The following is a 57,441-nucleotide window of genomic DNA, read 5'->3' as shown; positions in this document are numbered from 1 at the left end:
TACGGCAGCGCTCAAGGTCTCACTGCGCAATCATCAGATGAAAGTAGAATTTTTGCCAGTCACGATTCAAGACTCTCATCTGCAAATGGCCACAGGTGAGCACGGTGCCGCGATACTCCAGACCATCCGCGATGCGTCCAAAAGCTTCGACCAACCGATGCACTTTCCCGCCGTGCTAGAGGCTAAGCCTACCCCCGTACCGACCGCACCACAGAAGCTCAACGAGTCTGCCTCTAGCGATGAGGCTGGGTTTAATGGGGATGGAGTCACCGACGAGACCTTGCCGCCTGAGACCTACTTGCCTGAGACCTACTCGCCCGAGTCTGAGGTTAACACTGTCGAACCCGATGACGGCTGGCCGCCTGTAGAGGTAGGCAAGCCGCCCAAATCTCCACAGGCTGAGTCAGTGCCCGCAGAAAACTTAGAAGCGTACGAAAACTACGAAGACCCTGCTCCCAACCCTGTCTTGCCAGAGCCCAAGGCATTGTTCGATGAAACTTCATCAGACGAGCCGGTCAGACGCAACCCGCGTTCCTCGGAGCCAGCACCAACAGTAACTGAGGAAACCGATGCGTTCATTGATCAGCCGGTCAGCGCACCCTGGCAAGATGAAAAATTGTTAGAAGATTGGGGCGAAAAGCAAACCGAGCCGTGGCGCGAGCTTCCCCCCACTATAGAAGCACCCGCTCAGCCAGAGGGGCCGATAGAAGCTGAAGAGCCCGTCAACAATCGTCGGTCTGACGCAGGCAGCGAATTGGAAAGTAGCGGTCTATACTTGGAAGCCTCAGAAGAAACTTCAGAGACAGCAGCGGCGGCTGATTATGCCGCTGAAGAGCCAACCAACCAACCAGCCCTTGTGCCCGCTGATGACGCTGCGTCTGAATCTGAGGTGATCGCCCCTTATGCAGAGCCTCTAGTCGGCCCTCTATCTGTTTTACCTGCCGTCGATGCTCTACCTGCCGTCGATGAACCCGTACCCGCTGATTCTGAGCCAGTCAGCGCCGAATAAAGCCTGAACAGACCCAAATATATCCGCGCTTTGCTATGGCTGTGTTTTCACGGATGAAAGACGGCTATTTTAATACATAATCATTTCAGTAAGCATCTTACCTGAGCAGTCGTGATCGCCTAGCGGTGATAGCCCCAGAGCGTCGCTCTGGGCAATTGGTTTCGTCACAAAAAAAGACTGACTTCACAGAGGTCTCGGGCTTAAAGCATAGATAACCTGGAAAAAAAATGCCACAGTGTCAGTCCTATTACTGTCTAATATTCATTTCTTAGTTCAGAGCTATCTCTGATCATAGTCTTGAAACTTCAGTATAAAATCTTCAGGATTGTTGTCACTGAGGTCAGTAGTTATGAACAGTCTGGTAGAGCCAGTTCAGAAGAGCAGGCTCGCAGGCGTAGTCATTCATATGAGATATGAAAAATGGGAAGGGCAGGTAAAGCTTTAAAGTGTGTTCTCCAAGAGCACGGCATCAGCCAAAACCGGTTGGCTGTGACGATGGGGGTTGCTCGCTCTACCGTTAACCAATGGGTCAATGAAGTGAGTGACCCCCTTGCGGACTCTATTCCCGACATCATTAATGCTCTAGATGTCTTAGAACCCTCCGCCGCACAGATCTTTTTGCAGATGTATATTCAGCGAAATGTTAGCCATATCAGCTAAGTGGCCAAAGCTACAGCTACTGATGCCCTATGAACGTCAGGGCAGCCATTCTGGATGGCGACCTGCTAGCTCCAGTTCTGTTGGCGGTAAAGGAATCGGCTCCCCGCTCAGCCGCTCTTCTAAGGTGCTAAACAGCGGCAGCAGCCAGAGCCGATCTGTAGCCTGGTCAGTGTCTGCTTTTAAGCGCGAATCGCTGACCAGGGTTTCATCAAACAAAATAGCGAGTCCATCGGGCGAAAGACTCAAGGTTATTTCAGGCTGAGGCGGCATTTCTAGCAGCTCTTGCTCTTTGCCTGTTTTCACATTGACGGCTGTGATGTAGGGCGATACCTGATACTCATCCTCGGCTCCGTTATCTACTACTAACAGCCGGTTGATTAGGCAATAGAGAACTGTGTTGTCTTCATTAAACTGGGCGCTGACTATGGCACCCTCGGTTTGCAATAGCTGCTTTTCTTCACCCTGGCTAGATACCCAAAATAGCGACTGGGTATACCGCTTGTCTGGATCGTCTTGGTTGAAATTTACTAGAGCTGCCGCGCTACCATCGCTAGCCACATCTAGCGTCAGCCCATAGTCCGGCAAGAAATCCAGCAGTTCGTCTGCCTGGGCGACTTCTGGCTCTAGGGCAATGACCGCTGTGCCCTCTCCCTGCTGCAACAGGAGTGAGAGGCTGTCAGGGGCAATGGTAAAGTCTCCGCCCGGCTCTGTTTTAAGCTGACGGGGCGGTTCTCCATTCATCAGCACCCAGGGGCCAAAGTCTGCTGGGTTGGTCTGGTTTACTCGCTGCACGACAATAACTTCGCCGTTGGGTGAGAGGTCAAATTTTAGGTTTTGGTAGTCTTGGTTGTCGAGTATGAGCTGAATGGCACCGGCAGCGGCGGGCTCAGTCCGGTTCCATAGCTGCCAGCGAGGAGCGGCGGTAGCTTCTCGCTGGCCGGTAGAAACGCTGTAGATCTGTGGTGATGACTGACCTTCGGCCTGCGCTTCGGCACTGACGGCTGAAAATAGGATGCGATCGCGCTCCGGATAAGACTGAAAATCCATCACGATCTGCCCTTCAGGGGTCAGCAGCGTTTTTTCTTTGCGGGTTAAATTAAACAGTATCAGCCGCCCTTGCTCTTCGCCAGCTGCACCGATATAGGCAAAGATGCGATCGCGTGTCTTAAACTCACTGCTAAACGGCTCAAATCCGTCCTGCCTGGCTAGCGCTTTTGCCGTCGGCAAAGAGATCTTGTAGCTTTCGCCATAGGGCGCAGGTACTGCCAGCGTGTAGGCCATCCGTCTGCCTGCCCAGCTGAATTTGCCTGCTAGCGCCGGTTCGATCTGCAGATTTTTCTCGACACTCTGAGCGTCCATCGGCTGAGTAAACGTCATCATAAACGCAACATCTGCGGCGGTCACCGGTTTGTCTTGCCAGCTAAAAGTTCTGACTTGAGGTAACGACTGAGCGCCCAGCAGCAGCATGGCGGCAATCAACAGTCCGAGTAAAGTGATGACCCTTGTGGCCACCCGGTCAAGCGGCTGTCTTCGACGTGACTGAGACATAGCGAAGGGGGAAGTCCTAGTACTGATAAGGGTTTCTGGGTTCTTCTATGACTTTGATGGCGGTGGGCGCGATCGCCAACTGTCGCCGCCCGTCCAGGGTCTCTGTCGTCATCTGACCAGTGACTTCTATCCAGCTATCTACTGGGTAGGTTTTGCCCGCTGGCAGTTGAACAGGTAGCCCAACCGGATAGGCATCCGCCGCGCAGCAAGTGAGGACAAACCGCGAAACCATCAGATGATCTGCTGACCATTCCTTTGGGTGAATGACAAAGCCTGAGACCGCCACCGCCTCGCCCCCATAGGCATCGGGTTCCGGGTAGACGTTGATCAGCCGAATCCAGTCGATAATCGTGCGTTCTTCGGGGGCTGCTGCCCGCACAAACCGCCGAGGTTGAGCGCGGGTCAGCGTAATACTGTCAGACACGCCTCGCTGAATTGCCGTTTGGCTAGCAAATGCCCGAGGCGTATAGATCAAGCCAAAAACAGCGACGCTCAGAATTAAGGCACTGCTGATAGTGGCGGGCAGCAGCGTCACATGCCCTTGATCTTTACTAGAGACCGCTGCTTTAGTCCGCCCGAGCAGCCCGAGCCAGATCTTGAGACCTTTAAAGGCCGCTAGCAACAGCAGCACAATAGCCGCTAGGTTAGAGAGCCAGGCGTAGTCGGGATGCAGCAGCAGCAGCAGTTTTCCGCCTATCCAATAGCGAAACAGCATGGCGCTCCATACTCCTATAGCCAGCACGTCCAGCAGGTCTCGCCAGGGCAGTCGGAGCCGAGGGCGGGCAGCAGCAGAGACAGAACGGGGCGATCGCACAGCCATTACCCAATATACAAATTGACAAACAGAGACGCGGCAAAGCTCATCATCGCCGCCAGCGCAAACAGATAAAATACTGCCCGGCCCTTAAACACCGTCAGTAGCAGGCCGATATTCTTCAAGTCGATCATCGGGCCAAAGATCAAAAAGGCCAGCAGTGAGCCAGTAGTAAAGGTAGAAGCAAACGATAGGGCAAAAAATGAGTCTACCGTTGAGCAGATAGAGACCACCGCCGCCAGCAGCATCATCGCCAGAATAGAGGAGATCATCCCCTGACCCAAGCCCAAAATCAGCTCTCGGGGGACTGCAACCTGAACCGTTGCCGCGACCGCACTGCCCAGCACCAGCACCGCTCCCAGTTCGCGCAGTTCGCGCACCATATTATCAATTGCTAGTTGCAACTTGCTACCCCATGTCTGCTCTATCGCCGGGTTAGCGACCAGTCTCTGAGCAGAAGGCGTGTCTAGCTGCAGCGTACCGCCAGCCATTTGCAAAAAGGTTCCTCCCTGCAGCAAGGTCGAGGGGGCCGACGGCTTAGCAGGCGAGTCACGAAATCGGCTGCGAGCGACAGACTCTTGCAGAAATGGTCCAATATCAGGCTGACAACTAAATACCCAGGCAATGGTTGTGGCAATCAGCAGGGTAAAGCCAACCCGCATCAGCACAATTTCTGGCTGACCGCGAAAAGCCACCCAGGTCGCCCAAAAGACGATGGGATTGATCGTCGGAGCCGCCAGCAAAAAGCCTATCGATACTGCCGTTGGCGCGCCCTGCACGAGCAGCCGCCGGGCCACTGGCACATTGCCGCATTCGCATACTGGAAACATCAGGCCGATCAGGCTACCCGCTAAGGCACCTAGCAGCGCGTTCTTAGGCAGTATGCCAATCAGCCTGCGCTCATCGACAAAAAACATCAGCAGGCTAGAAAACGCTACACCGATGAGCAAAAATGGAATTGCTTCTACCAGCAAGCTGAGAAATAGCGTAAATCCAGTATTAAGCTGAACCATCTTCAGGAATGAGAATTAGGACTGACCGCTTGAGCGAGATCCTAACAGTGAAGGAACGAGACAAGAAACAGGCAGCAACACAACTACTGGCTCAAGTTTGAAAGTTTAAGGGATGGTGTGTGTCTACCGACGTTTATTACAGAGTGTTTATACCGAAAATTTACTAAAACTTTTCGTTATTATTTTTGGGGATCGCTCTATTTATAGCGCGTTGCCATCTTACTACGGTGCGTCGCAGACTTGAACATACCTTCCCAATAAACCGTACTATTACTCATATTGCCTTGTAATTTGTTGCGACTTCATGATTTTTTTATGTGTGCAAATACGGTCATTTTCTCACTGTCCGTCAGCCGTCACCACATCTGAATACTCACCACACTGATGCTGCCGCCCAGACAAACATCGACATCGCCGCTCGGATCGCGCAGACGATCTTCATACGCGCCGACATAGCGAAAGCCAGCTTCATCCACCTCAAAATCTGTGGGTAAAGGCTGAGTGCATCGCGGGCAGAACACGATTTCGGGGCTGTCCGCAGTGCCATCTAGAGGAGGCGCAGGTAGGTTCACATTCCAAAACTGCCCTGGCTGAGGTTTGGTCGCCATTAGCTGCTGGAGTACCTGGGCGCTCAGTCGGGTGGCGCGGGGCCAGTCATACGGCTGCTGCCGGTATTTGTATTGAGAGATAGCGATCGCACTTTTACGCAGCAGAGTGGCCTCTCGTACAGCGGCTACCGTACCCGAGACGTAAGTGTCCGAACCCATGTTGCCGCCCGCATTAATCCCTGAGAGCACCCAGTCTGCTGTCGGATACAAATGGCTCAGCGCCACCCGGCTACAGTCAGCGGGCGTGCCGCCAATGGCATATTCTCCCTTTGCCCTTTGCTCAATCGGAATGGTGCCGCCCCGGTTGAGCTGATGGCTGCACCCCGAAAGCGGTGCGTCAGGTGCGACGATCACGCTTTGGCTCTTATGCTCGAATCCCCCATTTTCTGAAATTTGGTGCAGCGCCGCTTGCATCGCCCGAATACCCGGAGCGTCAATGCCATCGTCATTAGTCAACACAATTAGAGCCATAGCAGTCATCTCCTGGGCTAGCGTCCGGCGGCATCGACAAAGACATTACCGCTGAAGACCAGCGTAGCCGGACCGGTCATAAAGACTCGATTGCTTTGTGCCCACTCAATTTCTAGACAGCCGCCTGGCAGTTCGACTGTGGCCTTGTGATCGCTCTTGCCATTGAGCACAGCCGCTACCAGCAGCGCGCAGGCTCCCGTCCCGCAGGCTAGCGTTGGCCCGGCCCCTCGCTCCCAAACTCTCATTTTCAAATAGTCAGGCTGCACCACTTCCACAAATTCGGTATTAATCCGAGCGGGGAAGGCCGGATGGCTTTCAAACTGGGGGCCAATTTCGGCCAGCGGTACGGCTGCCACATCGTCTACAAAGGTAATGCAGTGGGGGTTGCCCATGCTGACACAGGTTACCTGCCACGGCTGCCCGGCTACTTCAAGGGGTTTATCGATAGCTTTTTCCTGCTCAGCTGCTAGCGTCGTTGGAATTTCCTGGGCTAGCAAATTTGGCTCACCCATATCGACCGTGACCTGACCGCCTGGCTGCAACTGGGGGCGAATGGTCCCCGCCAGCGTGTGAATTTGATAGGTCTGTGGCAGTTGAAGCGCGCGCCCGTCAGCGGCTTCCAGGCCGACAATGAATTTGGCCAGACAGCGAATGCCGTTACCGCACATTTCCGGCTCTGAGCCATCGGAGTTGTAAATCCGCATGCTGTAGTCAGTTTCGCCAGTGGCAGGCAGCACAAAAATCACGCCGTCAGCGCCGATGCCAAAATTGCGATCGCACACCGCCACTGCCTGCTCTGGCGTAATCATGGGCTCCGAGCTAGCCCGGTTATCGACCAAAATAAAGTCGTTGCCAAGGCCGTGATACTTGCTAAAGGAAAGAGTGGTCATGAAAACAGAGTCTTTTTAGACGGTACTAAGCATCTTATAACGCCTGCTCCATCGCTTGCTTCTATAGCCGCTATCGATTTCTGACCGCCGTTCTCGGGCAACCTACAGATCGAACGCTCCTTCGTACACCTCGTAAACTGATGTCCTCTAAAGAATTTGATACCGGCCTACCCAGCATTCGCCAAGTGCAAACCCTCATTCGCGACCAGCAACTAGTCGAAGTGAAGCTCACCACCGGCGATACCTTAGCGGGTGCCCTCAGCTGGCAAGACGCCAACGCCATCTGCGTTAAAGGCGCGGATGGTGAGAACATGATTTTGATGCGAGGGGCGATCGCCTATGTTAAATCAGGTATATAGATAACATCAAAGGAGTAAGGTTCTCCTAGCTGCTTCAGGAGTGATATCGTCAATGCGGTCTGAGCCATGCTGCCAATTTTCACGGGCGCTGACTGAAGACGGCTGAGGCCATATTTGCTATACCTGTCGTCATTACTGAATTACTGATCGCTATGATTTCTTCTCTTACCTCGGCTATTACCAGGCTATGGCGCCGTGTCAGGCATAGGCTTTCTTTGCCTGCTAGACTGCCCTGGCTGCTGCTACCTGTGGCCGCTAGCGCGCTGGTGCTGTGGAGTGCTGTAGCCACGCCCGCCCAAGCCTACCAGGTGCAGGTATCGCCCAGTAGCCCCAAGTTAGGAGACACACTTTCGGTAGTCGTGCGGGGTGAACGCAGCGATGAAGCACCCACTGTCAGCATGGGGGATACGAGCTATCCAACGTTTTTGCTATCAGGCGATCGCTACCGCGCTCTGATACCCACCAGCCCTAATACAACGCCGGGACGGATGACCCTGCAAGTCAGTGGCACTGAAGGCACCAATAATATAGCGGTCAATATTGGCGATCGCAGCTTCCCCACTCAGTACATCACGCTCTCTCCCGGTCGCGCCGGACTAGAAGGCACCGACTACGAGTTTGGCCGATTAGACGACCTCCGTGCGCTGCGTACCCCAGAGCGCTATTGGGATGGCCCCATGACCAAGCCCAGCAACGGCTATGTCAGCTCCCTCTATGGTCTGCGCCGTTACTACAATGGCGTGTTTGCCGGAGACTATTACCACCGGGGGGTAGACTACGCGGCAGGTAATGGCTCGCCCATCTATGCACCCGCTGCCGGTCAGATTGCGCTGGTCGGTCGGGTCGCAGACGGCTTTGTGCTCAATGGCAACACCCTTGGCATCGATCACGGCCAGGGCGTCACCAGCGTGATGATTCACCTCTCTGGCTTTGCCGTCAACGAAGGTGACTTTGTCCAGGCAGGTCAGCTCATCGGCTACATGGGCTCTACGGGCTTTGCCACCGGGCCAAATCTCCACTGGGGGCTATTCGTCAACGGGATTGCCGTCGATCCGGTGCCCTGGCGCTACGACGGCGTAGAGTAAGTCTGCCTAAATTGAGCATCAACCTGTTTTGCTGGTTGGGGCAACGGGAATACTTCACATGAGATTCATCCAAATCAGGTCACAAAAATTGCAAGTGACCTTTAAATCTTTCAGTGGAACCATTAATCGGAGTCTTGCGCCAGCATGAGTAACATAGAAAAAATCGTCGAACAGGCATTGCAAGATGGCTATCTGACCCCTGCTATGGAAGCAGAAGTTGGCCGCATTTGCGATACTGCCTCTGAGCTATCCATCGAAGAGTACATGGCCCTAGATCGTTTGATGGGTTCTTTGCTCACCGGTGAAGTCGTTGCCGTCCCCCGCAAACAATTTATTAATGTCATTGAAGAGCTGGTGTTAACTGAGGCCATCTCCCAGGTAGCCGCAGTAGAAGCCAAAAGCGATCAGACCCTCGACTTAGGTGACATTGCTGCCTATGCCCTCAACCGACTGCCGCCTCTGTATGCCACCACCGAAGAAGGCGCTAACTATCAGCGTGAAAAAGCCCGCGATGAGCTAGCCGACCTGATCACTCAGCAGGTCGCCGAGTCAGTAGGACGCAGCCTCAACCAGCCCGAGTTCTTCCCAGAGCGCAGAGAGCTTCAGCGCACTGAAGAGGGCCTGATGGGCCAGGTCAACAAGCTGCTCAAAGGCTACGCTCATAACTTTGAGCAGCAGCCTACAGCAGCGTAGTGATGAGGGGCATCTGCCTATCAATCCCTAAGGCTCTACCTTCACCGCTGTCCCCACTTCGACTCGCTGGTAAAGGTCTTGAATATCCTGGTTGCGCATTCGTACGCAGCCGTGAGAGACGGCTTCGCCGACCAGCTCTTCCTGATTGGTGCCGTGAAAGCCGATTTGGGCCTGGCCATCGCTCCAAAACCCGATCCAGCGAGACCCTAGCGGATTGTCTGGACCGGGTGGCACTTCATCCTTGGTGATAGGGTGCTGCCAGGCAGGATTTTCTATTTTGTTAACGACGTGGAACTCACCGGTTGGTGTCTGCCAGTCGGCCTGACCTACAGCCACCTCGTAGCGTACGGTTGGCTGGTCGGCATAGCGCACTTCTAGAGCGCGCTGGCTGAGAGAGAGCACTAGCTGGGCTGAGGACTCGGCTAATGGCTGAGCAGCGGCTGGTGTGGGTTCTCTGCCAAAGACTTGTCCGAGCCGCAGCCGAGCGGCCAATCCTGACTGCTGAGACGGATTCCCCAGTTCAAACGTCGCTGACTCGCTGCTGATATCCGAGACAGAATCTGGCGTGACCACTGGCCCCGGAAAAGGGTTGCGCCATTCAAAGGCCGCTAGGGTCACTGCCGAACCAAAGCACAGCACTACAAAACAGCGAATGATAGGGGGTTGCCTGCGCATCGGTCTGCTGCCTGATGTGGGCTTTAACACGGGTGGGCTGTGAAAATTGGCGAGTGCAATCGTCCTAAAGTTCCCCTTTACACCTTAGCCTTGCTAGAATCACTTTTGCACGCTTAGACTTGCACGCTTAGACGGTGATGAGCGGCAATGTATAGCAAAGTGCGGGTGCATACTCGCAGAGAAGGCTACGCCTACGTGCTTTGTGAGTGACTTTGCCCGCTGTACTTATCGAGCTTGCCGCCGATAAGGTATGTGCAAACAAAGTGCTAACGCTATATAGAGGGGCGACTTGAGCTTGGTAGTTAAGCCAGACTGGTTACGGGTAAAAGCGCCGCAGTGGGAGCGGGTCGGCAATGTAAAAGGAATTTTACAAGATCTCGGCTTGAATACTGTTTGCGAAGAGGCTTCTTGCCCTAACATCGGCGAGTGCTTTAGCGTAGGGACTGCCACGTTTTTGATTATGGGGCCAGCCTGTACTCGCGCTTGCCCCTACTGCGACATTGATTTTGACAAAGCACCAAAAGGGCTCGATCCGCTAGAGCCGGTGCATCTAGCTGAAGCGGTTCGGCGGATGCAGCTCAAGCACGTTGTGATTACCTCAGTCAACCGCGACGATTTGCCGGATGGCGGCGCTAGTCAGTTTATCCGCTGCATAGAAGAAACCCGCAAGGTTTCTCCCGAGACGACCATTGAAGTGCTGATTCCTGACTTGTGCGGCAACTGGGCGGCGCTGGAAACTTTGCTGCTGGAAGGTCAGCCTGACGTGCTCAATCACAATACTGAGACGGTGCCTCGCCTTTACCGGCGAACTCGGCCTCAGGGAAACTATGACCGCAGTCTGGAGCTGTTGGCGCGATCGCGCACCATTGCCCCTTGGGCCTACACCAAATCCGGTATCATGGTGGGCTTGGGCGAAACCGACGGCGAAGTACGGCAGGTGCTCGGTGATCTGCGGGCCATAGACTGCGACATTGTCACCATCGGGCAGTACCTGCAGCCTAGCCAAAAGCATTTGGGCGTAGAAAATTTCGTGACGCCTGCCCTGTTTGATGCCTGGCGCATGGCGGGTGAAGAAATGGGCTTTTTGCAGGTTGTGTCGTCTCCGCTAACTCGCAGCTCTTACCATGCCGAGCAGGTGCGCCAGCTCATGAAAACCTATCCGCGTCGCAAACTTGGCTAACGTTGACTGTTGCTTTGATCAGATAAGGCTGGACAGTTTTCGAGGCGCGATCGCAGCTTCACCTTGATCTAGTAGGCAAGCTGCGGGCAAACGCAGTATGGTTTTGAAAGGTTTCTCGTAGCGCGTTAAGGCTTACTTCTCATGTCAAACTCCACCATCGAATCAGTCCTGCAAGAGCAGCGGGTGTTTGAGCCCTCCCCGGCGTTTTCACAAGCGGCGCAAATACCCAGTATGGCGGTCTACCAAAAGCTGTATGACGAGGCTGCAGCCGACCCAGCGGCGTTTTGGGCAAAGCTGGCGGAGCAGGAGCTGGACTGGTTTGAAAAGTGGGACACCGTGCTCGACTGGCAGCCGCCGTTTGCAAAGTGGTTTGTCGGCGGCAAGATCAATATTTCCTATAACTGTCTGGACCGTCACCTGACAACGGCGCGGCGTAACAAGGCGGCGCTGATTTGGGAAGGGGAGCCGGGCGATTCGCGCACGCTCACCTACGCGCAGCTGCACCGCGAAGTGTGTCAGATGGCGAATGTGCTGAAAGGCATGGGGGTGAAAAAGGGCGATCGCGTCGGTCTATACATGCCGATGATTCCGGAAGCGGCGGTGGCGATGCTGGCCTGTGCGCGGATCGGCGCGGCCCACACGGTAGTCTTTGGCGGGTTTAGTGCAGAGGCATTGCGCGATCGCCTCAACGACGCCGAAGCCAAAGTGGTGATCACCGCCGACGGCGGTTTTCGCAAAGACAAGGCGATGGGACTTAAGCCTGCTGTGGATGCTGCGTTAGATGACAACGCTGTGCCCTCAGTGACTAATGTCTTAGTTGTTCAGCGCACCCAGCAAGAGATCGACTGGACGACAGGCCGTGATGTGTGGTGGCACGAGGCTCAGCCTACTGTCTCTGCCGACTGCCCCGCCGAGCCGATGGACAGCGAAGATCTGTTGTTTATCCTCTACACCAGCGGTACTACCGGCAAGCCCAAGGGTGTTGTCCACACCACAGCGGGCTATAACCTATACACCCACATGACGTTTCAGTGGACGTTCGACATTAAAGAAACCGATGTGTACTGGTGTACCGCCGATGTCGGCTGGATTACGGGCCACAGCTATATCGTCTATGGCCCGCTTTCTAATGGTGCAACGAGCTTAATGTACGAAGGCGCACCCCGACCTTCTAACCCCGGCTGCACCTGGGATATCGTAGAAAAGCATGGGGTGAATATCTTTTACACAGCCCCTACAGCCATTCGCGCCTTTATGAAGATGGGCGATGAATTGCCCAAGGCCCGAGACCTTTCCTCTCTAAGGCTTTTAGGAACTGTGGGCGAGCCGATTAATCCCAAAGCTTGGATGTGGTATCGCGAGATCATCGGCGGCAACAACTGCCCGATTGTCGATACGTGGTGGCAAACCGAAACCGGTGGCTTTATGCTCACACCGCTGCCGGGGGCCACACCGACCAAGCCTGGATCGGCGACCAAACCATTCCCTGGAATTTTGGCCGATGTAGTTGACGCCGAAGGCAATCCGGTCGGCACAAACGAAGGCGGCTATCTGGTGATTAAGCATCCCTGGCCCAGTATGATGCGGACGGTATATGGCGATGACGACCGGTTCCGCCGCACTTATTGGGAGCATATTCCGCCCAAGGACGGCAAGTATCTGTACTTTGCCGGGGATGGTGCTCGCAAGGATGCAGATGGCTACTTTTGGGTAATGGGCCGCACAGACGATGTGCTGAATGTGTCAGGGCACCGACTGGGGACGATGGAGATTGAGTCGGCTCTGGTGTCGCATCCCTCAGTGGCAGAAGCGGCTGTGGTGGGCCGTAAGGATGAGCTGAAAGGGGAGGATGTGTATGCGTTTGTGACGTTGGAAGGAACGTATACGGCGAGTGATGAACTCAAAGCTGAGCTGAAGCAGCATGTGGTGAAGGAAATTGGAGCGATCGCCCGCCCTGGCGAAATCCAATTTACCGATGCTCTACCCAAAACCCGATCCGGCAAAATCATCCGCCGCTTCTTGCGCAACCTGGCTAGCGGCGAAGAAGTCGTAGGCGATGCGACGACGATGGAAGACCAGAGCGTACTGGAAAAGCTGCGGCAGGGCAATTAGAGCCCGCTTGAAACATTCAGAGGGGAGGCGACTTCCCTCTGCGTTTGTCTTCCGTACAGTAATAGAAACTTGTACGATACTTATGTTTCGCCACGTCCTGGTCAAGCGGTGCAAGGACTTGTGAGATGTTTCGGAGCACTGTCAGAAGCCGCCCTCATAATCGAGGAATCCAACCTGTACGCTCGATAGGTTTGAGCGATCGCGACACCTAGATAGCCCTCCCTTAGTCATGCGGTGATACTGGGCGCACAGCTAAATCTTGTTTCAAGCGCGATCGCACCTGTACCTGTAACTAACGGAAGTGCGATCGCATAAGCCTCAGCACCCCTTCAAGAGCGTCAACTATCTGACACAGGGAATCTTGATAAATACGCAGGAAACCCGCTAGCGCATAATCGATTGTTTGGGATGGTCTGCTGATTGGAGCGATCTCCTATCAGCAACTACACGATCCGCTTTCTCAAAAGTCACACCTTCTGTTGAAAAATATATCTAGTCTTCAGGAAGTTCCACCCATTGCCTATATCCTGATATAACGATAGAAATTGCTTGAAGCTTGTAATGGTTTTCTTGTGTAACATATGACCAGCTAGCGAAAATAAGGATTTGAAATATGGCTTTAGATCAACTTGAGGCATTTTTGAAGAAAATGCAGTCTGAACCTGCACTTAAAAGCGAGGTAGTCGCAGCAACAACTGCGGATGATGTTGCACGAATAGCACTAAAGCTTGGTTTTGAATTTTCAGGTGATGAATTATTGAGAATGTCAGGTAAGAAAGTTGGTAGGGTTACTGTCGTAAAAAAAGCCACTCCTGGAGAGTACAATTAAATGCTTTTTGATATTTGTTGGTGTCTGGATGTTTTCGCCACCCCCTAAAATCGGGCTAAATTGAAACGGCGTGACAAGGCTTTCAGCGATCTCAGATCGGGGTGGCGAAAAACTAAAGACACCAACGTATTACAGTTTCTGGCTTTAGCGGGCTACTGAAAAGTTCAAATTAAGCCACTCATTTCTGTAAACTGGCGGTCTCGTCTGCGGAAATTCCTTATTGGCGGTTATTTCCTTCATGGGATACAGCTCAATTTCGCAGGACGGTATAAAATTAGGGTGCTAAAGTGATTTGGCGGTAGCCATGACTTTGTCCGTTCTACCCAAGCTTAAGAACTTGCCCAGCTCTCTACTAATAGACGGTGCTATCCGTATTGAGCTGGAAGAAGGTATTCCCATCTTTCGCGTATCGAGCAGGGTTCAAGACCGTATCGAAGAACTTCTCTTGGAACAGAAAGCAGCACCTCTTGACTCAGAGGAAGAGAAAGAGATGAATAGCTACGAGGAAATTGACGACTATCTCAGCTTCGTAAATAGAACAATCCGCAACCTTTCAATATCGCGAACGCAACAGGCATCTTAGCCAATGCCTCGTTTTACTACTGCTCTACCTTGTAGCCAAACTCAGCCAGGCGAGTACGTGACTGTCGCCAGCGACTTTGCACTCGCACGAAAATTTCTAGATAGACTTGGCCCGCTACAAGCTTTTGCATTTGCTCGCGGGCGGCGGTGCTGATGGCCTTCATCATGGAGCCGCCTTTGCCGATTAGGATGCCTTTTTGAGAAGTGCGTTCGACGTTAACGGTAGCGAGGATGCGGGTGATGTGTTCGTCTTCTTCTACTTTGTCGATGGCGATCGCCACCGAATGCGGCACTTCTTCGCGAGTATGCAACAGCACCTGCTCGCGAATGAGTTCGCCCATAATGAATCGCTCAGGCTGATCGGTTACCAGGTCGGGCGGGTAGTAATAGGGGCCAGGCTCTAGCTTGGAAACCAGCTGATCTTGCAAAGTGCCTAACCCTTCTCCTGTGAGGGCCGAAAACTTTACTACGTCCCAGCCGTGTTCAGCAGCGATCGCTTCATAGCTAGATTTCACTTCAGCCGCCTTGCGACCGCTTTCACTGAGCTGGTCAATTTTGTTGATGCCGAGGATAACCGGACGGCTACTTTTCGCCACCAAATCCGCGACAAACAGATCGCCTTTGCCCGCTGGTGAAGTCGCATCCACCACAAACAGCACTACATCGACCGAATTGATCGCCACCCGAGCATTCTGTACTAGCACTTTGCCTAGCTCATGGTGCGGCTTGTGAATTCCCGGCGTATCGACGAAGATAATCTGCGCCTGAGGCGTGGTTAAAATGCCCTGAAGGCGGTTTCGAGTGGTCTGAGCAACAGGCGAGGTGATTGCAATCTTCTGGCCCACCAGATAGTTCATCAGTGTGGATTTACCGACGTTGGGGCGACCGACGATGCTGATAAAGCCAGAGCGAAAATCTGGCGCGGCGGTGGGGATGAGCCCGCCGCTGATGTTGGGCTTGCCCTTGATCTCGACCGCTGCTGAATTGTCTAACGGAACGATAGGCAGATTTTCAGGCGCGGCTTTAGGCGGTTTAGGCGCAGCGGTCGCCCCCCCTTTCAGCTTGGGCTTGGGTACTGAAGACTGAATTGGCTTTTGCTTGACGCCTCTGTATTTAGGCGCGGCAAACTGGTCGGCAGGGCGACGTTTTTTGCCCGAAGCATTCTTGCCAGCGCCCTGACGCCACGGATCTTGCTGATCGCTCATGGCTTAGTTTCCGGTGATGTGAACAATGACTTCTCGGGTGTGGGGGCGATCGCGATGCTCCCACAGATAAATCCCCTGCCAGGTGCCCAGCGCCAGCCGCCCGTTCATGATGGGGATTTGCTCAGAGGTATGAGTTAGCGCCGTGCGCAGATGAGCGGGCATATCGTCTGGCCCTTCGTCGCTGTGGCGGTAGTAGTCGCCCTCGGGCACCAGCTGCGACAAAAAGGTCTCCATATCGGCCAGCACGTCAGGGTCAGCGTTTTCTTGAATCACCAGGCTCGCTGAGGTGTGACGCAAAAAGATAGAGCACAGCCCCGTTTGCACGCCCGAAGCGCTGACAGCTTCTTGCACCTTGCGGGTAAATCGGCCCAGAGACTTTGCCTGAGTCGAGAGCCGTAAGACCTGCTGATAGTGAACTGTGCTGGAAGTCGTCACCATAGATTGAGCTGACTGTTTCGTTAGTACCGGGCTATTGCTAGTCTATCTCACCTGCGCCTTTGCCAACCGCGCGGGTTAGGGCCGGTTCTCCAGATACTCGGTGATGGCGGCAGCAATAACGGTTTGACCGCTTTTGTCGAGCTTTTGGTTGGTTTTGGGCGGCAGCAGATCGCGCTGTAAAAATGACCAATCGCCGTTGAAAAAGTCTGCGGCTTCTACAATGCAGTGCGGCGCGTGGTTCTGAATGCCGTCGATTAAAATTTGCGCTTCGGCAAAGCCTTCCCGGGTGATGGTGATGATGCCTTTATCAAGCAGGCAGGCTTCGGCAAAGGTGCTGTAACCCGGTTTTGAGACGATGCGATCGCACATAATCATCCAGTCTACCGGTCGCATTTTCGGATCGCTCACCCGGTACAGATTGGGCAGGTCAGGCGCTTGGCGATCAAAGGTGATGAACTGCCAGTCGGGAAAGCGATCTAGCCTATCGTAGGGAATCGCCGATAGCCCTAAGCCGCCAAAGGTCAGCAGTACGGTACGTTCAGAGGGAATATCTCGGCTGAGTAAGCTGCGCAAATGGTCTTCGCTATGGGCAGGCGTGCCGCCTGTGAGCCCCACATCGGTAATATTTGGCAGCGCTGACATCGGCTCACAAAAGGGCAGGCGAAAAGTGCGATCGCTGTGGCCAAAGCACTCACAGATCCAGTCAGCGATCGCCGCAAACTCATCTCCCCAGGGCCGATAGATAAAGTCCCAGCCAAAATTGCCCATCACCCAGCAGGGTATGCCCGCTGCCCGGGCGATTTTGCCCATCAGCGGCGGAATATCTGAGAGCACTAGGTCAACGTTTTCCGCCTGTAAAAAAGCCGATTCCTCGGCAATCAGCCGGTCTTGTTGGTTGCGAATCTCCTGCATTATTCGCAGCGTTGCCGCTTTGTCCATGGTCAGGCTGTCGGTTTGCAAGACGCCCACATCAAAGCTCACTGGCCGATGCGTATAGTCGCCGTGCAAGTAGCTGTCGAGCAGCCAGCCCGGGGCCTTAGTCGCGATGATTAGCTTCAGCGGTAGGCCAGCGGCCTGACAGCGCTGCCGGATCTCTGCGGCGACTGAAGCGGCGCGAGTAGCATGGCCAAAACCGTGGTTTGTCACCGCAACGTAGAGAGTAGGCATAGAGCATTTGCGAGCAGCTTGCTCAGCTTAAAGAGAAATGTTCCAAAAGAAAAATCGTCTCTCAGCCAGACGGCGGCTGACGCCCTAGAGATCTCAGCCGCCGTCTGGCCTAATACAAAAGGGTTCGCCGTTCACCAGCAAACCCTTTTATTCGTAGCAACTATCTATAGAGAATTACCGTTCGCGGCGCACAAAAATCAACCGTATGCCACCAGGTAATCGATCACAGAGTACCCTTTACAGCTGAGGGACAAATCGTTCCTTATCAGGGACGGTAGTGTACTCACCTACAATCTCACGAAATTCGTCACCACTGATAGATTCCTTCTCAATCAGCAGATCCACCACCCGGTCAATCACATTGCGGTTTTCGCGAATGATATTACAGGTGTCTTCGTAGCACTTTTGCACGATTTTGCGTACGGCAGCATCAATGCGAGAGGCGATTTCCTCAGAGTACTCAGAGCGACCGCCCCAGTTACCCCCTAAGAAGACTTCACCCTGCTCGCTCTCCAGCGCTACCTGTCCGAGGTCTTCGGACATGCCAAACTTGGTCACCATTTGGCGGGCCATGTTGGTCACCTGCTGCAGGTCATTGCCTGCACCGGTCGTGATTTCGGCATCGCCAAAGATGACATCTTCTGCTGCCCGGCCACCCAACGCACCGCAGATGCGAGCCTTGAGCTGAGCGCGAGAAATCAGCATCTGGTCTTCGCTCGGCGTAAACCAGGTTAGGCCCTGCGCCTGACCACGCGGAATCAGGGTGACTTTTTGCAAGGGATCATGCGCTTTGATCATGGTTGCAATGATGGCGTGACCGACTTCGTGATAGGCGATCAATCGCTTGCTTTTTCCGTCAGTTAGCGGTGTGCCTTCCATGCCCGCAACCACGCGGTCAATCGCGTCGTCAATCTCCAGCATGGTGACGGCTTCTTTGCGGCGGCGAGCGGTGAGAATGGCGGCTTCATTGAGCAAGTTTGCCAGATCCGCACCGGTAAAGCCGGGGGTGCGACGAGCGATCGCATCTAAAGAGATATCGTCTGCTACCTTTTTGTTGCGAGCGTGTACTTCTAGCACTTCGCGGCGACCTTTGATGTCGGGCGGATCAACCGATACCTGACGGTCAAAGCGACCAGGACGCAGCAGCGCCGAATCGAGCACGTCGGCCCGGTTCGTAGCCGCAATCACAATCACACCTGTGTTGCCTTCAAAACCGTCCATTTCTGTCAGCAGCTGATTGAGCGTTTGCTCTCGCTCGTCGTTACCGCCGCCAATGCCTGCGCCACGGGAGCGACCAACCGCGTCAATCTCATCAATAAAGATGATACAGGGGGCGCTTTCTTTGGCTTTTTTGAACAGGTCGCGAACGCGAGAGGCACCCACACCGACAAACATTTCAACAAATTCTGAACCGGAGATCGAGAAGAAGGGGGTGCCTGCTTCTCCAGCGATCGCCTTAGCTAGCAAAGTCTTACCCGTTCCTGGCGGGCCGATAAGCAGTACCCCTTTCGGAATGCGTGCCCCAATTGCGGTAAAGCGCTCGGGCTTCTTCAAAAAGGTGACTACTTCCTGCAGCTCTTCTTTGGCCTCTTCAATCCCGGCCACATCGTCAAACATGACGCCAGTATCGGCTTCCATCATGAAGCGCGCCTTAGATTTGCCAAAGTTCATCGCCTGACCAGGACCACCGGCCCCGCCATTAGAGCGACGGAATAGGAAAAACAGCCCGCCGATCAGCAAAATCGGAAACAGCAAATTGCCAAGAATACCGATGATCGCGCCATCGTTACGAGGCTGGTGAGAGTCCAGACTGATATCGGCGGTACGCAGCCGCTCAACTAACTCGGGAGCATTCCCAGGCAAATCGACGCGCCAGCGCTGTATCCGATTGTCAATTTGAGGATCGGCCGCTTCGACGATGGCCGTCCGACCGTTTTCGTAGAAGTCAACGGACGTGACGCGACCCGCATCTAAATAATCCAAAAATCGACCGTAAGTCATGCTAGTGCTAGCAGTGTTACGACCTGTATCAACGGGATCTGCGCTACCGACGGAACCCTGCCACAGGAAAAATCCAACTACTAGAAGGGGCAGTGTCCACAGTAGGGCAGTTCTCCAAGAAAATTTCATGACTCGGTGGCCTCTGTTATATAGATAGTTCGCGATTTGAGATTTGGATCGCAGGCGTTGTTTGCCTTCCCAAAGTCAAATCCACGATCCGCAGAACATCTGGTGTCAGCAGATATCGGCGGTGCTCACTGGATTGATCATCAATTAGCATCGACTGGCGGTAGAGGTCTGCTCGCTACAAACTTCTGAATGGCCGTTAGCAAATTACTAAACGATCCCAAGTTTTATGAGACTTGTCTTTACTAAATTTAACGTAAATTCTGAGTATGAGACAACGAAAAATCCCGATATAGGCAGAGCGATACAAAGTGATCTGCCCGTTTTACGGTTAACCGTCAGCCCTCAGCGATGGATAAAGCTGCCTGCAATCGCTGCTGGTCATACCCCCGCTGGTGCAAGATCAGCCAGGATTCGACCAGATCAGGGCCTTGCATATCGGCCATCAGCGCAGCTCGAAGCGATCGCATCATCAACCCTTTCTTCACGCCTAGCGACTGAGTCACCTGGTTGATCAGCCCCTTAGCGTCCTCAGGTTGGCCAATCTGAGTCTCTTTTAGCGCCGATAGCACCGCCTGTATAGCGCCGGCAACCCCTGCTTTGCCCAGCTGATCTTTGGCAGCCTCGCTAAAGTCCAGCGTCGGCGTCGCAAAAAAGTGCGCTAGCTCCACACAGTCTTTTAGCCGCGTCAGGCTCGGGCCAATCATCGCCGTCAGAGGCAACAGCCAGGCGCTATCTGTCTCAGCATCAAACCCGTAGCCCGCCTGCTCCCAGTAAGGCAGCAGCAGCGGTAAAAGCTCTTCAGCCGGTTTGGCGTGCAGGTACTGGCTGTTGATCCAGTCGAGCTTGTCCCAGTCAAACTTCGCTCCGGCTTTATTCACCCGCTCAAAGCTAAAGAGTTTGGCCGCTTCTGGCAGAGTAAATAGCTCTTGGGCATCGGGGGCAGACCAGCCCAGCAGCGTCATATAGTTTGCTAGCGCCTCGGCGGTAAAGCCCATGTTCTGAAAGTCGGAAATTGACGTTACCCCGTCCCGCTTAGAGAGCTTCGCCCCCGACTCATTTAAGATCAGCGGCGTGTGCGCAAATTCAGGCACCTTTATGCCCATGGCCTCGTATAGCAAAATTTGCTTAGGCGTATTGCCCACATGGTCTTCACCGCGAATCACATGGGTAATTGCCATATCAGCATCGTCTACCACCACCACAAAGTTATAGAGCGGCTGACCGACATCTCCTTTACCTGCGGCCCGAGACACTACCATGTCGCCGCCCAAATCCTGGCCCTGCCAGCTGACGTGGCCGCGCACCAGATCATGCCATGTAACCTCGCGCTGGTCGTCAATTTTGAAGCGGATCACTGCCTGTCGTCCTTCGGCTTCAAACGCTTCGATTTGCTCGGGCGTGAGGTGGCGGTGCTGGTTGTTATAGCGAGGGGCCTCTTTGCGAGCCTGCTGAGCTTCGCGCATGGCGTTGAGTTCTTCGGGCGTTTCGTAAGCGCGGTAGGCCAGTCCCTTCTCTAGCAGCAACTGAATTTTTTCGCGATACATTTCCAGCCGCTGTGACTGATAAAAAGGGCCCTCATCCCAATCCATCCCCAGCCATTTCAAGCCGTTTAGAATATTGTCCGTATATTCAGACTTAGAGCGATTTAAGTCGGTATCTTCAATGCGCAGCAGAAACTGACCGCCCTGGCTACGGGCAAAGAGCCAGTTAAAGACGGCAGTACGAGCCGTGCCAATGTGCAAATTTCCAGTTGGGCTAGGCGCAATGCGCACGCGAACAGACATAGATCTCAGGTGATAAGCGGTCAGTGATTGCAAGTGGTTGCAGTCTATCAGCGTACTATATGCTTACAATCGGGTGTGAGCCCCTTTAGAGGGGTTTGTCCAGCGACTGTGGCAGCCCTTGGATATCAAACATCTAAACAATTCTAAATAATATAATTGCAAACAATATTGCCTTTTATGACCTAGATGTGTCTTGGCGAGCTGTTTATTCAGTCGCTGTCTCGCTACGCTATTGGCAGACCTCCATTATTTATCCATTGACTTGCTATCTACCCTGCCAGTCACCATCCGCGCACAGCCTCTGATTAGATGAGATCTTTACTCAAATCAATCTCCAGATTTTTTCAACGTCTGCTCCATGGCGGCAGTCGCTCATCTAGCCGTAGCGCTAGCCGAGAACTCAATCGCCCCGACAGCCGCCCCGACAGCCGCCCGACTGTATCTACAGTGGCAGGCTCAGCCTCCATTGCCGCTATCGATCCGGCGGTGCCATCGGCGCTGCGACAGTTGCTCTACCAGGCCATCTACGAACTGCCACAGCAAAAGCGCACCCATGCTGCCCAAGTGGGGGCGCTACTGAGGCAAAAAGACCGCTCATTTTCCTACGAAAAATATAATTTCGCGAAGCTGCTCGATCTGCTAGAGGCCGTGCCTGATCTGGTAGCGCTAGAACGGGTTGACCCGGATCCCGGTAGCCCTAGCTCAGCGCCTGTGTACTATGTCCGACCGACAACGGATGTCAAGTGGCTGCTGACGGATACCTTGACAAGATACGATAGCGCCGATGGCTGGGTGCATATGGATAGTTTGAGGCGGGCGATCGCCACTCAGATCCCCACTTTCTCCGCTCAAAAGTACGGCTTTACCGACTTCTCTAGCTTTATAGAAAGCCGATCTGACTTAATCGAAGTTAAGGCCGATAGCCCTAGCTATGTCCGGCTCTGCCCGTCAACCGCTCCGCTCCGAGTAGTTTCTAAACCCCGCCGCGTGTCGCCGAGCATCCGGCAGCGCAGCGGCACCCGTCCGGTTCCCAAGCCACCTAGCCATACCATTCTGCATTTGTCCAGGTTTGCGGGATTTTCGCCAGAGACGCTGCATCAAAAGGTGAGTGATTTGGCAGCGATCGCCCTGCGTGAGCGCTGGTACTTTGGCCCCGAGCCGCCGACTGATTTTCCCCATCCCATCCTTAAAAGCTATCTGCGCTATACCTTTATCCGCCTGCAGCACGAGCAAAAAGTGCTCTCTAGCACCAGCTATAAATACCGCGCCTTCAATACTGGGCTGCTCGACCGACTGCTCCGACCTATCTACGCCCTGCTCACCCAGCAGTCTAATCAAACATGGGACTTAGACTTTTGCATTCCCGGTGAGGGCTCAGCAGGAAAAAAGCTGGTGGCCAAATTTACTCGGCTCCCAGTTGCGGCCAACTATCTGGCCAACCCTGAGCAAGCCTTTTATCACTTAGCAGCGGGCGCGCCTGAAGTCGATTGGCGGCATGTTGTACAAGATAATATGGAGCGTCTGCCCTCAGCTTTTATTGAGCAATACGCCCCGGCAGGCTTTACTCCGCGCGATACTCAAACGCTGATTGGTCCAGCTTTTCACAGCTACAAAAGGGAATTTGCCGAGGCTTTAGACGCCGACTCCATTGCCTACAGAAATATCGTCAACCGACTAGAAGAGGCGCTGAGCCGTACGCTGCTAAAAACCCAGATCAACTACAAGACGGCAGTGCCGACCTACTATCCCAAAATTAACAGTATCGATCTCTTGCTGCCTATCTGTTTGGTCGATGAAGATATTGCCGACTGTGCGATCGTGGCCCGCCGCGAGCCGTCAGGTAAATACATCGGTCACACCATTTTGACCATGCGCCAGGCGTATAACAATGCCCGGCTCATCTGTCAGCTAGATGAGCATTGGCTCAGCCGCTCTATGACGCTGAGCCAGGAGGATTTTGACGATGACGATGACTCAGAAGAATTTGTCACTCAAGACGACAGATCAACTGAAGACGACAGCTCAGATGAGGGGATCGAGGTCACCAGCGGTGCGTAGGTTTGGGCAGCAGGTGCTGCTGCTGCACCTTTAGGTGACTATGAAGTGCCCGATTGTCACGCTTGGTCAATTCTTCAATGTCCTCTATCAGATTGGGGAAATCTAGATCTCCTCAAATTGCTGATCCCTGAGTGCTGTGCCTTGCGTTTCTATCCACAGGCTGAAGTCAGTGTCGTATAGAGTTTTGGGCTTCGCAATAGCGCTAGCCAAATGAACTTTTTAGGCGGTTCTCTCTAATCCTAACTGAATCAGTTTGTCTACCAGCTCTGGGAAATCTACGCCGGAGGCTTTCCACATTATGGGATACATGCTGGTAGCGGTGAAGCCGGGCATGGTGTTGATTTCGTTGATCAAAATTTCGCCTGTAGCTTCGATATAGAAAAAGTCTACGCGCGCGAGACCCGCAGCATCGACGGTTTGGAAGGCGCGGATGGCCATCTCCTGAAGGCGATCGCGCACTTCATCTGGCACAGGCGAGGGAATCAACAGCGTTGCCCCGCCCTCTGTATACTTGGCCTCATAGTCGTAAAAATCGTTCTCAAACTGGGTTTCTCCTAATACCGAAGCTTTGGGATAGTCATTGCCGAGAATAGAGCACTCCACCTCACGAGCGACCACCCCAGCTTCTACTATCACCCGGCGATCATAGCTGACTGCGCTATCGAGGGCAGCCTCCAGTTCTTTGCGGTTAGTCGCTTTAGCAACGCCTACAGAAGACCCCAAATTGGCAGGCTTAACAAAGCACGGATAGCCAATATCAGCTTCCAGGTCGTCGCACAGCTTAGGAAATATGCAGGGGTTGGAATAGATCTGGGCGCGGGTCACCCCTTGATACTTCACCTGAGGCAGCCCAGCTTGAGCGAAGGCACTTTTCATCGCTAGCTTATCCATCCCCAGCGCCGAACCTAGCACCCCAGAGCCAACAAACGGCATCTGTAGCAGCTTCAACAAGCCTTGAATGGTGCCGTCTTCTCCGTTAGGGCCGTGGAGAACGGGAAACCAGATATCAATATCCGTCAATTTATTATGGGCGGCGGCTGATTTGGTTAGATTGGGCAGACGCGACTCTAATGTGCCCATCTCTGGCAGTTCGCGGGTGGCAGTGTCGTCACCCGCCAGCGCCTTCCCAGAAGTGAGTACCTGCTGAGCTGTCTCGCCGGTCACCCAGCTACCGTCTTTGCAAATATGGACAGGCACAGCTTCGTATTTGGCCGGGTTATCGCCAGTGGCTAGCGCTTGAGCGATCGCCTGAGCCGAACGAATCGACACCTCATGCTCTCCAGACCGCCCACCGAACAACAGGCCTACCCGCATCGCCATCAGCTTTTAGTCCCGCTAGTAAAAATACGTCAGAGAATTCTTTGCGATAGCCTATCACGGGCCAGAGCCCAGAGCACAATCCGTCCGACAGCATTCAGCCCTCATCAGGCCAAAAAAAACGCTTAAACCCGCAAAAAGGAGCGAATTCAAGCGTTTGTATCAGGGTGCATCTACCAGTTATTCCTTCTAAGAAAAGTCAGCCTATCCGGGCGAAAGTGAGCCAATTGCCTGCCGCGAACATCAGTGCTTGCGCGTCACTGTGCTTACCCTGTACAAAGGTTCTAGCGATCACTTGTGTAGTAAGCAAAGTGGCCAACGCTATATTACGCTACGAGAAACGGTTGTGTCGTTAACGCTCATTGGTGACGCTGTGAAGTATTTCTTTCTATCCGATAGCTGGACCACAGGCAGAGTCTGGGAATTTGGCGGCCTGTGGAATGAATCGGCCTGGCATCGCCTGCCTCACTTGCAGCAGCAGTCGCTCTGCATCCAAGAAAATGGCGAAACGCTCCGGCTATATCAGGTAGAGGAGGCCGTCCTAATGGTCGAGGTGGTGCCCAAGGCAGCTACCCACTCGATGATCGGTCAGGTGGTGCTCAAGCGGCTGCTCAGCGCTGAGCAGGTAATTGAACGGCTGTGCCAGGAAGAAACCATTTTTAACGCCCTCAGTCATTCAACTGATGGAATCACACCTGCGCGTCTAGATAACCCAGCAGCCGAAAAGTCTGAAACATCTGTGTGATCAGCGCTTTAGAGCTATTACCTGCCTTTCGCGCTTTATAGATCTCCTACGTTACTGACGGCTCGCTGCAATTCCGCTAGCGCCCGGTTATAGCCCAGAATTGCCGTGACGCTGTTGCCCTCGGCTTCAGTGAGTTCCCGCTGGGCGGTGAGCACATCTAGCTGCGTGCCGACCCCGGCCTGCAAGCGTAAATTCGCCAGGTCGAGTGCCTCCTCCGCTTGAGAAACCGCTACCTGCGAAGTCGCAATATTTTCTTGGTTCGCCTGTAGGTTAAAGTAAGCCTGCTCTACATCAAAGCGAAACTGGTCGAGATTTTCGCCAAACTGCTCTTCAGAGATGAGGCCATCAAGCTGCTGCTGACGGGCCCTAGCTCGGGCAGCGCCTCCGTCAAACAAGGTCATGTTAAACCGAGCGCCGAATGCGTAATTGTCCTGAAAGCCGTCGTTGTCATCCAGCGAGTTCTGAAGGTTGTAATTGGCAAACACACTCACCTGAGGCCGAATACTGGCCAGGGCGATCTGGCGCTGCTGTTCGCTGATATCGGCCTGTAGCAACTGCTGCTCTAGCTCAGCGCGGTTTTGAAAAGCTAGTACAATACTTTCTTCTAGGGTGAGCGGCCAGCTTTCGGCCACGGCTACTGGCGTTGTCTGTAAGCTAGCGGTTGGCGGCAGGTTGAGCAGTCGGGCAATGTCTCGGCGGGCAATTTGCTGCTGACTTTGCGATTGAATCAGCGACTGCCGGGCATTGGCAAACTGTACCTCGGCCCGCAGCACATCGAAGCGAGTTCCTACGCCCACTTCTTGCCGCAGCCGGGAATCTCGTAAGTTGCGCGCCGCTTCGTCTAAAAATGACTGGTTGATCCGAATTTGTTCGCCTGCCTCTTGCAGTGCGTAGTACGAATTAGCCGTATTCAAACGAATTTGCTCTTGCTGACTCTCTACAGCCAAAGCGCTCGTTTGTCGCTGCAGTTCTGCCGCTCGAATTGAGGCCGCTCGTCTGCCGCCGGTAAATACGTCGTAGCTAACATCCACAGAGCCGCTTAAGGTCGTACTGAGGCCGCTATCTTGGCCGACTTCGCCCAATCCTGGAATATTTTCTAAGCCTGAAAGACCCGATGTGCCACCGCTCTCTCGGCTGGTAATGTCGGCCCCGGTAGATACTGTTGGTAGCTGTGCGGCGCGAGCTTCGTCGATGGCCGCCTCTGCCTGCTCTAGCGTCAGCAGCGATCGCTGGAGGGCCTGACTGTTGCGATAGGCTAGCTCAGTTGCCTGCTCTAGGGTCAGTACCGGGCTTCTGTCTATCTCAACTTCTTCAGGTGCGGTGGGAAAATTTAAGGGATTGGGATCGGCGACCAAACTGTCTATCGGGTCCCCAATTTCGACATCCGCCGGGTTAAAGTCTGCCTCGGGAAAAAGTGTCTCAGGCGACATCTCATCAGGCATCGCTTCTTCAGTGGGCGGCGGCGCGGGCGCGGGTTCTTCCAGCGTGGGCAGGTCGCCTTCTTCTGGACTGGCTGCCGGACTCTCTGTTGGGCTCTCTGTTGGGTTCTCTGCCGGCGCTGGGGTTTGCGCTTGCTGCTGGCTGGGTGACTCGATGAGGCGTCTAAAGTCTTCTAGATCCATCGGCGGCGCTGCTGGCTGTGCAGGGGGTGCTTGCGCCACGACGGTTTCGGCGACGGGCGATCGCCCCTCAGCTACCTGCGAAAACTGAGGCGATCGCCCGTCGGTAACCTGAGCCTCTACCAAACCGAGCGCTGCGTCAGATCTCGTGAGATCGACCGCTAGCGGCGCGGCAGACAAAATGCTAGCGGGTTTAGCCGGGGGCTTGGCCGACGATGAGCCATTTTGAGTATCTGACTCTGGGGGGGAGGCGATCGCAGTTTGCGGCAGCAGAGACACCGAACCGCTCATCACCAGCAGTAGAAAAGCAGCAGACTTGAGATATCGCATAGTGCTGATGGCTTCAATGGACTTTCATTCGATGGACTTTAATTCAGCGGGCCTAGATTCACTGATCTTGACTCAATGACTTTGACATAAAATCGGCGCAGCCAAAAAACGCATTCACACCGCAGGCTTGCCTGCTGAAATGTGAACGCTATTTAGAGAAGGTAACAGGGGCATTTCGCCAGGCGATAGGCCATTGGATGACAGTAACCTATTCATCCATCTGCTTGCAGAAAGACCCGGATACGGCTAGAAAGTCGTAAAACTGCCCTCGAAATCACTGCGCTTGGGCGCTAAGCTTCGAGCAAAGTCATCTTGCGCTTGGGGTCATTCCCACCGGAGCTCTGCTGAGGCACTACGGAAGCACAACAGGCGGCTACCAATTCAGGGAGCCCCGCTATAGATAATACTGGACAGTTTAGTTTGTTTTCGAGCTGCGCTACGGACATATCGTCTAAAAAATAGGTTTCGTCCGGGCGCTGGCTGTCACTTTGCTTCAGCATTAAAGCAGGTAGCAGAACGCCATCGCCGAGATCCTTACCTGCTAGCTGCGCTGCAATGTCTTGTCCGGTGAGCAGCCCAGTAACCGTAATTTCCTGGCCCCAGTAGTCACTGTTAATGGCAGCCATCTGTAGGGTCAGCCCAGAGATTTGATTCAGGCAGGTGACCAGGGGGGCAAAGGCATGTTCTACGGCGTTGCCCACTACCCAGGTAAAGGTGCGCGGTGGATAAACCCGATCTGGCAGTTCTTGGGCGATCACCTCAAATTCTTTCAGAAACAGCCGAATCGAGCCCACCCCATTGCCAATCTGCGGGTAAGACTCATAGTGACTCTCCGGCGGCAGCGGCTGGCGACCGATCAAAAACCATTCATCAGCTAACCAGGCAAAGGTCGTTCCCAGTTCAGCCCGAAATTCTGCCTGCAGCGCCTGCACCTGGGCAATTACCGCCTGAGATTTAGCAGTCGTCACCGGTACGAGCTGATCTTGCTCAGGGCGAAAGCGGGTGAGCCCTACGGGCACAACGGCTGCTGACGCCACCGCTGGCAGATCGCCCTGATGAAAAGCCGCCAAATCTCTGAGTGTTCGCTCTAGATGCGGGCCGTCGTTAATGCCTGGGCACACCACTACCTGCGCGTGAATTTGCAGCCGTTGCTGCTGAAACCAGGCCAGCTGCTCCAAAATTTGAGCGGCCCGGTCGTTTTTGAGCAGGCGCGATCGCACCGCTCCCTCTGTCGCATGTACCGACACGTAGAGCGGAGATAGCCGCATTTGAGCAATCCGCTCCCATTCGGCTGGCGAGATATTGGTCAGCGTTAAATAGCTGCCGTACAAAAAGCTCAGGCGATAGTCATCATCTTTGAGATACAGCGTCTCTCGCTTGCCAGGCGGCTGCTGGTCAATAAAGCAAAAGGGGCAGCGGTTAACGCACTGCATTAGCCCATCAAACAGCGCTGTCTCAAATTCTAGACCTAGCTCTTCATCGTAGTCTTTTTCAATCTCTACCTGATGCGCCACGCCCTTTGCATCTAGCACCTCTAGCTCAAGCAGCTCGTCAGCACATAGAAATCGGTAGTCAATCAGGTCGCGGGGGCGCTGCTGGTTAATCGCCACTAGCTGATCGCCCGCTTCAAAGCCGATTTCCTCAGCAATAGAGCCGGGCATGACGCGGGTGATTTTGGCCGGTGAGATCGAAGCGGTTTTCATAACAAGCAGTCGAGAATATGCGCAGTAGAAAGCGGTGCCGGCACCGCTCTATCACAGACGAGGTGTGCTTTAAATATTCTCTAGCGTTTGCGTAGCGATCGCAATCAAGATTACCGCCCCAAAAGCCAGCCGGTACCAGACAAATACCCAGGTGCTGTGCTTTTTGAGAAAATCAATCAGCCAGGCGATCGCCAAATAAGAAGAGACTATCGCCGCCAGCAACCCGGCCAGCAGTGGCACCAATGCCACCCGGCTATCAGAACCGATCACATCGCTGATAGAAACCAGCCCCGATAGCAAAATCGCCGGCATCCCCAGCAAAAAGGAAAACCGCGCCGCCGTTTCTCGCTTCAGGCCCAAAAACAGCCCCGCTGTCAGCGTTGACCCTGATCGCGATACGCCCGGAATCAGCGCCAACGCCTGCGCTAAGCCAACGCTGACGCCATCGCTCAGACCCAGGCTAGAAAAGTCTCGCTTGCGACTGCCCAACATTTCAGCGACGCCCAGCAAAATTGCCATGACGATGGAAGTGATGGCGATCACTGCCGTAGAGCGCACTACCGAAGTGTCATAGCCGGGCACAAACAGCTTAATAAAAAGCCCAATCACGATAATCGGCACGGTGCCCAAAACGATTCCCAAACCCAAGCGAAAATCAGGTGCGTCAAATTCGCGCCTGAACGCTGAGCGCATTGCCTTCAGCGTCACCGTAGAAAGGTCGTCCCAAAAATACCAAAGAATCGCCCCGACACTGCCTAGCTGAATCACCGCCGTAAACGACACGCCCGGGTCGCCCCAGCCCAGCATTACCGGCACTACCTTCACATGAGCCGTACTGCTAATCGGCAAAAACTCGGTCAGCCCCTGCACAATTCCGATCACCACTGCCCGCCATAGCGTAATTTCCTGTACGGGGGCAGTCGTCTGAGCTACCACCCAAGCCATCATGACTGGTTCTACCATGCGTAATTCCAGCTCCACTCAGTAGTTGTATTCATTGGCATATCGCAAAGCCCCATCTTTAACTTAGAAACTCGATTCGGTTTCGCTAGTGAACGATTCAATCAAACTGACCCGGATTCTGGCAAATTTCCAGCAAAGTTTTAGCTTATATTTTTTGCTCATAGTAAACTTTGGCTAGAGAAATAAAGCTATAGATCTAGCTACATGTGGGTATGTAGGGCAATTCTAGAATATGATATGTTAAGAACAGTTAAGCTATCTCAGAAAGATATTGTTAGTTCTCGACCCGACCGCGCCACAAGTTAAGGATGTTGAGACCTTGCAGACTTCAGCTCAAGAGCCGTCAGCTACCGTAGACGGTTCGCAGACGCATTCAAGCATAGACTTTACTGACCTAGTCGCCCAAAAATCTAAGGCTGATCGGCTCAAAGCATTCGCAGCGTCGGCCTTCTTGGTAGCGGTGCCCGTTTTTATTCAAGCGCCCCTGGTAAGAATCTTACCGGAGCTGAGCTTGGCTGTTACAGCCCTCTGGCTGCTGCTGGGCTGGAATTGGCTCAAAAAGCCCCATCTTCATCTCTGGGGCGATCTGGTTGTGGGCTTTAGCTGGACCTGGCTAGCAGGCGCTATTTACTGGGGCTGGTTCCGTTGGAATCCCTACGTTCATTTGCCGATAGAAGCCGTTGGCCTGCCGATCGTATTGATTTTGATGCGCTACGGCAAAGCTAAAATCGGCAACTATTTCTATCTCGGCTCTCTGTTTGGGACAGCGATTACCGATATCTATTTTTACTGCGTGGGGCTGATCCCCTACTGGCGGCAGCTGATGGTCAGTCCGCCTACAGAAGCAGGGCAAATCCTGCACAGCGCCCTGCTGCGAATGGAGACTTATGAGGGCGTCGGCTGGGCAATTGTGTTGCTGTCGCTGCTGATTATGTTAGGAACCATTCCGCTGCGGTCGCGCAGCACTAGCTGGTGGGCATTCGGTGGCGCTGTGCTGAGTACTATTTTGGTAGACAGCCTGTTTTTCGTCGCCGCTGTCTTCGCCTGACTCTACTTAGCGAAGGTCCGTTGGTGCCGGTGGAGCGAGCATGGGTAGGCTGTTGCTAGCGCTCGTCTCAATGCTTGATAAAACCAGCGGGAAATACGCTGCAGAATTTTCGCATCTTGTCATCTTTTAGTGACGGCTATCGACCAATTCTTTGTCGATAGCCGGTCTTAATCTAAAGAAAACTTTAAAGAAAGCCAACTTCAGAGCATTTTTTACTGACCGGGGTAACGTGACAGGGCATCCCTAATCTTTCCTCCCGAACCAGTCATCGATGGTAGCTGTGACAACCTCCACGACCAGTTCACAACTTGGCCCCTGTCTGATGCTCAAGACGGAGGCTAACCTGCGTCATTGGCAGCTAACCGGCAGCAACTGTTGGACGGTCGGCCGCAGCGATGACAATAACTTTGTCTTGAGCGATCGCTGGATTTCTAGAAACCATGCCATGCTCCAGCACATGGACACTGGCGAGTTTTACCTGATCGACTTGGGCAGTCGCAACGGTTCTTTTATCAACGGTCGTCGGGTCAGTGTGCCGGTGACGCTGCGCAACGGCGACGATATTACCTTTGCCCAAACCGAGCTGAAGTTTTGCTGCCCGGCTGAAAAGCCAGCTAGCCCCCATGACTTTGATGAGTCTCACAGCTTCGCTGCGACTGCTACTCTACACGTCCGGCGACTGATCTCAGTGTTAGTTGTAGACATTCGAGACTATACCGTTATGGCCCGGCAGCTCGATGAAAAAGTCGTCTCTGAGGCCATTGGCACCTGGTTTCGCCATGCAGGCGAAATCATTGGTAAATATGGCAGTTGGGTGGATAAGTACATTGGCGATGCGGTGATGGCGGTGTGGATTCACGGGACTCAAGAGGTCACTTCCCAGTCGATGTTACAGATCGCAACGGCCATGAGCGATCTCAACCAGATGACCAGCCGACTGCATGAAGAGTTTCCGCTGCCCTTTCCTCTGAAGATCGGGGCGGGTTTAAACACGGGCTATGCCATGGTCGGCAATGCGGGCAGCAGCGATCGCCCTGATTACACCCCGCTCGGCGATACGGTCAACGCCGCCTTTCGCTTTGAAACCTCCACCAAGCAGCTCGGGCTTGACATCTCAGTCGGTGAAACAACTTACGGCGCTCTCGAACAGCTAGGCGCTGGCGAGCAAACATTTAGACGCTATGCCGTAGAAGCAAAAGGTTATGAGCAACCGCTGATCATGCATGGCTGCGCCTTCTCAGACTTGGATCGATTTTTGAGCGTCCGCCTTCGCCAGCAGCAAAGCGCTGCGATGACCCTACCCGATACAGACCCGTCTTAGACCAGCCGATGACAAGTCAATGCAGGTAGCCCGCTTAGCGGGCTGGATGTCCTTCTCCATCCTTAAAAATGATATCCTCTAAAGCATACGCTGAGAGTAGATTACAGAGAGGGTTAGAGCCAATGAGACGAGCGATGACAAGAGTATGGGGCACACTGGTAGCCATCGGCATGATAGGTTCACTGCTTTTGGGCTATGTGCAGCCGGTATCCGCCCTTGGGCTGGGCGACCAGCTACCGCCTTTCTTCAGTTCAACGAGTACTTTACTAGCCAATGCTGGTGGCCGAGATTTGCGCAATAGTATAGACGACAAGCTAGCGACAGACTACGGCAATAAGATCGATGTCAATAACACCAACATTGCTGCTTTTACAAAGCACCGCGGCCTCTACCCTACTATCGCTAGCAAGGTAGTTTCTAATGCGCCTTACGAATCCGTCGAGGACATCTTAGAAATTCCTGGCCTGAAACAGATTGAAAAAGACCGGATTCGGCAGAATCTTGATGTTTTTACAATTTCTGCTCCTGACCCGGCGCTAGTAGAAGGCGCAGACCGGTTTAATAACGGCGTCTACAAGTAGCGCTGAGGTTCTCCTGCTAGCTATGAGGCCAGCGTGGACTGCCGTTAGCCTCATAGCTAGGAGCATTTTTGATGAATTCATCTCCTCAGCGCGATCAAAGTCATCGGCTGCGCCACGGTGCTGATGGCTTTGATGTGCTGGTCATTGGTGGCGGTGCGGCGGGGCTGTATTCTGCTCTGTGCCTGCCGTCTGACCTCAAGGTAGCCCTAGTCACTAAGGACAATCTGGCCGTGTCTGCTAGCGACTGGGCGCAGGGCGGTATTGCCGCAGCGATCGCTCCTGATGATTCCACGCCGCTTCACATTGCAGACACGCTTCGGGCCGGGGCCGGGCTCTGTGAACCCGCAGCTGTCAAGCTCTTAGTAGAAGAGGCAGGCACCTGTATAGACACGCTGATTGATCTAGGGGTTGCGTTCGATAGATCCGGTCAGCAGCTGGCAATGACTCTGGAAGCCGCTCACTCTCGTAAGCGGGTGCTCCATGCTGCCGATACGACTGGCCATGCCATCGTTTCGACGCTGGCTCAGCAAGTCCTCAATCGAGAAAATATTCAGGTTTTCAATCAAACGTTTGCGCTTGATCTGTGGATGGAGCCGGGCGCAGAGGGCGGCTGTCGGGGGGTCTGTGTTTCTCAACCCCTGTCAGCAGGGTTACAGATTCAGTGGCTGCCTGCGAGAGCAGTCGTCTTGGCAACGGGCGGCGGCGGGCAGGTCTTTTCGCAGACCACTAATCCGGCGGCTAGTACGGGGGATGGGGTGGCGATGGCCTGGCGATCAGGGGCTCAGCTGCGCGACTTAGAATTTTTTCAGTTTCATCCGACGGCGCTGACCCAGCCGGGTGCGCCTCGGTTTTTGATCAGTGAGGCTGTCCGAGGAGAAGGCGCATATCTATTAGATAGTCGAGGCGATCGCTTCACCTTTGACTATCACCCCGATGGCGAACTAGCCCCGCGCGACGTGGTGAGCAGAGCCATCTTCACACATCTGAAAAAGGACGAAGTCCCCGATGATAAAGTCTGGCTAGATCTGAGTGCCATCGACCCTGAGCGCATTCGCTATCGGTTTCCTAACATTATTAAGGTGTGCAAGCATTGGGGCATTGATCTATTTCATCAGCCGATTCCGGTTGCGCCAGCGGCCCACTATTGGATGGGCGGTATCACCTGTGACTTGAGCAGCCAGACCACGATTAATCATCTTTACGCAGTTGGTGAGAATGCCAGTACCGGCGTTCATGGCGCTAATCGTCTGGCCAGCAATTCTCTACTGGAGTGCCTGGTCTATGGCGCGCAGCTAAAAAATATTCAGCTTGCCGCTGAACTTATCGAGGTGCCAATTGACAAAGCGATGGTAGTCTCGCTGACAGGTGAATGGCTCAAGGCGCTGATGCATTGGCGATCGCACCTTCCTCAGCTGATCTGGGAAAGTGCGGGCATTTGCCGGGAGCAGCCGCTGATGGCAGATGCCTTAGCGCAGGTCACCCAATGGCAATCTCAGTTCGATCAGCTGTCGATCACTCAAGTGCTTAACTTGCAGCCGGGAAAATCCATTCAGCTGCCGGAGTCGGTGACGGCTGACCATGTGCGGCTATGGGGAGAAGTGAGGAATTTGCTGGCGATCGCCGCCCTCATCCTCAAAAGCGCCAGCTTCCGCACCGAAAGCAGAGGCGGCCACTACCGCAGCGACTACCCAATGCCCGCCGATCAGTGGCGAAGTCATACCGTTATAAAAGATGACTCAATCCATTCGTCTAGTCATTCGTGCTCTTAGCTTCAGCAATTTGTATTTTTCTTCATCCAGCGGAACGCTTTTACGACCGCTTGAATACCTGCTTCAGTACGTCCAGGCGCGATCGCTCCCAATAGTCCACATGAGAATCGATCAGTCCAGCCTGATTGAGACCCAGCTCAGTGTGACCTGGAATGGCAAGACGCGGTGCCCAAGGCAGCGGCGCTGTCAGATTCAGCGTCCACTGCATTGTGATCAGCGTTGGGGTAGGCTGCTCGATCTCGTGCAAATCCATTTGCACATTGCCAAAAAACCGGCTGATGAAGCCGATCATTTTTCGGTAGCGGTCAACGCCATTAAAGTCATTTAGCGGGTCTTTGAAGTGGACATCTTTTGCATAAAGACCGTAGGTCTGATTCTCGGGGAAGCGGGCGTAGTCTTGCTTGAGCTGCTCCACAATATCCATTGATCTATTCACTTGACTTGCCTGCTGCTTACTTGGCCGCCTGTATATCTACCGTTGGCCACAGCCGTTCGAGCTGCTGTCGCCAAGCGCCTAAGGCCTGCTTTTGATAGCCCTGTTCGCCCATCTCGCCCATGATGCCTTCTGAGTAAAAGCGATCCAGCGTTTTCATCGTGTCTTCTAAAGATTGTCCCTGCCGCTTTGCCGCCACGATAATCTGCGTCACCTGATCTTCAACCATGTGAGAGAAAAAGACTTCTGCCCCGCTGGAGTTGAGCGTCAGCAGTTGCGCTACCGCACTTTCAAACTGAGCTAGATCAAGCGCTGCCAAATCATACTGAAATACGCCCCACACCACGTTTTGATGGAAGGCGTAGCGGGCCTCTTGGGTCTGATCAAAGTTGGCCTCCATCATCTGCTGAATAAAGGGCTGCGCCTCAGCAATCGGTAGAATCGGCGTCATTAGTTTTAGCCAGGGGCCACTGGCGATCGCCAGCAGTCGCAGCTGGTCGGTTTCTATCTGCCACGCATCGGGCGGCACATACTGACAGTCTTCTTTGAATCGAGTCGTGAGCGCGGCGGTGATTTCACTAGGCGTCATAGCGGGTCAGAGGGTCTTGCAGCGGCTGATGCTTGAGGAATGCTATGGGCGGCAATAGCATTTCTACTTTAAAGGTAGCAGCAATCACAAAAAAGGCGGCCTGCCCGAAGACAGACCGCCTGATAGGTTTAGACTAGAGCCGCGCAGAGCCGCTCTGTGCCTAGTTTTTAGTAGTCAAAGTCGCCCATGCCGCCAGCACCGGCCGACGAGCCCGCGTCAGACTCAGGCTTATCGACGACAATACACTCAGTCGTGAGCACCATACCGGCAATAGAGGCCGCATTTTGCAGGGCTGAGCGCGTTACTTTAGCGGGGTCTACGATACCGGCTTCGAGCATGTTGACGAACTCGTTGGTCGCCGCGTTATAGCCGATGCTGGCGTCTTTTTCTTTGACTCGCTCAGCAACGACCGCGCCGTTCTGACCGGCGTTTTCGGCAATCCGCTTCAGGGGAGCGGTAAGCGCACGGGTAACAATCAGTGCGCCCACTAGCTCTTCGCCTGACAGATTGGTGTTAGCCCAATCTGTTAAACCTGGCGATAGGTGAGCCAGCGTCGCTCCACCACCGGGGACGATGCCTTCTTCGACAGCGGCTTTAGTCGCGTTGATGGCATCTTCTAAGCGGAGCTTACGATCTTTCATTTCGGTCTCGGTCGCTGCGCCGACTTTGATGACAGCTACACCACCCGAGAGCTTAGCGAGGCGCTCCTGTAGCTTTTCCTTATCGTAGGTAGAGTCAGACTCGTCAATCTGACGGCGAATCTGTTCGCAGCGGCTCTTGACAGCGGCTTCGTTACCTTCAGCGACTAGCGTCGTGCTGTCTTTGGTGATGGTCACCCGGCGAGCAGACCCTAGCTGATCCAAGCTGACAGTGTCGAGCTTGAGACCCGCGTCTTCGGTGATGAGCGTACCACCGGTGAGGACGGCAATATCTTCGAGCATGGCTTTGCGGCGATCGCCAAACCCAGGCGCTTTCACAGCTGCGACATTGAGCACGCCGCGCAGACGGTTGACTACCAACGTCGCTAACGCCTCTTTCTCGATATCTTCAGAGATGATCAGCAGGGGCCGACCGGCACGAGCCACTTGCTCTAGAACAGGCACCAGATCCTGTACCAGGGCAATTTTCTTATCGGTAATCAAGATTTGCGGATCGTCAAAAGACGCTTCCATCCGCTCAGGGTCGGTGACAAAGTAAGGGGAAATGTAGCCCTTATCAAAGCGCATCCCTTCAGTGATTTCCAGCTCGGTAAACATCGACTTACCTTCTTCTAGAGAGATGACGCCTTCGCGGCCCACCTTCTCCATTGCGCTGGCGATCATCTCACCGACTTCAGCGTCGTTACCGGCTGAGATGGTGCCGACTTGAGCGATCGCTTTAGAATCACCCACTGGCTGAGCCTGCTTAGCGATCTGATCGACCAGGTAAGCGGTCGCTTTGTCTACGCCGCGCTTGAGGGCAATGGCATTAGCACCTGCTGCCACGTTGCGTAAGCCTTCTTTGACAATGGCGTGAGCTAGCACGGTTGCGGTCGTCGTCCCGTCACCGGCAGCGTCGTTGGTCTTAGAAGCGGCCTGGCGAATCAGCGCCACACCTGTGTTTTCAACATTGTCTTCTAGTTCAATTTCTTTGGCAATGGTCACGCCGTCGTTGACGATTTGAGGGGAGCCAAATTTCTTTTCGAGGACGACATTGCGACCTTTAGGGCCGAGAGTGACGGCAACGGCCTCAGCCAAAATGTCCATACCGCGCTCAAGTGCGCGGCGGGCATTTTCGTTATAGATAATGCGTTTTGCCATGGTTGTGAATTCGTTGGGTATGAGGATATTGAGATTTTCAATTGATGTTTTTGACAGCCATTTTTGACAGCTAGATAAGCGCACGGGTGAGCGCAGTGCCAAAGCAACCGTCTATAAAGCTGCCTACGCGAAAAACTGCCTATGAAACGGTCGCCAGAATATCTTTCTCAGAGAGCAAGATGTACTCATCGTTGCCGAGCTTAATCTCGGTACCGGCATACTTGGAGTACAGAACCTTGTCGCCCACATTCACATCTACAGACCGGCGGTTGCCGCTGTCGTCTACTTTACCGGGGCCAACTGCCGTGATTTCGCCGACCTGAGGCTTTTCTTTAGCAGCGTCAGGTAAAATAATGCCGCCTGCTGTTTGCTCTTCAGAAGCGCTGACTTTGATAAAAACGCGATCGCCTAGGGGCTTAAGATTTGAATTACCTAGAGTAATAGCTGCCATATGATTTTCTCCGCGATGACTCGAATGAATACTGATGTGTTGATATAGACTGTGCCAAAAGTCGCTGTGGGTAAGCGCCTTTAGATCAGCGCCGGAACTCAAAACTAGACTGAGTTCAGTCAACGCCCAAGCACAGTTAAAGCCCAGCAATCTCAGCGAACCTACGTCAGCCGCCATCGCTATGGGCAGCGCGCAGCCACTTTGCAGGGCCTCTCAGCAGAAAGTTAGCACTCTCCGCTGTTGAGTGCTAATCTATCGAATTGGAGTAGGCGATCGCAACAAGCAGATCGGTACGGGTTCCCGAACTCACTGTCTCGTCAAAGCTGTGAATGCGCCAATGAGCTGCGTTTGTGGACTTCGCGCTCACCGGTACATTCCTTTAAACGCGAAAGCAAAGTCCTTACTATCCGCAACATCATGAGCAAATCTTCTCAAGTTCACACGGTCTCCGGTCAGGGATTGCCCTTAGTGGGGAACGATATCGACACTGATCGAATCATCCCAGCACGGTTTTTGCGGGCGGTGACGTTTGACGGGTTAGGCGCACAGGTCTTTGCCGATGACCGGCAGCAAAAGCCCGACCATCCTTTTAATCAGGCGGCGTATCAGGCGGCAGAGGTGCTGGTCGTCAATCGTAATTTTGGCTGTGGATCTTCCCGGGAACATGCGCCTCAGGCCATTGCTCGCTGGGGCATTAAGGCTATTGTCGGCGAAAGCTTTGCTGAGATCTTTTTTGGCAATTGCGTGGCGATGGGTATTCCCTGTGTCACGGCTGAAACGGCAGCGGTGACGACCTTGCAAAAGCTGGTTGCTGAAGACCCAACACTGGCAGTCGTGGTTGACCTGGAACAAATGACGGTACGAGCGGGCGACTTTTCTCTGTCAGCACAGATGGGATCAGGCCCCCGGCAAATGTTCCTCGAAGGCACCTGGGATGCTTGCGGGCAGCTCGTGGCTCAGGTCGAGGCGATCGCCCAAACCGCCCAACAGCTACCTTACTTACAGTGGCAGAGCCGCTAACCGCTTGTTTTCAAGGCGTCGTCTTAAGGTGTTGTTAAGGCGCTGGCGACCCCGTTATGACCACTGCGAGTAGGGACACCTAACCAGGCTGGCATTGTAGTACCGCGCTTCGCCTGACACTTCTGCGCCGATCCATTCTGGTAAATCTAGCGGCTGATCTTCAGAGCGCAGCTCTACTTCTGCGACGGTTAGCCCTGCATTTTCTCCAGCAAATTCGTCAATTTCCCAAACGACTTCGCCTATTGGCAGCCGGTAGCGCGTTTTTTCTATAAAGGGACGCTCGCACAGCGTCAATAGCATCGCCCGAGCATCGGCCACCGGGATAGAATACTCAAATTCGGCGCGGGTTAGCCCTCGCGTGGGGCCTTTAATCGTGAGATAGCCCTGATCACCGGCAATCCGCACCCTGACGCTCTGACCGGATCGGGCCGTTGCAATATAGCCCTGGCAGTAAGCCTGGCCGGTTGCTAAAGGCCGCCAGCTATCGGCAGTGACTAAAAACTTGCGTTCAATTTCTTCAGCCATAGAGCGCTGCTATCTCCTAATTTCTACATTTTTTTATACTGCTAATTTTTCTACTAATTTAGATATAAAAATACTTCCACTTCATTAGGCGTCGGGAGCGCCGCGATCGCCCCAGGCCGAGTTGTTGTTAACGCACCCACAGCGCTGGCATAGGTAACTACATCGCGAGCTATGGCCGCATCTTCCAGGCACTGGTGTCCCCGATGCAGCAGCTGGTGAACAAATCCTGCTGTAAAAGCGTCCCCCGCGCCTGTGGTTTCTTCTACATCGACTGCAAAGCCGGGTAGCGTTCCGGTATTGCCCATCAGCCAGTATTGACAGCCCTTGGCTCCAGCGGTCACTAAGACGCCCTTGAGATGCGGCAACTGCTGGGCGATCGCCACCGCTGACACAGTGCCAAACAGCCACTCAGCCTCATCATCAGACACTTTTATAAACTGGGCTTTGCTCAGCAGAGGGTAAACCCGCCCTGGGGCTTCAGCCGGGTCAGGCCAAAACATCGGTCGCCAGTTGACATCGACCAAAACCAGTGCGCCCTGGGCTGCGGCTAGCTCGACCGCTCGCTCGACCGACTGACGAGTATCTGTGTAGGCCATCGCCAGCGTGCCTAAGACCAAAAAACTAGCCCCCGTAAACAGATCAGCTTCCAGGGCATCGGCAAATAAATGGGCATCGGCAAAGGCTGCCGGGTCGCTTTCACTAAAGCCCGCAAACGTGCGATCACCTTGCTCATCTTGAGTGACATAGACCTGACGGGTCGGCGCTTTAATTCTTCGCTGCACGCCCCGGTGACCTACTCTCATATCGACTAATAGCTTGATCAGTGCATCACCCCAGCGATCGCGGCCTACTGCACCGATAAATTCGACTGAGTTGCCTAGTTTTGCCAGCGCGCAGGCCACATTTGCCGGTGCGCCGCCCGGTAGAGGCGTCCAGTTAGCGACTTCGTTGCGAGGCAGTCCCGGCTGCTCAGCAAAGCAGTCAATCAGAATTTCTCCCAGGCAAACGGCGCGGTTCACAGACCTCTGTCACAATTCGGGGCAGATCTCAGGGCAGTCGATCCAACTGATCCAACTAAAGAGGGCTTCTCAGTTAAAAAAAGCTCCTACTCACCCTACGCCTATTTCAGCCGTCGCAACACATATTCTGAAATGTCTTCGAGCGCCTGACGAGAATCAGAGGGCGGCAGTTCGCTCAGGCATGCGATCGCATGGTGTACATGGTCAGTCGCTAGCTGCCGTGAGCGGCTAATGCCCTGGCTCGCGTGAATCAGCTCAATCGCTTGCTCAAAGTCTTCAGGTTCAGAAAACTCTCGTTCAATCAGAGTTTTGAGATAGGGTACCTCTTCAATGGCATAGAGCGCCGGGGCCGTCAGGTTGCCGCTGCGCAGATCTGAGCCAGCGGGCTTTCCTAGCACCTCCGATGAGCCGGTGAAATCTAAAATGTCATCAACAACCTGATAGGCCAGACCCAGACTGCGACCAAACTGATAAAGGTTGTCAGCGGTAGCTGTCGAAACCTCGCTCAGCACACCGACGGCTTTAGCGCTGTTGGCAATCAGCGTGGCGGTTTTGTAATAGCTTTTCTCTAAGTAGTCTTCAATCGATAGCGTCGTATCAAAGTGCTTGAGCCCCTGGCGAATCTCACCCTCAGCCAAATCCATAATCACCCGCGAGAGCAGCTTGACCACTTCTAAATTGTCAAGATTGGCAAGGTACCACGAAGACTGAGCAAAGAGAAAATCGCCTGCTAGCACCGCCACCCGATTGTCAAAAAGGCTGTGAACCGTAGGGACACCGCGCCGCGTGGCAGACTCATCGACGACATCATCATGCACCAAGCTAGCGGTGTGAATCATCTCAGTGATTTCGGCCAGACGGCGATGGCGAGACGTAATTCCCTGGTCTGGCAAAGTAGCCCTAGCTAGCAGCAGCACAATAGCTGGGCGGATACGCTTCCCGCCTGCACCAAAAAGATGCTCAGCAGCGGCATATAGAATTTTATGGCGAGCGCCGACAAGTTTCTTAAGATTGTCTGTCAGCAGGGCTAGATCGGCTTCAACAGGGGAAAAAAGAGAGGTGGCTGAGGTCATGGAAAACGCGACTCAGGCGGATTAGGTTACGAAACTTTAAGCAGTTCTCCTTCATTCTAAGCTATAGCGCTGGCAAAGGGACTCGTTAGAGCGATCAAAGCTGCCAGCCCTATCCCCGACACTGGAGACTATATCGAGGCTGCATCAAAAAAATGGGCAAAAATTTGGGTGAAATATCTGCGGCGTGGGGTTGTTAGATAACTAAAGCTTATGCTAGAATCTATGCATCAGAAGACTTTTCGAGAAAGCCTGAAGTCATACATAGGTCAGTCATCCACAGAGCGATCTAGCAGCAGTTACCTACTAAGGTTTGCTGAGATGAGTCATTTTACCGACTTATCTTAAAGATCTGTCTCAAGACTGTAATCGTCACAGTTAGCTATTGTCCATACCATTGGGTGATGTCATCACAAGATGATCATCGCACAACATGATTCATTTGCTAACGCTCTGACGATATCGGCGTCTCTGCCTACGGCAGCATAGCTGTAATAGGCAACAGCGACCTAGCCGCGCTGGCTCGATATTCGTATGGTTATAAATCGACCAAGCGAATCACGCTGTTCTAGTGATTTGATTGAGTTTTTTGGGACGCTCAGAAAGTATCAGTTGCTACGTAGGTAGCTCGCTGTTGTTGGCAAAACTTTTGTCGGTTTTCCTCCTCAGGGTTTCTCACTTGCTTTACGCAGAGTGATTAGGGATCTGACAGGTAGCAAAGGCACATAGCCTGAGCCTTCTTTGAAGCGCTGAGGTGAGCCGGTCGGTTCGCATCGTTAGCAAGCTTTTTGATTTAGACAAACGTGCTGATAGTTTGTCCTTACTGTAATTACAGTGAAGACGAACGAGCGTGATTCGAATCATTGCGGTTTCGAAGATGTGCCTGAGTCATTCAATATATGCTCTGGTAGTTTACCAGCATCTGTCAACCGAATCTAGATCCCTTACTCACTTTAAGTGAGCCCTTAGATGGGGCTTACAGAAGCAGTAGAACCTGAATAGCATCTGACTCCTATCGGAGGCAGCGAGCATCCCGTTCTCTAAGGTTATCTTTCTTGACCACCATAGTTGGGCCCTTTTGAGCCCGACTGGTCTGTCACATAATCTTTTCTACGAATTTCGTCTACTGATAAATCTTTTTTAACCTGTTTATCTTCTTTTCGTGCTTGCCATGCCAAACTTTTCTAACGCTGCTGATCCAGTTTTTATCGTAGTTCCTGCCTTGGGTTATTTGCTTACGGTGTACCTGGTGATGATGTGGATGAGTACCCACATCTCTGATACATAAAACTTAATACCAAAAAAGGTCGCAGTCACTCTCAATCAAGATAGCTGCGACCTTTTTAGTCAGGGCTGTTTTTTACGCTATTTTTAGACACTATTTTAAGAGCGGCTGATCCAGGCGAAAGCACGATGGGTCAGCCGCTTTTTTCTGGCTGGCTCGCCTCACCAGATAGCTTAGCGATCGCTCGTGTGATAAGACGCTGCGTGAATCATCTCTAGCACGGCCACTGGCACCTGGGTGACCTGCGGCTGATAGCCTAGCCACTGCTGAGAAACCTGGGCGAACTGGTTAGGGTCGCCGCTGACGAAAAACTCAGTTGACTGAGCCGGTTCGGAGCAAGTCAGGCCCAAGATTTCTAGCTCTTGAGCAGCGGCGATCGCTAGATGTTTGGCCGGGTCTACGAGCGTAATACCGCTGGGTAAAATTTGCTTAAGGACTGGCCCCAGGTGCGGATAGTGCGTACAGCCATACACCAGCGTGTCAATGCCAGCCGCGACCAGCGGATCAAGGTAGCGTTTGGCCAGGGTTAACGTGTAGGGGTCGTGAATGCGATCGCTCTCAATCTGCGGCACGAACTCCGGGCAGCCCACCTGCCAGACCTGCGCAGATGAATCAATTTCTAACACCGCCTGCTGGTAAGCATTGCTCTGCGCAGTCGCTTGAGTAGAGATCACTCCGATGCGTTTACCGCTGCTTACCGCTGCTCGCGCCCCTGGCAAGATGATGCCTAAAATCGGAATCGGAAACTCTGAACGCACCTCCTCTAACACCAGCGCTGAACTCGTGTTGCAGGCCATAATCACTAGCTTTACTTCTAAACCCATCATCCAGGCGATGATTTCGCGGACAAAGCGCAAAATTTCTCCCTTAGAGCGGTTGCCATAAGGCACACGAGCGGTATCACCAAAATAGATCACCGACTCGTGGAAAAGCTGAGCCTGCATCTCGCGTAGTACTGTCAGCCCTCCCACGCCGCTGTCGAAGACACCAATTTTGAAATTGGAGCGCAGCTTGCTAGAGAGGGCTGGGATGCTCATAGGTATAAAGTGCTCATGCTTGAAGCGGACAAATATTGTCTAGAGTTTAGTCGGATTTGGAGACTTTACCGGCTCGATTTTGTTTTCTGAAGTAGAAGATCTATAAATCGGTATGTTTTAATCCATCTGCGCGGCCAGGTCAAAAGAGCTGCTATCAACTCATGTCAGCAAATGCCTTGGCAACTACAGTCTGTCTCTGAGGGTTTACGGACAGTTCGTTCAAAACTTTTGATTCTCAATCCGGCGCTGTTCGAGAGCTGTTGATGCCTATATGGCCACAGCTGTGATCGGGAACCTACCGCTGACAGCGCCGGAGACTGATGATCTGGCATTACGATTCGGCTTCGGCTGACGGTGCAGTCGCAACACCACCCTGAGTAGAAGAGGTCAGCGCCCCATCAGCGGCTTCCGCCTTTCCCTCCATGACCGCCTGAGTGGCGGCCTCCAAAGTGCCGTCCCCCTCGTCTTGGTCAAAGACCATACGCAATAGCGGCGGTGCTATAAAGGTGGTCACAATCACCATGACGATAATGGCTGCATCGAGCGATTCTGAAAGCACCCCGCTGGCCGCGCCGACGCCGGCAAATACCAGCCCGACTTCGCCCCGGGGAATCATGCCAAAGCCGACTGCCAGGCGATTGATGCCGGGTTGACCAAAGATGGCATAGCCCGTGATCGTCTTACCGATAATGGCAACGACCACTAAGAAGGAAGCGATGATCAGGCCTTCTCGGTTGGCCGGTTCTAACGGGTTAAGTACGCTGATGTCGGTACGGGCACCTACTGTGACAAAAAAGACCGGCACCAGCATGTCGGCAATGGGCGTAATTTGCTCCTCTAGTTCTCGACGCTTGGAGGTTTCGGCCAAAATTAAACCGGCGGCAAAGGCACCCAAAATGGACTCTAGCTGGATGGCTGCCGCGATGTAAGACAGCAAGAACGCAAAAATCAGCGATGTGATGATCAGCTGACCGCGAGTCCGTAGCTGATCGACGAGAGAGACAAACAGCGGGCTCAGCAGACGGCCTATAAAGATAGAGCCAATCAGGAAGGCCGCTGCCCCCAGCACTAAATAGATAACATTGACAATTTCGATTTCGCCAGTTTTGGCCAGACTTGCGACCACTGCCAGCACAATAATGCCCAGCACGTCATCCAATACAGCTGCGCCGATGATAATCTGCCCTTCTTTAGAGCTGAGCTGCTGCATTTCGGCAAGCACTTTGGCGGTGATGCCGATGCTGGTTGCTGTGAGAGCGGCTCCGGCAAAGACAGCCGGAATAGTACCGATATTAAAAAAAACTATGAGCCCCGTTGTGCCTGCGACAAAAGGCACTAATACGCCCACGATGGCGACGACAGCGGCCTGCGGACCGACTCTGATCAGCTCTTTGAGATCTGACTCCAAACCAATTTCAAACAGCAAGATAATCACGCCGAGTTCGGCTAAGACCGATAGCGCTTCACTCTCACCGCTAAACACTCTCAACAGCCCTTCTGGCTCCAGTCCGGAAGTCATCTGAATGAGATTCATCAGGGCAGAGGCCGGAACTTCTGATCCCTCTGGAAAAACAATCAGATGGAGCGCCGATACCCCGACGACGACGCCGCCGATTAGCTCACCCAAAACAGACGGTAAGTTGAGCCGAGCGCAAAGTTCGCCGCCCACCTTGGCAGCGATAAAAACAGTGATCAAGCTAAGTAGCACACCCGACAATATCAGCGGCCCGATTTCTGCTTCGTCTACTTCCGCTAATAGCGGGCTGGCCCCCTGCCAAAAGCTAGGCCAGATATCGCTATTCCAAACAGTCTGAAAAAAGAGGCTATCTACTATGCCGCTGTCTACCATGCTATTGATGCCACTTAAATGGTCTCTTAAGTATTTTGACGGGCCAAGCCACCCTGCTGGGCTTAGCCATCTGGTGAGGTTGATCATGCTGTCTTCAGCAACGGGCGTTGCCTGATTACATGAGGTCTAATTTACATGAGTGACCGGGCTATGAATTGTTCATTTAGTCATAAGCCGCTGCCAAAATTAATTTAAGATGAAATGCTGAGATCGCGCTCGATGGCTTCTCAATAGTCTCAATAGTTTTTTTGCGGATTAAATTTTGGGCGGATTGAAAGCGGCTTGAGTTTCAGTGAGTAAGGTTTTATTTGTCGGTGAGCCTAGCCAAAGACTCGGTGCTGGAGCGAGGGCATCTGCCGGCGAACCTGCTCTAATCGGGCCGGGCGGATTTCGGCGATCGCCATTCCCACCTGGACACCTGCATCGTCCAGAATAATTCCCCAGGGGTCGATTACCATCGCGTGACCGTGAGACTGGCGTCTGGCATTGTGGAAGCCGGTTTGAGCAGGGGCGAGCATGTAGCAGGTGTTTTCGATGGCGCGGGCCTGCAGCAGGATCTGCCAGTGATCTTTACCGGTAAAGGCAGTAAAGGCCGCTGGCACGGCCAGCACTTCAGCACCGCCTTTAGAGAGCTGCCGGTAGAGTTCGGGAAAGCGCACGTCGTAACAAACAGAAATGCCGAGTTTGCCCAGCCGCTCTGAGCTGTAGACCGCAGGGATGGAACTGCCAGATGTCACCGTCGTCGATTCTCGGTAGGTATTGCCATCGGGCAAATTGACATCAAAGAGGTGAACTTTTTCGTAGCGCAGGAGTTCTTCGCCATTGGCATCGACTAGCAGCGCCGTATTGTAGGTGCGGCCGTCGGGGGAGGGCACCGGATAGCCGCCGCCAAGCAGCGTGATGCGGTAGCGCTGGGCCATGGTTTTGAGAAACTTTTCGCTGGCCTCGCAAATGGCAGCAGCCTGCTTAAATTTGGCGTCTTCATCGCCTAAAAAGGAAAAATTTTCGGGTAGGGTGACTAGCTCGGCCCCTCGCCGGGTGGCTAAGTCGATCAGCTCTTCGGCCTGGGCCAGATTTTTGCTGAGATCGGCCACGCTGGTCATTTGCAGAGCCGCTGCCAGGTAGGGCTTCATAAGTCTTAGATTGCAGATAGGACAGTGCAGACAGAACAGGCTTTTAATTGTACTGGGTTGGCGGGTGGAGATGAAAATGGATGTCGCCTGCCAGCGAACAGAAGAGGTCCCAGGTTTGCGTAGATTTGCCTGCGATTTAATAAAGATGCCGCAAAGGGCAAAGAATACGGAATCTGAGTCTGTCTCGCTGTCGTCATGAAGTAACTCACCTCACCTCATCTGCCATGATCAACGGGACTATTCTGCAATGCTTTCACTGGTATACGCCTGCCGATGGCTACCTGTGGAAGCAGGTCGCTGCGACGGCGGCTGATCTGGCCCAAGCGGGATTTAGTGCCCTGTGGCTGCCGCCGATGACTAAAGCGAGCGGTGGGGCTGATGATGTCGGCTATAGTGCTTACGATCTTTATGACCTGGGCGAATTTGACCAGTGCGGCAGTGTCGCAACTAAGTACGGTAGCTATCAGGCGCTATTGACGGCGATCGCTGCTGCCCATACCGCCGGACTCCAGGTCTATGGCGATGTGGTTTTGCACCGTAAACACGGCGGCGATGAGGTTGAGCACTTGAGCGGAACGCCGGTCGCCTGGCGCAACCTGGATCGAGCTATTGGCCCTACGCAGACGATTGCCGCCCGGAGCCGCTTTACCTTTTCTGGTCGGGGGCAGCGCTACAGCGCCATGACCTGGCAGGGCAAGCATTTTCAGCTGGTGAATCACAATTGCTTAGCCAAACCGAGTGACCTGGCCGGTCAGCGCGTTCTCTACCGTCTTAAATCCAAGCCGTTTAGTGCTGAAGCCGATGTTCGCCTGGGCCGTCAGGAGCGCTGCTGTGAGCTAGATCTGGATATGCCAGTAGTGGCACAGGCGCTCGACGACTGGGGCCACTGGTTTGTCACCACAACCGGAATAGACGGACTCCGGCTAGACGGCGCTAAACACCTATCTGCTTTATTTGTCCAGAAGTGGCTGTGGCGGCTGCATGAACGGCTGGCGGCTGAGCGGCCCGAAGAAAGCGATCGCCCTGCCTCAGCGCTGTTTGCTATGGGCGATTGCTGGTCTGACCAGGTGAACGATCTGCACTGGTATATTGCCAAAAGCGGCGGTCAGCTATCGCTATTCGATGTGCCGCTGCACTACAACTTTCACCGGGCCAGTCGCCAGGGCTGCTATTACGATCTGCGCCATGTTTTAACCGGCACGCTGATGGATGAACAGCCGGCGCTGGCTGTCACCTTTGTAGACAATCACAATTCTCAGCCGCTGCAAATTTTAGAGTCTCCGGTTGAGGACTGGTTTAAGCCGTTAGCCTATGCGCTGATTTTGCTGCGACAGGAAGGGTATCCTTGCGTCTTTGCCGCCGATTATTATGGCGCTCACGCTGAGATTATCAATCGGCTGCTGTGGGTGCGATCGCACTGCGCTTACGGTGAGCAGTACGACTATTTTGTACGGCCCGATCTGATTGGGTGGACGCGGCTAGGCAATGCTGAGAATCTGGGAGCGATCGCCGTCGTGCTGAGCAATCACCAGGGCGGCAGCTTGTGGATGGAGTTAGGCAAGCCTGACACTCAGTTTGTTGACATCACTCAATCGCTCAGTGAACCGGTATGGACTAATGCCAACGGCTGGGGAAATTTTGACTGCTTGGGAAGGTCTGTATCCGTTTGGGTGGAGGCAATCTACGGAGATCTGGCTTTTGACAAATTGGATAGAGCGACCCCTTGACAGGAAGCGGCTTCTATCGCGACAATGGTTGTTCTTGTAAAAATGCTCGGATCAGGTAAAAAGGCGCTAGCTTGGCCTACCTGTACGGCATAAGGAAAAAGGAACTATGGCTTACGCAATTATTGCCGCTGGTGGTACCCAGCTGCGAGTACAACCGGGTCGCTTTTATGACCTCAACCGCCTACCCGTAGAAGCGGACGAACAGATTACGATTGACAGCGTACTGCTGGTAGAAAATGACGGCGACCTGAGTATCGGCCAGCCGCTGGTAGAAGGGGCGACGGTCAGCGGCACGGTGCTCAGCCATCTGCGCGGGAAGAAGGTGATTGTCTACAAAATGCAGCCTAAGAAGAAGACCCGCAAAAAGCAGGGTCATCGTCAGGAGCTGACTCGGGTGATGATCGACTCGATTACGGTGGGCGGCAATACAATTACAGCTGATGCTAGCAGTGCTACTGCTCCAGCAGCGACTAGCGCCCCAGACAGTACTTCAGACAGTGCCGACAGCGAAGAAGCGACCGCTAGCACCACAGCGAGCTAAGCTTTAACTAGACTGGTTCTAACTGGATAGGCAAGGGCCTCACGAACGCAGCTATCTTAACAAACAGGAGATTATTTGAGCGATGGCACATAAGAAAGGAACAGGTAGTACACGTAACGGTCGCGACTCTAATGCTCAGCGGCTAGGCGTGAAAAAGTACGGCGGTGAGCAGGTAATTGCAGGTAACATCATCGTGCGGCAGCGCGGCACCAAGTACCATGTTGGCGAAAATGTTGGTCGCGGCGGCGATGATACACTGTTTGCTTTGATCGACGGCGTTGTAAAATTTGAGCGCAAAGGTAAGAGCCGTAAGAAAGTAAGTGTGTATTTCGCTTAGGCTAGCAGCCGGATAGCGGTAGCAAAGATGCTGCCCACACTGCTTATGCCAGAAAGGCCATAAAAGCTCGTTGTCTCTAGAGGCGGCGAGCTTTTGTGTACCTGTAATTTTTCAGTGGAGAAGCCGGGTTCAACGGGTATTCTGGTTAAACGCTTTTCTATGAGGGGTGCTGTCCTCATTGCTGATACGCTATTTTAATTGATGCCACATTGTCTTTACTTAAAGACTGAATCACTCAGTCATAAAGCGACAGACGATTAGGGGTCGAGCTGGTAACGCTTAGTTGCTCAAGCAGTAGGCCACTATGCCCCTTTATATTGTATTTGCCGCTTTGCCTGCGATCGCAGCCTGCGCTTCGGGTAGTGCTGCTCTCTATGCCTGGCAGCGCCGAGAAATTAACGGGGCCGGGGCATTTGCGCTATGTATGGGCAGCATTTTTATCTGGTGTTTTTTTGCGGTCTTTGAATATCTCTCGCTAGACCAAACCGCTCGCATTATTTTTGGCAAGGCTGAGTATCTAGGTATTGCCTTTTTCCCAGCGCTCTGGCTGATTTTTACGCTGCAATATGCTCACTACGACGGCTGGCTGACCCGGCGCGTGTTGGCAGCTCTCAATGTGATCCCGGTACTGACGCTGCTACTAGCCTTTACCGATCACTGGCACGGCTGGATCTGGCGGTCAGTGACTCTGGCCTTACAGCCTTTTCCCAGGCTGGTCATTGAGCATGGCTGGTGGTTTCACTATGTGGCAGTTCCTTACTGCTATGTGCTGTTGACTGTTGGTTTTGGGACTTTGCTGACGGCTGCTTTTGTAGGATCGCGACTGCATCGAAGGCAGGTGTTTGCGATGCTATGTGCGGCCCTAACCCCTTTTATCGGCAATGTGCTGTATGTGGTTGCGGGAATTACGTTTTATGGCATGGATCTAACGCCGGTAGGGTTTGCGATGACCGGTATGATAGTCCAGTTTAGTTTGTTCCGCACACAGTTTTTAGACGTTGCACCTATTTCATATAGAACTGTTCTTCTCAGTGCAAAAGATGCTGTTATTTTGTTGAATATCTATCATCGAATTGTAGATGTGAACCCCAGTGCTTTAGTTGAAAGCAAGGACTGGCATAGTGTAGAGGCTGTTGTTGGTAAGCGGTTTGAGAGGGTTTTCCCAGACTATGGTGAACTGCTATGGGGCATGGGTGAAGCGGCTGAACTGACTGAAACTGTTTCTCTGCCTCGAATGGTGACTGAGCGAAAGGACGATTATTTGGATGAGGTGTTTAGAGAGGTGAGGGTGCGATCGCTGCTCAGCCCAGGCGGTCAACTCTCAGGCTGGGTAGTAATTATTCGCGATGTTACTTTAGAGAAGCAACAGCAAGCGCAGTTAGAACAGTTTGCCTATCTCGATAGTTTGACCGGACTGCACAATCGCAGATATTTAGAACAAAAGGCAGAAAAAGCGCTGTTGCCCTATTCTAATCCGTCTGAACTAACGCTGCTCTCACCGCTGGCGCTTTTATATATCGATCTCAACCATTTTAAATCAATTAATGATGCCCACGGTCATGACATAGGCGATGCGGTGCTGCAACACTTTGCGCAGTGTCTTCGATGCAGTGTAAGTTCGACAGATACGGCAGTTCGCTTGAGCGGGGATGAGTTTGTTGCGCTGTTGTATGACGCTGATTTGTCTGTGGCGATGGCGGTGCGATCGCGTCTGCTACAGTCTCTAGAACAAGAGTTCATCTTGTCGGGCCATCGCCTCACGATTAGCGCCAGCATCGGCATTACCTGCTGCCCGAGAGATGGCATCACGCTGCAAGGTCTGTTGCGACAGGCTGACAGAGAGATGTACCGGGAAAAGCGCCTGATGAGAGACGCCTAAATGAGAGACGCTTAAAAGAGTGTTTTAGGAGCCTGTTCGTCAGTCACTACTTTAAAGGCATTGGCTACGCGCTCAGGAATGGCCATCGGGCGACCTTTTTGAGCATCAACAAACACCCAATCGGTTTCACCTGTGGCAAGAACAACCTGATCGGAGATGCGAAAAAACTTGTAGTGACGCTGCGATCGCACTTTCCCTATACTCGCAATCCAGGTAAGAATGGCAATCTCTTCGTCTACAAAGGCGGGCCGCAGATATTCTACCCGGTGGGCTCTGACGACCCAGGTTGCGCCAACGGCGGTGGTTTCGCGGGTGCAGGGGGTGTGGTTGGCGTGGGCGATCGCGGCGGTTTGCATCCAGCGCACGTATTCTACGTTGTTTAGGTGGTCGTTTTCGTCGATGGCTGAGGCGGGTACGGTGAAGTCGTAGCGGTAGATAGCGGATGGGTTGGCGGGCATAGGCGAGCAGTGAGCAGCGTCGCTATTCTAAGCTGCCTTAGCGCTGGGTGAGTCATCTTTAGCGACAGCTATGGACGAGATGAACCGTTACCGAGGGCTGAGCGGAGTCGTAGGCTTTGCCTTCTCGTAGAGTAGCCCGGTTGGGTTGTGGCTGACTCCTTCGGAGACGCTCCGCGAACGACTGCGCTCAGCCAGCGAGAAACCTCATCCGTCGAGGAATTTACCATGCGGCTCTCGAAGAACTTGGAAAGTCTACATAGCTTCAGTTGCGTTGAGGTTATGATGACTAGAGAGTAAACCCGCAATTTAGCGCCTGAGCATGTCTAGCGACGCCGTTACTGTATTTTTCTCCTACTCGCATAAAGATGAAACGCTACGGGACGAGCTGGCAAAGCATCTCGAAATTTTGAAGTGGAATGATGTGATCGCAGACTGGCATGATCGTAGAATTTTACCAGGAGATGAGTGGGATAAGCAGATCAAAGGCAACCTGAACTCGGCGCAGATTATTTTGCTGCTAGTGAGTTCAGATTTTATTGCTTCGCACTACTGTCGGGAAACTGAGATCAGGCGAGCGATGGAACGCCATGAGGCGGGCGAGGCTCGGGTGATACCCGTCATTCTACGAAAATGCCTTTGGCATGTGACGCCTTTTGGGAAGCTTCAGGCTTTACCCAAAAACGGTACGCCCGTTATGGATGTAGGCACCTGGCCGACTTGGGATGATGCGTTTTGTAACATTGCCGAGGGTATCCAAAAGGCAGCGAACAGCTTTTCACAACAGGCTGAGTCGGCACCTGTGCAGACTGTTTCTGCGGTGCCTGTCACAGTAGCCGCGAGCAATACACAAGATCAGTATCGGAAACGGGTGCAAGAGTATCTGGTTGACCGGCAGCTAACGGTTTTTCACGAGGCGCGGTTGGAGCTTTTGCGTAAGCAGTTGAAGCTGCCAGAGGCGGAGGCACAGCGAATTTTATCGGAGGAGCTTGCGCCCATAGAGCAGGCCCGAGAAGCTTATCGAAGTGCGCTGAGTCGATTAATAGAGACGGGCTGCTATCCGCTGGATGAAAAGACACAGGGGGATCTGAATCTGTTTAGGCAAGAGCTGCAATTGAGCGACTCTGAAGTGGCAGAAATTGAGCGGCCTATTCTGGAGACAGCAAGTGAAGCGGCAGCGGCGGCTGAGTACAAGCTAGAAGTGTCAGGCTCGGAGTGCGGCATTGACCATATGAAGCTGCGAGACCTGCTAGAGGCAGGAGACTACAAAGCTGCCGCTCAGGAAACCTATGAGGTGATGATTCGGGCTGTCGGGAAGAAGCCTGACGATTATTTCACTTCAGATGAGCTGCTGAACTTTCCTTGCAAAGACCTGCTCGCGATTGACCGCCTATGGGTGAAATACAGCCAGGGTCGGTTTGGATTTAGCGTGCAAAAGAAAATTTACGTCGAGTGTGGGGCAAAGCTCGACTGCAAGTATCCAGGTGAGAAGATATTCCAAGCGTTTGGGGATCGGGTGGGATGGCGTGTGAACGGAAGCTGGATTAGCTACACTGATGTAACATTTGGCACGTCAGCACCTACGGGACACCTCCCCTGGGTTTACCGGGGGGATGGAGATTCGTTTGGGATTTTTGATAGTTGGGGGAGTGAGTATCTTTTCTCGTATCGAGACTTGTAAAGTGTAGAGCATAGGCGCTTCAGAAGTTTCTAAAGTTTTGTTTTCAAGCTTGAACGAACGAGAAACAAGGGCTTACAAAGATCCGTTACCTGGTACCAGTATTGATTGTTTGACGACCTCTCGGTATGACTACCTCTCAGCCATTAGCCACTTGTATCAAACTGCATCCCTGCGATTTCTGGGTTCAGCGCATTCGCCATCACGAACTTTTTGGCAATCTCCTGCGCTGTGCTCGATACTCTCAAGGAGAGATAAGTTGTAAGTTGGGAAACTCAGTCTGATAGCGTTTCACGTCTCTCGTAAGCAGTGGAATTTTGAGAATGACAGCGTGAGCCCCAATGTAAAAATCTGGCAGAGGAGAGCGACGAGTTCCGCCACGCCGTCTATAGCTCTGGAAAGCTTTACCTGCGAGAAATGCAGCGCTCCAGGGTAGTTGTTCTCGATGAAAAAACTTTGGTGGCAGCAGAGTATCCAATGCTTCAATCTGTTCAAACCCTACTGAAACCTCGGCATAAATGATGGGGTTGATGATGAGATTGCCCTGATCTGCACATGTAGAAATCTGTACAGATGACCACTCGAACCACTGAGGGTCTTCAGTAGCAATATCGAGGATGACGTTGCTATCGACCAAAACGTCAGTCATCGTCGCCTCTAGTCAGATACATAATTTCATCGGTGGTCAGTTTAGCAGTTGCTTTACCACGCATAAGGTTGATTAGCTCTTGTCCTCGGCTGAGTTCTGGTCGGCTATGTGATTGGGTCTGTACATAAACAGCAACAGCTTGATCAACAATGGCTTCTGGCGACTGTCCGCGTTGATTCGCCAAGGCAATTACCTTTTCTAACAGAACAGGTTCTGGTGTCCATTCAAATGCGGTGTCCATGAGCCTTTTCCCAGTTGCGACGCTTACATTGTAATGAGGATTTGCGCTTGCATACTCAGATGCTACGCTGGAGACAACGCAGAACTTGAGTTTCAAATTCTGCCTGATGGAGAGCTGTCTGATGAGCTTGACTAACTACGATGCTATGTCTAACGCTGAGCTGAAGCAGTATTTTCTCAGGCATCGAGGAGATCAGTCCGCGCTCCAGACTTATCTAGACAGAATTAATCAGCGCCCTCACAAGATTATTGCTCACCCTGATGACCCAGATTTTGATGAGAAAGTGCAGACTGCCATTCGCCAAAAGCTAGAAGCTGCTAGAAATAGCAAGCGCCAACACTCCTGAATGACTTTAGACTGAAGTGAAGCGATGCCTACCCAGCGCCAAACCCATGTCTCCCTCCGCTGCCGAATCGACCCAATCCATCATCCACGAAGCGCAGCTAAACGGCGTTGTGTTTCCGCCCGGCGACCTCTATAGCGACGAACCGCCATTGGAATCGTATCTTCACTTACAGCAGATGGTGCTGCTGCTAAACTGCCTTGACTGGCTGTGGAAAGACCGCACCGACTACTTCTCAGCAGGCAATCTGACGGTTTACTACAGCCCGCGTCAGCGCAAGTCTGAAGACTTTAGAGGGCCAGACTTTTTCGTGGTGCTAGGTACAGAAAAGCGTCCTCGCAAAAGCTGGGTAGTTTGGGAAGAAGAAGGCAAGTATCCAAACATAATTATCGAGCTACTTTCTGACTCCACAGCGAAGACAGATCGCGGGCTCAAAAAGCAGATCTATCAGGACATCTTCCGAACGCCTGACTATTTCTGGTTCGACCCCGATAGCCTGGAGATGGAAGGCTTTCACCTGGCAGACGGCGTATATCAGAGGCTTCAGCCCAATCCGCAAGGCCACTTATGGAGTCAGCAGCTAGGTCTGTATCTGGGAGTGCAGGCCCAAGCGCTGCGATTTTTCACTGCTGATGGCGAGCTGGTTCCTTCTACTCAAGAACTAGCAGAGGCTGCACAGACAGAGATTCTAGAAGCCCAGCGACAAACAGAAATCGAACGGCAGCGGGCTGAAGCTGAACGACAGCAGGCAGAAACCGAACGGCGGCGGCGTGAGATACTAGCGGCTAAGCTGCGAGAATTGGGCGTTGACCCAGACGAGCTATAGGGCTTGATGCCCTGTCTGCTTAAAACGCAGATTCTTTTTCTAGCAGTTCTTCAATGGTCAGGTTGGGCTGGGCTTTGCCTTCAAAGACGCTGCCGATTTTTTGTTCTGTGAAGTGGCTAAGGGCGATCGCATACGCCTCATTTGGCAGTGGCTCATAGCCCACATCATCGACTACCGTGCGAGCATTCGCCAGATAGTATTCGACAAAAGCGCCCAAAGCCGGATTTTCATCTATCGCATCGGCATTGACGTAGATAAACAGTGGTCGTGACAGCGGCTGATACTCAGTAGCGCGGATGGTTTCACCTGACGGCTCAACCGGGCCACTGCCGCTATCTACTGCTAGCGCGTTCAGACTGTTCTGAGCGTCTCGGTAATAGGCATAGCCAAAGTACCCCAGCGCATTAACATCAGATTTGACGCCTTCGACGAGTTCTTCATCATCTTCGCTAGCGGTGTAGTCGCTGCGGCTCGCGCCATCTTCACCCACCACGACTTCGGTAAAGTAGTCAAACGTACCTGAGTCTTCCCCAGGCCCGTACAGGTTAATCGGTTCGTCAGGCCAATCGGGGCGGATTTGGTTCCAGCGGGTGATGGTGCCTTCCGCAGCCGGTTCCCACAGCGCTTTGAGTTCCGCCAGGGTAATGTCTTCTGCCCAGGTGTTTTTGCCATTGACTACTACGGTGAGGGCATCGAAGGCAACTGGCAGCTCGACATACTGGATGCCGTTGCCTTTGCAGGTGTCCATTTCAGCTTGAGTGATCGGGCGAGAGGCATCGCTAATGTCGGTTTCACCCGCGCAAAACTTTTCAAAGCCGCCGCCTGTGCCTGAAAAATCAACAGAAACCTCCGGGCTATCGGGCTTTTCCTGCTTAAACCGCTCTGCCATCTCTGACGAAATGGGGTAGACCGTACTGGAGCCGTCAATGCTGATCGGGGCACTGCTAGCGATCGCTTCCAGGTCAGGCGGCGCACTGTCTACTAGCGGTGTGGTCGAAGGCGCAGAGCAGCTAACGGCCATCGTCAAGATACTGACAGAAATGCCAAGCTTGCCTAAATTCCTCATGATTACCACCCCTGCTTGCTGTCTTGTCGGTTTTATCTGGTCGAAAGATCTTCTCATCCCGACTTAACAAAATCGTAAACGTCGCTCTTAGCAAAGCAACAAAGACGACACACAAGTTTTCAAAACCACTGCTAGAGAAATATCGGCGAAACGCCCTTTCTATCTAGCTTTAAGCTATTTTTTCGAGAACCGATAAAGTATGGAACGATACAAACATTGATTGCTCATTGATCGCTTGGAGGCAGAGTTATGACCTAAGGACTCAGCGTGAGCTTGATACTGACCCCTTTGAGGTTGGGGTCAGGGTGCTGCTGTAGATAGGTGCTGACGCAGGCTTGACAGGCAAGCAAATAGCTAAATGCAGTGACGAGCTGTGCCCAGCGGGGCGTGTGGCTAAAGGTGATGCCCGCTCGCTTAGCGGCCTGGCGGCAGGCATTGTAGCTGCCATAGCGCTCCAGCAAGTCGGCCTTGGTAACGGGGGAGGGGCCAGCTAGAGGAACCTCTGATTCTGGGAGTATGGGCTGAGATGAGTCAGCCGCTAGCTGGTTAACAGCGCCCTGCGCCACGGTAAAAATGGCCGCCGCGTTTTCAATATCTTGAGCGTGGTTGTCTTCTAGCTGTTTTAGGAGCTGATCTAGCTTTTGCTTGCCCATGATGGTGGCAGGTTTAAGGCGATTGTAATGACTTAGGAGTTACGCATTGACAGCAAAACGAAACTATGGTCAAGCGAAAGTAGCTTCTGTTACGTTTTCTAGAATAAACTGTCGAATGACGGGGACAAAG

The 57,441-nt window shown here is 53.2% G+C and carries 53 protein-coding genes (1 of these 53 only partly in view); 23 read left to right on the top strand and 30 right to left on the bottom strand.

Features of this window, described 5'->3' with window-relative positions:
* Together CKL79_RS11970 and CKL79_RS11965 are read left to right on the top strand one after the other, a co-directional pair.
* Positions 1–1,009 carry the 3' end of a CapA family protein gene (locus CKL79_RS11970; RefSeq protein ID WP_170944041.1) on the top strand. Its footprint begins 1,637 nt before the window's first position, so only the last 1,009 of its 2,646 coding nucleotides appear in the window; its start codon lies off the left edge, out of view; its stop codon occupies positions 1,007–1,009.
* A gap of 420 nt (positions 1,010–1,429) precedes the next feature.
* On the top strand, positions 1,430–1,669 hold the full coding sequence (locus CKL79_RS11965) for a helix-turn-helix transcriptional regulator (protein WP_121969814.1): 240 nt from the start codon (positions 1,430–1,432) through the stop codon (positions 1,667–1,669).
* A 36-nt stretch (positions 1,670–1,705) separates the two neighbouring features.
* Here the strand turns inward: CKL79_RS11965 and CKL79_RS11960 are convergent, their stop codons facing one another.
* From CKL79_RS11960 to dapF, 5 genes are all read right to left on the bottom strand, one after another.
* On the bottom strand, positions 1,706–3,217 hold the full coding sequence (locus CKL79_RS11960) for a hypothetical protein (protein WP_121969813.1): 1,512 nt from the start codon (positions 3,215–3,217) through the stop codon (positions 1,706–1,708).
* 16 nt (positions 3,218–3,233) lie between these two features.
* Positions 3,234–4,037 carry a TIGR03943 family protein gene (locus CKL79_RS11955; RefSeq protein WP_121969812.1) on the bottom strand — a complete coding sequence of 268 codons (804 nt, stop codon included), beginning with the start codon at positions 4,035–4,037 and terminating at the stop codon, positions 3,234–3,236.
* A complete protein-coding gene (locus CKL79_RS11950; RefSeq protein ID WP_121969811.1) occupies positions 4,037–5,044 on the bottom strand; it encodes a permease in 1,008 nt (335 codons plus the stop codon). Before CKL79_RS11950 ends, CKL79_RS11955 begins: the two co-directional genes overlap by 1 nt.
* A 356-nt stretch (positions 5,045–5,400) precedes the next feature.
* Complete coding sequence (surE, locus tag CKL79_RS11945; protein ID WP_121969840.1) at positions 5,401–6,123, bottom strand: 5'/3'-nucleotidase SurE; 723 nt, start codon at positions 6,121–6,123, stop codon at positions 5,401–5,403.
* A 17-nt stretch (positions 6,124–6,140) separates the two neighbouring features.
* Entirely contained in the window at positions 6,141–7,013 is an 873-nt protein-coding gene (gene dapF, locus CKL79_RS11940; RefSeq protein ID WP_121969810.1) for a diaminopimelate epimerase, read from the bottom strand.
* Positions 7,014–7,153: 140 nt separating this feature from the next.
* Between dapF and CKL79_RS11935 the strand changes: the two genes are divergently transcribed.
* From CKL79_RS11935 to CKL79_RS11925, 3 genes are all read left to right on the top strand, one after another.
* A complete protein-coding gene (locus CKL79_RS11935) occupies positions 7,154–7,372 on the top strand; it encodes an RNA-binding protein hfq (RefSeq protein ID WP_121969809.1) in 219 nt (72 codons plus the stop codon).
* A gap of 215 nt (positions 7,373–7,587) precedes the next feature.
* The gene (locus CKL79_RS11930) at positions 7,588–8,457 is read left to right on the top strand and encodes a M23 family metallopeptidase (protein ID WP_240518818.1); all 870 of its coding nucleotides are present in this window, start codon (positions 7,588–7,590) and stop codon (positions 8,455–8,457) included.
* 144 nt (positions 8,458–8,601) lie between these two features.
* On the top strand, positions 8,602–9,150 hold the full coding sequence (locus tag CKL79_RS11925; protein WP_121969807.1) for a late competence development ComFB family protein: 549 nt from the start codon (positions 8,602–8,604) through the stop codon (positions 9,148–9,150).
* Between the two features lie 27 nt (positions 9,151–9,177).
* Here CKL79_RS11925 and CKL79_RS11920 read toward each other — a convergent pair whose 3' ends face one another.
* Positions 9,178–9,825 carry a L,D-transpeptidase gene (locus tag CKL79_RS11920; RefSeq protein ID WP_121969806.1) on the bottom strand — a complete coding sequence of 216 codons (648 nt, stop codon included), beginning with the start codon at positions 9,823–9,825 and terminating at the stop codon, positions 9,178–9,180.
* 295 nt (positions 9,826–10,120) lie between these two features.
* Here CKL79_RS11920 and lipA point away from each other — a divergent pair, with 295 nt between their 5' ends.
* The 4 genes from lipA to CKL79_RS24370 all read left to right on the top strand — a co-directional run bounded on the left by lipA (position 10,121) and on the right by CKL79_RS24370 (position 14,529).
* Positions 10,121–11,005 (top strand): lipoyl synthase, encoded by an 885-nt coding sequence (gene lipA / locus CKL79_RS11915; protein ID WP_121969839.1) that lies wholly within the window; start codon positions 10,121–10,123, stop codon positions 11,003–11,005.
* Positions 11,006–11,146: 141 nt separating this feature from the next.
* Positions 11,147–13,117, top strand: coding sequence for an acetate--CoA ligase (gene acs, locus CKL79_RS11910; protein ID WP_121969805.1), 1,971 nt, complete (start codon positions 11,147–11,149; stop codon positions 13,115–13,117).
* Positions 13,118–13,730: 613 nt separating this feature from the next.
* Complete coding sequence (locus tag CKL79_RS11905; RefSeq protein ID WP_121969804.1) at positions 13,731–13,946, top strand: Nif11-like leader peptide family natural product precursor; 216 nt, start codon at positions 13,731–13,733, stop codon at positions 13,944–13,946.
* 304 nt (positions 13,947–14,250) lie between these two features.
* Positions 14,251–14,529: a hypothetical protein gene (locus tag CKL79_RS24370; RefSeq protein ID WP_121969803.1), complete on the top strand. Its 279-nt coding sequence runs from the start codon at positions 14,251–14,253 to the stop codon at positions 14,527–14,529.
* Positions 14,530–14,545: 16 nt separating this feature from the next.
* On the opposite strand, the gene era is transcribed toward CKL79_RS24370, so the two are convergent.
* From era to gltX, 5 genes are all read right to left on the bottom strand, one after another.
* A complete protein-coding gene (gene era, locus CKL79_RS11895) occupies positions 14,546–15,478 on the bottom strand; it encodes a GTPase Era (RefSeq protein WP_240518822.1) in 933 nt (310 codons plus the stop codon).
* Positions 15,479–15,736: 258 nt separating this feature from the next.
* The gene (locus tag CKL79_RS11890; RefSeq protein ID WP_121969801.1) at positions 15,737–16,171 is read right to left on the bottom strand and encodes a secondary thiamine-phosphate synthase enzyme YjbQ; all 435 of its coding nucleotides are present in this window, start codon (positions 16,169–16,171) and stop codon (positions 15,737–15,739) included.
* A 75-nt stretch (positions 16,172–16,246) separates the two neighbouring features.
* The gene (locus tag CKL79_RS11885; protein WP_121969800.1) at positions 16,247–17,338 is read right to left on the bottom strand and encodes a glycosyl transferase; all 1,092 of its coding nucleotides are present in this window, start codon (positions 17,336–17,338) and stop codon (positions 16,247–16,249) included.
* A 237-nt stretch (positions 17,339–17,575) separates the two neighbouring features.
* Positions 17,576–19,468 (bottom strand): ATP-dependent zinc metalloprotease FtsH2, encoded by a 1,893-nt coding sequence (ftsH2, locus tag CKL79_RS11880; RefSeq protein ID WP_121969799.1) that lies wholly within the window; start codon positions 19,466–19,468, stop codon positions 17,576–17,578.
* A 335-nt stretch (positions 19,469–19,803) separates the two neighbouring features.
* Entirely contained in the window at positions 19,804–21,252 is a 1,449-nt protein-coding gene (gene gltX / locus CKL79_RS11875) for a glutamate--tRNA ligase (RefSeq protein WP_121969798.1), read from the bottom strand.
* Positions 21,253–21,561: 309 nt separating this feature from the next.
* Between gltX and CKL79_RS11870 the strand changes: the two genes are divergently transcribed.
* Positions 21,562–23,310, top strand: a complete 1,749-nt coding sequence (locus CKL79_RS11870; RefSeq protein ID WP_121969797.1) for a DUF3825 domain-containing protein — start codon at positions 21,562–21,564, stop codon at positions 23,308–23,310.
* Between the two features lie 219 nt (positions 23,311–23,529).
* Here the strand turns inward: CKL79_RS11870 and CKL79_RS11855 are convergent, their stop codons facing one another.
* Positions 23,530–24,633: a D-alanine--D-alanine ligase family protein gene (locus CKL79_RS11855; RefSeq protein ID WP_121969794.1), complete on the bottom strand. Its 1,104-nt coding sequence runs from the start codon at positions 24,631–24,633 to the stop codon at positions 23,530–23,532.
* 367 nt (positions 24,634–25,000) lie between these two features.
* On the opposite strand from CKL79_RS11855, the gene CKL79_RS11850 reads away from it, so the two are divergent.
* On the top strand, positions 25,001–25,372 hold the full coding sequence (locus CKL79_RS11850) for a hypothetical protein (protein ID WP_240518821.1): 372 nt from the start codon (positions 25,001–25,003) through the stop codon (positions 25,370–25,372).
* A 35-nt stretch (positions 25,373–25,407) separates the two neighbouring features.
* Here the strand turns inward: CKL79_RS11850 and CKL79_RS11845 are convergent, their stop codons facing one another.
* The 3 genes from CKL79_RS11845 to CKL79_RS11835 all read right to left on the bottom strand — a co-directional run bounded on the left by CKL79_RS11845 (position 25,408) and on the right by CKL79_RS11835 (position 29,987).
* A complete protein-coding gene (locus CKL79_RS11845; RefSeq protein WP_121969793.1) occupies positions 25,408–27,321 on the bottom strand; it encodes a TolC family protein in 1,914 nt (637 codons plus the stop codon).
* A gap of 290 nt (positions 27,322–27,611) precedes the next feature.
* Positions 27,612–29,024: a TIGR03279 family radical SAM protein gene (locus CKL79_RS11840; RefSeq protein ID WP_121969792.1), complete on the bottom strand. Its 1,413-nt coding sequence runs from the start codon at positions 29,022–29,024 to the stop codon at positions 27,612–27,614.
* 69 nt (positions 29,025–29,093) lie between these two features.
* A complete protein-coding gene (locus tag CKL79_RS11835) occupies positions 29,094–29,987 on the bottom strand; it encodes an undecaprenyl-diphosphate phosphatase (RefSeq protein ID WP_121969838.1) in 894 nt (297 codons plus the stop codon).
* A 319-nt stretch (positions 29,988–30,306) separates the two neighbouring features.
* Between CKL79_RS11835 and CKL79_RS11830 the strand changes: the two genes are divergently transcribed.
* From CKL79_RS11830 to nadB, 4 genes are all read left to right on the top strand, one after another.
* A complete protein-coding gene (locus tag CKL79_RS11830; protein WP_170944040.1) occupies positions 30,307–31,035 on the top strand; it encodes a DUF3120 domain-containing protein in 729 nt (242 codons plus the stop codon).
* A gap of 271 nt (positions 31,036–31,306) precedes the next feature.
* Positions 31,307–32,356, top strand: a complete 1,050-nt coding sequence (locus CKL79_RS11825) for an adenylate/guanylate cyclase domain-containing protein (protein WP_121969790.1) — start codon at positions 31,307–31,309, stop codon at positions 32,354–32,356.
* Between the two features lie 134 nt (positions 32,357–32,490).
* Entirely contained in the window at positions 32,491–32,937 is a 447-nt protein-coding gene (psbU, locus tag CKL79_RS11820) for a photosystem II complex extrinsic protein PsbU (RefSeq protein WP_121969789.1), read from the top strand.
* 71 nt (positions 32,938–33,008) lie between these two features.
* The gene (gene nadB / locus CKL79_RS11815; protein WP_121969788.1) at positions 33,009–34,706 is read left to right on the top strand and encodes an L-aspartate oxidase; all 1,698 of its coding nucleotides are present in this window, start codon (positions 33,009–33,011) and stop codon (positions 34,704–34,706) included.
* Positions 34,707–34,746: 40 nt separating this feature from the next.
* On the opposite strand, the gene CKL79_RS11810 is transcribed toward nadB, so the two are convergent.
* The 4 genes from CKL79_RS11810 to groES form a co-directional block, all read right to left on the bottom strand.
* Positions 34,747–35,130, bottom strand: coding sequence for a DUF2358 domain-containing protein (locus CKL79_RS11810; RefSeq protein ID WP_121969787.1), 384 nt, complete (start codon positions 35,128–35,130; stop codon positions 34,747–34,749).
* A gap of 28 nt (positions 35,131–35,158) precedes the next feature.
* Positions 35,159–35,728: a hypothetical protein gene (locus CKL79_RS11805; protein WP_121969786.1), complete on the bottom strand. Its 570-nt coding sequence runs from the start codon at positions 35,726–35,728 to the stop codon at positions 35,159–35,161.
* A gap of 167 nt (positions 35,729–35,895) precedes the next feature.
* Entirely contained in the window at positions 35,896–37,527 is a 1,632-nt protein-coding gene (groL, locus tag CKL79_RS11800; RefSeq protein ID WP_121969837.1) for a chaperonin GroEL, read from the bottom strand.
* A gap of 139 nt (positions 37,528–37,666) precedes the next feature.
* Positions 37,667–37,978 (bottom strand): co-chaperone GroES, encoded by a 312-nt coding sequence (gene groES / locus CKL79_RS11795; protein WP_121969836.1) that lies wholly within the window; start codon positions 37,976–37,978, stop codon positions 37,667–37,669.
* 417 nt (positions 37,979–38,395) lie between these two features.
* On the opposite strand from groES, the gene leuD reads away from it, so the two are divergent.
* Complete coding sequence (gene leuD / locus CKL79_RS11790) at positions 38,396–38,998, top strand: 3-isopropylmalate dehydratase small subunit (RefSeq protein WP_121969785.1); 603 nt, start codon at positions 38,396–38,398, stop codon at positions 38,996–38,998.
* Positions 38,999–39,052: 54 nt separating this feature from the next.
* On the opposite strand, the gene CKL79_RS11785 is transcribed toward leuD, so the two are convergent.
* The 6 genes from CKL79_RS11785 to CKL79_RS11760 form a co-directional block, all read right to left on the bottom strand.
* Entirely contained in the window at positions 39,053–39,523 is a 471-nt protein-coding gene (locus CKL79_RS11785; RefSeq protein WP_121969784.1) for a CYTH domain-containing protein, read from the bottom strand.
* A 53-nt stretch (positions 39,524–39,576) separates the two neighbouring features.
* Positions 39,577–40,542: a carbohydrate kinase gene (locus tag CKL79_RS11780; protein WP_121969783.1), complete on the bottom strand. Its 966-nt coding sequence runs from the start codon at positions 40,540–40,542 to the stop codon at positions 39,577–39,579.
* Between the two features lie 101 nt (positions 40,543–40,643).
* The gene (gene sds, locus CKL79_RS11775) at positions 40,644–41,615 is read right to left on the bottom strand and encodes a solanesyl diphosphate synthase (RefSeq protein ID WP_121969782.1); all 972 of its coding nucleotides are present in this window, start codon (positions 41,613–41,615) and stop codon (positions 40,644–40,646) included.
* A 1,455-nt stretch (positions 41,616–43,070) separates the two neighbouring features.
* Complete coding sequence (gene murI / locus CKL79_RS11770; RefSeq protein ID WP_121969781.1) at positions 43,071–43,934, bottom strand: glutamate racemase; 864 nt, start codon at positions 43,932–43,934, stop codon at positions 43,071–43,073.
* A gap of 331 nt (positions 43,935–44,265) precedes the next feature.
* Positions 44,266–45,783: a cation:proton antiporter gene (locus CKL79_RS11765; RefSeq protein ID WP_240518817.1), complete on the bottom strand. Its 1,518-nt coding sequence runs from the start codon at positions 45,781–45,783 to the stop codon at positions 44,266–44,268.
* A gap of 320 nt (positions 45,784–46,103) precedes the next feature.
* Positions 46,104–46,916, bottom strand: coding sequence for a carbon-nitrogen hydrolase family protein (locus CKL79_RS11760; RefSeq protein ID WP_121969780.1), 813 nt, complete (start codon positions 46,914–46,916; stop codon positions 46,104–46,106).
* A gap of 224 nt (positions 46,917–47,140) precedes the next feature.
* On the opposite strand from CKL79_RS11760, the gene CKL79_RS11755 reads away from it, so the two are divergent.
* From CKL79_RS11755 to CKL79_RS11740, 4 genes are all read left to right on the top strand, one after another.
* The gene (locus tag CKL79_RS11755; protein WP_121969779.1) at positions 47,141–48,643 is read left to right on the top strand and encodes an alpha-amylase; all 1,503 of its coding nucleotides are present in this window, start codon (positions 47,141–47,143) and stop codon (positions 48,641–48,643) included.
* Between the two features lie 106 nt (positions 48,644–48,749).
* Positions 48,750–49,184, top strand: coding sequence for a 50S ribosomal protein L21 (gene rplU, locus CKL79_RS11750; protein WP_121969778.1), 435 nt, complete (start codon positions 48,750–48,752; stop codon positions 49,182–49,184).
* Positions 49,185–49,266: 82 nt separating this feature from the next.
* Positions 49,267–49,521 carry a 50S ribosomal protein L27 gene (gene rpmA / locus CKL79_RS11745; protein WP_121969777.1) on the top strand — a complete coding sequence of 85 codons (255 nt, stop codon included), beginning with the start codon at positions 49,267–49,269 and terminating at the stop codon, positions 49,519–49,521.
* A 304-nt stretch (positions 49,522–49,825) separates the two neighbouring features.
* Positions 49,826–51,400 carry a histidine kinase N-terminal 7TM domain-containing protein gene (locus CKL79_RS11740; RefSeq protein ID WP_121969776.1) on the top strand — a complete coding sequence of 525 codons (1,575 nt, stop codon included), beginning with the start codon at positions 49,826–49,828 and terminating at the stop codon, positions 51,398–51,400.
* Between the two features lie 11 nt (positions 51,401–51,411).
* Here the strand turns inward: CKL79_RS11740 and CKL79_RS11735 are convergent, their stop codons facing one another.
* Positions 51,412–51,858, bottom strand: coding sequence for an acyl-CoA thioesterase (locus tag CKL79_RS11735; RefSeq protein WP_121969775.1), 447 nt, complete (start codon positions 51,856–51,858; stop codon positions 51,412–51,414).
* 319 nt (positions 51,859–52,177) lie between these two features.
* Between CKL79_RS11735 and CKL79_RS11725 the strand changes: the two genes are divergently transcribed.
* Positions 52,178–53,536 carry a GUN4 domain-containing protein gene (locus CKL79_RS11725; RefSeq protein ID WP_205879067.1) on the top strand — a complete coding sequence of 453 codons (1,359 nt, stop codon included), beginning with the start codon at positions 52,178–52,180 and terminating at the stop codon, positions 53,534–53,536.
* A 241-nt stretch (positions 53,537–53,777) separates the two neighbouring features.
* Here CKL79_RS11725 and CKL79_RS11720 read toward each other — a convergent pair whose 3' ends face one another.
* Positions 53,778–54,182: a type II toxin-antitoxin system VapC family toxin gene (locus CKL79_RS11720; RefSeq protein WP_121969774.1), complete on the bottom strand. Its 405-nt coding sequence runs from the start codon at positions 54,180–54,182 to the stop codon at positions 53,778–53,780.
* Positions 54,175–54,423: a hypothetical protein gene (locus CKL79_RS11715; protein WP_121969773.1), complete on the bottom strand. Its 249-nt coding sequence runs from the start codon at positions 54,421–54,423 to the stop codon at positions 54,175–54,177. Before CKL79_RS11715 ends, CKL79_RS11720 begins: the two co-directional genes overlap by 8 nt.
* Positions 54,424–54,544: 121 nt before the next feature.
* Here CKL79_RS11715 and CKL79_RS11710 point away from each other — a divergent pair, with 121 nt between their 5' ends.
* Together CKL79_RS11710 and CKL79_RS11705 are read left to right on the top strand one after the other, a co-directional pair.
* Entirely contained in the window at positions 54,545–54,769 is a 225-nt protein-coding gene (locus tag CKL79_RS11710; RefSeq protein ID WP_121969834.1) for a hypothetical protein, read from the top strand.
* 46 nt (positions 54,770–54,815) lie between these two features.
* Positions 54,816–55,592 (top strand): Uma2 family endonuclease, encoded by a 777-nt coding sequence (locus tag CKL79_RS11705; RefSeq protein WP_121969772.1) that lies wholly within the window; start codon positions 54,816–54,818, stop codon positions 55,590–55,592.
* 19 nt (positions 55,593–55,611) lie between these two features.
* Here CKL79_RS11705 and CKL79_RS11700 read toward each other — a convergent pair whose 3' ends face one another.
* Both CKL79_RS11700 and CKL79_RS11695 read right to left on the bottom strand, forming a co-directional pair.
* The gene (locus tag CKL79_RS11700) at positions 55,612–56,658 is read right to left on the bottom strand and encodes a PstS family phosphate ABC transporter substrate-binding protein (protein WP_121969771.1); all 1,047 of its coding nucleotides are present in this window, start codon (positions 56,656–56,658) and stop codon (positions 55,612–55,614) included.
* Positions 56,659–56,912: 254 nt separating this feature from the next.
* Positions 56,913–57,311 (bottom strand): hypothetical protein, encoded by a 399-nt coding sequence (locus CKL79_RS11695; RefSeq protein WP_170944039.1) that lies wholly within the window; start codon positions 57,309–57,311, stop codon positions 56,913–56,915.
* Positions 57,312–57,441 lie beyond the last annotated feature (130 nt).

Source organism: Leptolyngbya sp. BC1307 (genome assembly GCF_002286735.1).
Taxonomy (GTDB): domain Bacteria; phylum Cyanobacteriota; class Cyanobacteriia; order Phormidesmidales; family Phormidesmidaceae; genus Phormidesmis.
This window is presented reverse-complemented; position numbering and strand designations above follow the sequence as displayed.

Coding starts and splice junctions, on each gene's coding strand:
- CKL79_RS11870 (WP_121969797.1), top strand. CDS start 21,562: ATGAGATCTTTACTCAAATCAATCTCCAGATTTTTTCAACGTCTGCTC.
- nadB (WP_121969788.1), top strand. CDS start 33,009: ATGAATTCATCTCCTCAGCGCGATCAAAGTCATCGGCTGCGCCACGGT.
- CKL79_RS11905 (WP_121969804.1), top strand. CDS start 13,731: ATGGCTTTAGATCAACTTGAGGCATTTTTGAAGAAAATGCAGTCTGAA.
- CKL79_RS24370 (WP_121969803.1), top strand. CDS start 14,251: ATGACTTTGTCCGTTCTACCCAAGCTTAAGAACTTGCCCAGCTCTCTA.
- CKL79_RS11785 (WP_121969784.1), bottom strand. CDS start 39,523: ATGGCTGAAGAAATTGAACGCAAGTTTTTAGTCACTGCCGATAGCTGG.
- gltX (WP_121969798.1), bottom strand. CDS start 21,252: ATGTCTGTTCGCGTGCGCATTGCGCCTAGCCCAACTGGAAATTTGCAC.
- CKL79_RS11885 (WP_121969800.1), bottom strand. CDS start 17,338: ATGCCTACTCTCTACGTTGCGGTGACAAACCACGGTTTTGGCCATGCT.
- CKL79_RS11725 (WP_205879067.1), top strand. CDS start 52,178: ATGTCTAGCGACGCCGTTACTGTATTTTTCTCCTACTCGCATAAAGAT.
- acs (WP_121969805.1), top strand. CDS start 11,147: ATGTCAAACTCCACCATCGAATCAGTCCTGCAAGAGCAGCGGGTGTTT.
- CKL79_RS11965 (WP_121969814.1), top strand. CDS start 1,430: ATGGGAAGGGCAGGTAAAGCTTTAAAGTGTGTTCTCCAAGAGCACGGC.
- CKL79_RS11765 (WP_240518817.1), bottom strand. CDS start 45,783: ATGGTAGACAGCGGCATAGTAGATAGCCTCTTTTTTCAGACTGTTTGG.
- CKL79_RS11845 (WP_121969793.1), bottom strand. CDS start 27,321: ATGCGATATCTCAAGTCTGCTGCTTTTCTACTGCTGGTGATGAGCGGT.
- CKL79_RS11840 (WP_121969792.1), bottom strand. CDS start 29,024: ATGAAAACCGCTTCGATCTCACCGGCCAAAATCACCCGCGTCATGCCC.
- murI (WP_121969781.1), bottom strand. CDS start 43,934: ATGAGCATCCCAGCCCTCTCTAGCAAGCTGCGCTCCAATTTCAAAATT.
- CKL79_RS11925 (WP_121969807.1), top strand. CDS start 8,602: ATGAGTAACATAGAAAAAATCGTCGAACAGGCATTGCAAGATGGCTAT.
- CKL79_RS11700 (WP_121969771.1), bottom strand. CDS start 56,658: ATGAGGAATTTAGGCAAGCTTGGCATTTCTGTCAGTATCTTGACGATG.
- sds (WP_121969782.1), bottom strand. CDS start 41,615: ATGACCTCAGCCACCTCTCTTTTTTCCCCTGTTGAAGCCGATCTAGCC.
- CKL79_RS11890 (WP_121969801.1), bottom strand. CDS start 16,171: ATGGTGACGACTTCCAGCACAGTTCACTATCAGCAGGTCTTACGGCTC.
- groL (WP_121969837.1), bottom strand. CDS start 37,527: ATGGCAAAACGCATTATCTATAACGAAAATGCCCGCCGCGCACTTGAG.
- dapF (WP_121969810.1), bottom strand. CDS start 7,013: ATGACCACTCTTTCCTTTAGCAAGTATCACGGCCTTGGCAACGACTTT.
- CKL79_RS11720 (WP_121969774.1), bottom strand. CDS start 54,182: ATGACTGACGTTTTGGTCGATAGCAACGTCATCCTCGATATTGCTACT.
- surE (WP_121969840.1), bottom strand. CDS start 6,123: ATGGCTCTAATTGTGTTGACTAATGACGATGGCATTGACGCTCCGGGT.
- CKL79_RS11825 (WP_121969790.1), top strand. CDS start 31,307: ATGGTAGCTGTGACAACCTCCACGACCAGTTCACAACTTGGCCCCTGT.
- groES (WP_121969836.1), bottom strand. CDS start 37,978: ATGGCAGCTATTACTCTAGGTAATTCAAATCTTAAGCCCCTAGGCGAT.
- CKL79_RS11950 (WP_121969811.1), bottom strand. CDS start 5,044: ATGGTTCAGCTTAATACTGGATTTACGCTATTTCTCAGCTTGCTGGTA.
- CKL79_RS11805 (WP_121969786.1), bottom strand. CDS start 35,728: ATGACGCCTAGTGAAATCACCGCCGCGCTCACGACTCGATTCAAAGAA.
- CKL79_RS11715 (WP_121969773.1), bottom strand. CDS start 54,423: ATGGACACCGCATTTGAATGGACACCAGAACCTGTTCTGTTAGAAAAG.
- CKL79_RS11935 (WP_121969809.1), top strand. CDS start 7,154: ATGTCCTCTAAAGAATTTGATACCGGCCTACCCAGCATTCGCCAAGTG.
- rplU (WP_121969778.1), top strand. CDS start 48,750: ATGGCTTACGCAATTATTGCCGCTGGTGGTACCCAGCTGCGAGTACAA.
- CKL79_RS11740 (WP_121969776.1), top strand. CDS start 49,826: ATGCCCCTTTATATTGTATTTGCCGCTTTGCCTGCGATCGCAGCCTGC.
- CKL79_RS11835 (WP_121969838.1), bottom strand. CDS start 29,987: ATGGTAGAACCAGTCATGATGGCTTGGGTGGTAGCTCAGACGACTGCC.
- CKL79_RS11955 (WP_121969812.1), bottom strand. CDS start 4,037: ATGGCTGTGCGATCGCCCCGTTCTGTCTCTGCTGCTGCCCGCCCTCGG.
- CKL79_RS11810 (WP_121969787.1), bottom strand. CDS start 35,130: ATGGATATTGTGGAGCAGCTCAAGCAAGACTACGCCCGCTTCCCCGAG.
- CKL79_RS11735 (WP_121969775.1), bottom strand. CDS start 51,858: ATGCCCGCCAACCCATCCGCTATCTACCGCTACGACTTCACCGTACCC.
- CKL79_RS11920 (WP_121969806.1), bottom strand. CDS start 9,825: ATGCGCAGGCAACCCCCTATCATTCGCTGTTTTGTAGTGCTGTGCTTT.
- CKL79_RS11710 (WP_121969834.1), top strand. CDS start 54,545: ATGAGCTTGACTAACTACGATGCTATGTCTAACGCTGAGCTGAAGCAG.
- CKL79_RS11960 (WP_121969813.1), bottom strand. CDS start 3,217: ATGTCTCAGTCACGTCGAAGACAGCCGCTTGACCGGGTGGCCACAAGG.
- rpmA (WP_121969777.1), top strand. CDS start 49,267: ATGGCACATAAGAAAGGAACAGGTAGTACACGTAACGGTCGCGACTCT.
- CKL79_RS11760 (WP_121969780.1), bottom strand. CDS start 46,916: ATGAAGCCCTACCTGGCAGCGGCTCTGCAAATGACCAGCGTGGCCGAT.
- CKL79_RS11755 (WP_121969779.1), top strand. CDS start 47,141: ATGATCAACGGGACTATTCTGCAATGCTTTCACTGGTATACGCCTGCC.
- CKL79_RS11705 (WP_121969772.1), top strand. CDS start 54,816: ATGTCTCCCTCCGCTGCCGAATCGACCCAATCCATCATCCACGAAGCG.
- leuD (WP_121969785.1), top strand. CDS start 38,396: ATGAGCAAATCTTCTCAAGTTCACACGGTCTCCGGTCAGGGATTGCCC.
- CKL79_RS11695 (WP_170944039.1), bottom strand. CDS start 57,311: ATGGGCAAGCAAAAGCTAGATCAGCTCCTAAAACAGCTAGAAGACAAC.
- psbU (WP_121969789.1), top strand. CDS start 32,491: ATGACAAGAGTATGGGGCACACTGGTAGCCATCGGCATGATAGGTTCA.
- ftsH2 (WP_121969799.1), bottom strand. CDS start 19,468: ATGAAATTTTCTTGGAGAACTGCCCTACTGTGGACACTGCCCCTTCTA.